This window comes from Sinobaca sp. SA16-1 (assembly GCF_059510515.1).
On sequence record NZ_JCAKFL010000002.1, the window covers coordinates 57,672 to 115,342 of the forward strand.

Genomic DNA, 57,671 nt, shown 5'->3' on the forward strand with positions numbered 1-57,671 from the left:
TGCTTCCCGCCAGGCGCTTGAGCGCGCCGGCCTGACGATGGACGACATTGATCTGGTGGAAGCCAACGAAGCATTCGCTTCCCAGTCACTGGCAGTTGCCCAGGACCTGCAGATCGATCCAGAAAAGATTAATGTGAACGGAGGAGCCATCGCGCTCGGACATCCGATAGGAGCGTCCGGAGCCCGGGTACTGACGTCACTGCTGTACGAGATGAAGCGACGTGACGTAAAAAGAGGCCTGGCAACTCTATGTATCGGCGGCGGCCAGGGCACCGCGATTATTGTCGAAAGATAACGATTTCCCCGACCTGTTTGGTATACTGTAAAGATACCAGACAGGTTTTTGATTCGTATCTACAGGGGGGAGACTAATGAACCGACCGATTGATCTGCAGACATTCGCCTGTACGCTGCAGGGTTCAACGACAATAAAAGAAGCGGCGTTAATATTAAAAGAGCACGGGGCCGCTGAGCTTCCCGTGCTTAACGAACAGCAGCAGTTTATCGGCCTGCTTCACCAAAATATACTGTTTGAGACCGTGATTAACGGCATTTCTCCGGAGGAGCCGATCCGCCGCTGGGTGGAACCCGCCGCATCCGGCCTTTATGCCCCGTCCTATGAAGGCGGGGGGCGGGTTGCCTATTACGAACGATCCACCTTTGCGGGTCTGGTCCCTCTGGCTCCGCTGGTAAAAGAAAGCAAACGGCTGCAGACCATGCTCGCAATGGCGCCAATGCAGGTATGGATTACCGACACAAAAGGAACGGTGCTGTTTACAAATGACGGCGAGCCGCCTCTGTTCACAAAAGAAGAGTGGGAGAGTGTTCAGGCGTCTTCGTCCACTAAGCTGTCCCTGTATGTGTCAGCGGTGGATGACACGTATACGATCGAAAAACAGCAGTCCGCCGAAGAAGACGGGCTTATCTTTTACTATGCACTAAGACCGGGCGCAGCCAATACCGGCGGAGAAGAGCGCGCGGAGCTTTTGGAAATGATCTACGAGTATTTATACGACGGCATTATAACGGTCGATAAAGACGGCTATATAACGATGCTGAGCAAAGAATACGGAGAATTTCTGGGCGTAAACCCAAAAGAGATGATCGGGCGCCACTGTACGGAAGTAATTGAAAACACAAGAATGCATATTGTGGCCAAAACGGGCAAGCCGGAGATTGCCGACTTTCAAAAGTTAAAAACCGGCTACATGGTTGCTACCCGGGTGCCCATTATTAAGAACGGGAAAATCACCGGAGCGCTTGGCAAGGTCCTTTTTAAAAACATAACCGGTGTTAAAGGACTGCAGACGCGCATCCAGCAGATGGAAAAAGACTGGAAACATTACAAAGGGGAATGGCAGGAACAAAATACGTCGCGCTATCAGCTGGATGACATTATCGGCACCCATGAAGCGATGAGCAAAACAAAGCAGATGGCGCATCAGGCCGCGCAGGGGGATTCCAATGTACTGCTTCTCGGGGAAAGCGGCACCGGCAAAGAATTGTTTGCCCATGCGGTGCACGGGGCCAGCACACGCGCCGCCGGACCTTTTGTCAAAGTAAATTGTGCGGCAATCCCTCCCGATCTGCTGGAGTCGGAGCTGTTCGGCTACGTGGACGGCTCTTTTACAGGAGCACGCAAAGGCGGCAAGAAGGGGAAATTTGAAGCCGCCCAGCACGGCACAATCTTTCTGGACGAGATCGGGGAGCTTCCGCTTCATATGCAGGTAAAATTTCTGCGGGTGCTGCAGGAAAAGGAAGTGGAAAAGGTCGGGGATATCCGATCGACGCCTGTCGATATCCGTGTTATTGCAGCAACAAACCGCGACCTGGAAACGATGGTGGAGCGAAAAGAGTTCCGGCTCGATCTATACTACCGCTTAAACGTGATGCCGATAACGATCCCGCCGCTGCGGGAGCGGAAGTCCGACATTCCGGTTTTAGTGGAAGCGGCGCTCAAGCGGATTACCGAACAGATGGGCAAACCCGTCCTGGGGCTTTCGGAAGAGGCGGGCCGGTACTTTCTCAACTACGATTGGCCCGGAAACGTCCGGGAGCTTGAAAACGTTCTTGAACGGGCCGTAAACATGGCAGCAGCAAACGAACCGATCGAAGCGGTGCATCTGCCGGATAAATTGCTGCAGGGCAGGGCGGCCGCCCCTATCCGCTCTCTTCAGGAAACGGTGCAGCGCGCAGAAAAAGAGGCACTGGCCGGGGCGCTGCGTTACGCCGGCGGCAACAAAAGCTATGCCGCCAAACTGCTCGGCATCAGCCGGACCGCGTTTTATGAAAAATGGAAACGGCTCGAAGACGCTGAGTGTTCAGAATCCCGCACATCTATTGTAGAGAAATAGCTATATGTGCGGATTGCTGAACATATCAAGCAATAACGCTTTCAAAGTGTATATAAATTCGAACACTTTTCTTGTGTTTCCTACACATTACGACTTTTAAAAAACAGACAGCCGTTTTTTCCCTTCCCCCCAATAAAAATAAATACGGCTGTTTTTTTCCTTTTATAAAAAGAGCACAGACTGAATGTACGCGGTTTCAAGGCAGTTGAAAAAAGACAATCCTGCGGGATTGTCTTTTTTTTTATATTTTATTATGAATACGAGAGAAGTTGGCACACAACTTGCAGATATATTATGTAAGCGTATACAAGGAAGAGGGAGGATTTTTCTTATGTCTAAAGTAATGAGTGTAGAACAGGCTGTAGGAATGATACCAAACGGGGCGACTGTCGCCACCGGTGGATTTGTTGGAAACGGCCATCCGGAAGCGCTGACGAAAGCACTCGGCCGGCGATTTGAACAAGAACAGCAGCCGGTTGATTTAACGCTGGTTTATGCAGCCGGGCAGGGGGATGGGGCAGAAAAGGGGTTAAATAACGTAGGCCATGAAAAACTGATCAAAAAGGTGATCGGCGGCCACTGGGGACTGGCCCCGAAGCTTGCAAAACTGGCGATTGAAAATAAAATAGAAGCTTACAATCTTCCCCAGGGGGTGATTACCCACCTGTTCCGGGATATTGCGGCGAAAAAGCCGGGCCTGCTGACCCACGTCGGCCTGAAAACATTTGTGGATCCAAGGCTTGATGGCGGTAAGCTGAATACAAAAAGCACAGAAGACTACGTGGAACTGTTTCCTATTAACGGAACCGACTACTTATTTTACAAAACGTTTCCTATTCATGTGGCATTGATTCGGGCAACGTACGCCGATGAACATGGGAATGCCTCCATGGAAAAAGAAGCGGCGACGCTCGAAGTGCTCTCGATCGCCCAGGCGGCCAAAAATTCAGGCGGCATCGTTATCCTACAGGTGGAAAAAGTGGTGGAGGCGCGTACCCTGCAGCCGCGGCTGACGAAAATCCCCGGCATTTATGTCGATGCCATCGTCGAAGCGCCGCCGGAAGATCACATGCAGACAAACGGCGAGCAGTATAATCCGGCCTACAGCGGAGAAATCCGCACTTCCGTGCATTCCCTGGCCCGTCTGCCGCTGACGGAGCGGAAAGTCATCGCACGCCGTTCGGTGATGGAGCTTGTGCCGCATGCGGTTACGAACTTGGGGATTGGCATGCCGGAGGGCGTCGCCATGGTAGCCAATGAAGAAGGTGTCGGCCGGGATCTCCGCCTTACACTGGAATCCGGTCCGATCGGCGGGATTCCGGCAGGAGGAAAAAGCTTTGGGGCATCCACCAACCCTGACGTGATTATCGACCAGCCGTATCAATTTGATTTTTATGACGGCGGCGGCCTTGATGTAGCGTTTCTGGGGCTTGCTCAGCTCGATCAGTCCGGGAATGTCAATGTCAGTAAGTTCGGCCCGAAAATAGCCGGGGCCGGCGGATTTATTAATATCTCCCAAAACGCCAAAAAAGTCGTTTTCTGCGGTACATTCACCGCAGGCGGCTTGAAGACCCATGTAGGGGATGGAAAGCTGACGATTGAACAGGAAGGCAGGTTTCCTAAGTTTGTGAAACAGGTAGAGCATGTGACTTTCAGCGGCGACTACGCCACGGAAGTAAAGCAGGACGTGTTTTACATTACCGAGCGGGCCGTGTTTGAACTGCGTCCCGAGGGGCTTTTGTTAACAGAAATTGCCCCCGGCATTGATTTGGAAAAAGATATTTTGGCCCATATGGATTTTACTCCGCTGATGGCGGAGCCGCTTCGGACGATGGACGTTCGTTTGTTTTCCGAAGCGGTGATGGGAATAGCAGGGCCGCAGGATGAGCCCGTCGTTCAATAAAAGGAGGAATAACACATGTTAGGAATAATACTAGGTCTTATCGTTCTCATGGTGCTCGCCTACATGGGCTGGTCCATTATCTGGGTGGCGCCTATCGCTGCCGGGGTTGTAGCAATATTTGGAGGATTGAATCTGCTTGATGCTTACACAGACACGTACATGAGCGGGTTTGTCGGATTCGCCCAGCAGTGGTTCCCGGTTTTTCTGCTCGGAGCTATTTTTGGTAAGTTAATGGAAGATACGGGCATGGCCCGGTCTGTTGCAATGGCACTGAGCCGTTTTATCGGAACAAAGCGGGCCATCTTAAGCGTTGTCGTGTCCGCTGCTATTCTTACTTACGGGGGAGTCAGCCTCTTTGTCGTTGTGTTTGCCGTGTATCCGCTGTCTCTTACATTGTTCAGAGAGGCAAACATTACAAGAAAGCTGATCCCGCCTACCATTGCACTTGGCGCCCTCACGTTTACGATGACGGCCCTGCCGGGAACGCCGCAGATTCAGAACCTGATCCCAATTGCCTCCTTTGAAACGACAGCCACGGCTGCCCCTGTGATGGGTCTTGCGGCCGCTGCTGTGATGGGCGTCGGCGGTTACTTGTACCTGCGGTGGAGAGAAAAGAAAATGAGTGCGAAGGGTGAGATTTTCACCGAACCAAAAGACAAAAAAATTGTGGAAGATGATGGAAAAACTCCGTTGTTTCTGCTGTCGATTCTGCCGCTTATCGTTGTACTGGTCACATTAAACATACTCGGCTGGGATATCGTCGTTGCCTTGATTTCCGGTATCGTGCTTATCCTGCTGCTCAATATCGACAAGTGGAGAGGGTATGTAAAGGCGATGAACGCCGGGGCGTCCGGTTCTGTACTCGCTATTATTAATACAAGTGCCGCCGTTGGGTTTGGTACGGTAGTACAGAACGTACCCGGATTTGACCGGTTAACAGAACTGCTTCTCGGCGTCCGCGGCAGTCCGCTGATTTCCGAAGCGATTGCCGTTAACATCCTGGCAGGGGCAACCGGTTCTGCGTCAGGCGGTATGGGTATCGCGCTTGAAGCGCTGGGCGAGCAGTATTATCAGCTCGCACTCGAGACGGGCATCAGTCCGGAAGCATTCCACCGGGTAGCCTCATTGTCATCCGGCGGCCTCGATGCCCTTCCTCATAACGGTGCTGTCCTGACGCTCCTTGCCGTAACCGGTATGACGCATAAAGATTCCTATAAAGACATCTTCGTCGTTGCCGTAGCGATTCCAATTTTCGCTACTGTTGTTGCCATCGTTCTAGCAAGCATGGGTCTTGTGTAATACACCGAACAGAAAGGATCAGGATAAATCATGAAACGATTAGAAGGAAAAACAGCGGTTATTACAGGAGGCGGCCGCGGCATTGGCGCGGCTACCGCCAAAAAGTTTCTCACAGAAGGCGCGAACGTCGTGATCGTGGATGTGAATCAGGAAGACCTCGACCACGTTGTTAACGAATCAACAGAGTACGAAAGTCACATACTCGGGCTTAAAGCCGACATTACAAACAAAACCGATATTGACCATGTCCTCGAAAAAAGCGTTCAAACGTTTTCGAAGGTGGATATTTTAATCAACAATGCCGGGATTACAGCAGACGCCCAGCTGTTAAAAATGGAAGAAGAGGACTGGGACAAGGTCATAAACGTTAATTTAAAAGGCGTATTCCTCATGACCCAGAAAGCGGCGGCGCTCATGAAAGAGCAGGAGTCCGGTGTGATTTTAAACGCCTCCTCAGTCGTAGGTATCTATGGCAATTTCGGCCAGACCAACTACGCGGCCTCCAAGTTCGGCATCAATGGCATGACGAAAACGTGGGCGAAAGAGCTCGGCCGCTGGAAAATCAGGGTGAACTCGGTGGCACCGGGCTTCATTCTGTCCCCGATGACAGAGAAAATGCCGGAAAAAGCCTTGGCAATGATGAAAGAAAAAGCGGTGCTCGGTACGCTCGGCACCCCCGAAGACATTGCCAACGCCTACGCATTTCTCGCTTCAGACGAAGCGTCCTTTATTACAGGCACCGTCCTGAATGTAGACGGCGGTGCGGTAATTTAACCAATAAATCAACAGACCGGAGGAGACACCACGTCCCCTCCGGTTTTTTGTCGTCCCTTTTTGTTTGTAAAGGATTGGAAGATGAAATATGATTAGGTCAGCTTTCCTCCCCCTGTATGCGAGGCAACAGGCGATTATACCAAGAAAGGGCTTGACGACATGATATCTTTTCACGACATTACAAAGCAATTTGCAGACCAGTCCACCGCCGTAGAACAATTTAACCTGACAATCAACAAAGGCGAGTTTTTTGTTCTGATCGGCCCAAGCGGCTGTGGAAAAACGACCACGCTGAAAATGATCAACCGCCTTATTGAACCGACTTCTGGCCGCATTACCATCGAGGATAAAGATATCACCGACTGGAACCGCCAGGAGCTGCGCTGGAACATCGGCTATGTGCTCCAGCAGATTGCCCTGTTCCCGACGATGACGATTGCCGAAAACATCGCAGTCGTACCGGAAATGCGCAAGTGGAAAAAAACAGAAGTCCATGAGCGGGTGGATGAGCTCCTCCGCATGGTCGGCCTCGATCCGGATACTTATCGGAACCGCCGGCCCTCCGAACTCTCCGGCGGACAGCAGCAGCGGATCGGTGTTATCCGTGCCCTGGCCGGCAACCCGGACATTATTTTAATGGATGAACCGTTCAGTGCGCTCGATCCGATCAGCCGTGAACAGCTGCAAAAAGATATCCGCCGGCTTCAGGCCGATATCCAGAAAACGATTGTGTTTGTGACGCACGATATTGACGAAGCGCTCGCCCTTGGCGACCGCATCTGTCTGATGAAAGACGGCCATATCGTTCAGGTGGGCAGCCGCGAAGAGCTTGTAAATGAGCCGGTCGACGATTTTGTGAAAAGCTTTATCGGCGACCGCCGCGACCCGTGGGACACCCGGGTAAAAGAAGTGATGAATCCGGACAGCCACCTGCTCGCACGGCATCAGGAAGTCAGCGGGTATCCCCTGTACCCGGCGCCCCTTTATATTTTTAGAGACGACCGCACGTACGTCGGACGGCGGGCAGCCGAAGGCATCGTATCCAATGATCCGGCCGTGCATCCGGACGACACGCTCAAACATGCTTTGAAATCCTTTGACAACACGGAGCTCGATGCGCTTCCCGTGCTGACCGGCACCCGCATTGATGGGGTCCTCAGCTACCGGGATATTGTCCAGTTTATGAAAAAAGCCCAGCTGAAACCGGAAGGGGAGCTGGCCTGATGGCGACCTTACAGGAACTATGGGAGCTGTTTTCCACCCGCCAGGGCGAATTCTGGCAGGTGATGTGGCAGCACGTGCATATGTCCGTCGTGGCGCTGTTGTTTGCCGTTCTGATTGCCGTCCCGCTTGGCATTATTCTTACCCGGAAGCAGAAATTTGCGGAGCCGATTATTGGAGTCGCTGCCGTGCTGCAGACGATTCCGAGTCTGGCGCTGCTCGGGTTTATGATCCTGCTTTTGAATCAAATTGGCACCCTGCCGGCCGTAGTCGCTCTTACCGCCTATGCGCTTCTTCCCATTCTGCGGAATACATACACGGGCATACAGGGAGTCGATCCGTCGATTCAGGAAGCAGCTGTCGGCATGGGGATGTCTTCGTTTCGAAAGCTTCGTAAAATCGAGCTTCCGATGGCGATGCCGATCATTATGGCGGGCATTCGCACGTCGATGGTTTTAATTGTCGGCACGGCTACGCTCGCAGCGCTGATCAGCGCCGGCGGCCTCGGCGACTTTATTATGACCGGGATCGACAGAGCAAACAATGCGTATATCCTCCTGGGGGCTCTTCCCGCAGCTCTTTTGGCCCTGTTTTTTGACTTTATACTGCGCATGACGGAAAAGCGCTCCCAGGGGAAAACGCTCGCCCCTATTTTTGTTGTGCTCGGGCTGTCGATTGCGATCGCTCTGGCGCCGCTGTTTTCCTTTGCCCAGCAGCCGCAGATTACAATCGGCGGCAAGATTACCGCTGAGCCGGAAATTATTGCGAATATGTACAAGCACCTCATTGAGGAGGAAACGGATTTACTGGTGGATATCCGCACCGGGATGGGAAGCACTGATATTGCGTTTAACGCGCTTCAGTCCGACGATGTCGATATTTACCTGGAATTCACCGGCACGGCACTGACGACACTGCTCGATGAAACGCCGGAGCCGGGAACGACCGAAGAAGAAGTGTATGAACGTACGAAAACAGGCCTGATGGAAGAATACGACCTGGCCTATCTGGAGCCAATGGCCTTTAACAATACCTATGCGCTTGCGGTACGGGCAGAAACCGCTGAAGAGCTCGGCATTGAGACGATCTCGGACATGGAGCCATACCGGGATCAGCTTACCGCCGGCTTTACGTTTGAGTTTGCCGACCGCGAAGACGGGTATATAGGGTTACAGGACATCTACGGCTTTTCTTTTGAAAATGTAGAGACGATGGATTCAGGTCTGCGTACCCGGGCATTAACGACCGAACAGGTTGATTTTATTGATGCCTTTTCGACAGGGGCAGATATTATCGAGTACGACCTGGCCCTGATGGAAGATGACGAGAATCTGTTCCCGCCTTACCAGGGAGCACCTCTCATGAAACAGGAAACGCTTGAAGAGTATCCGGAACTCGAAGAGCCCCTGAATCGTCTCAGCGGGATGATTACCGATGAGGAAATGCAGGAGATGAACTACAAAGTGGAATACGAAGACGAAGACCCTTACGACGTAGCAGAAGAGTTTCTGCAGTCGGTGGATTTACTCTAACCCTGATGTTAAAGGAGAGATACAATGGCACACAAGAACCCGAACCAGCAGAAAATAAAACAGATACTGGATACGAGCAAACGCATTGCAGTGGTGGGGCTGTCTGACAACCCCTCGCGCACATCCTATCAGGTGAGCAGCCAGATGCAGCAGGCCGGATATGAGATTATCCCGGTGAACCCGACCGTCGATGAGGTGCTTGGCGTCAAAGCCGTGAAGCGCCTGCAGGATATTGACGGACCGGTAGACATTGTGAACGTATTCCGCCGCAGTGAGTTTCTTCCCGATGTTGCCCGCGACGCGCTCGAGATTAACGCCGGCACCTTCTGGGCCCAGCTCGGCGTATCCCATCCAGAGGTGACGGATATTTTAAAGGAAACAAATACCAATGTCATTATGAATTCGTGCATAAAGGTCGAATACCAGATGACACGCTAAAACAATTCCGGGAACCAGTTCAAAGTTGAACTGGTTCTTTTTGTTTTTTTGTGATATTTTGATGGAGGAAGTGTCATATAAAACATACGTTCGTATAAAGGCGTATGGTATGATAAGATATTATACAAAGATATTTGTTTTTGCATGAGAAGGGAGTCGGATTTTTTGGCAGCAAAGGAAACATACCAATATAACGACGAGTCGATTCAGGTCCTCGAAGGCCTTGAAGCGGTTCGCAAACGCCCCGGCATGTATATCGGAAGTACCGATAGCCGGGGACTTCATCATCTTGTTTTTGAAATCGTAGATAACGCAGTCGACGAAGCACTGGCCGGATTCGGCAAAGACATTCAGGTCGTTCTGCATAAAGATAACAGCGTCAGCGTGTCTGACGCCGGAAGAGGCATGCCGACCGGAATGCATCAAACCGGCAAGCCAACGCCGGAAGTCATCCTTACCGTGCTTCATGCCGGCGGTAAGTTCGGCCAGGGCGGCTATGCGACGAGCGGAGGGCTCCATGGCGTAGGGGCTTCTGTTGTGAATGCTTTGTCTGAATCACTCGACGTGATGATTGACCGCAACGGCGAGAGCTTTCAGCAGTCGTTCCGGGACGGCGGCAAGCCGGTGACCGGCCTTGTAAAAAAAGGACCCACAAAAAAAACAGGCACGACGATCCGGTTTAAGCCGGATCCATCGATTTTTAACCATACGGTGTTTCAGTATGACACGTTAGCTGAACGCTTAAGAGAAGCGGCGTTTCTTTTGGGCGGAGTAACGATCGGTATCCGCGATGAACGCCAGAAGGAAGTTGTGACCGATACGTTTTCGTTTGATACAGGCATTAAAGCTTTTGTGGAATATTTGAACGAAGACAAGGAAACGCTTCATCCGGTCGTCTTTTTTGAAGGCGTGAACCAGGATATTGAAGTGGAGACCGCGTTTCAATTCAACGACGCCTACACTGAAACAACGCTTTCTTTTGTAAACAATGTCCGCACAAGAGACGGGGGGACCCATGAGTCCGGAGCAAGATCGGCGCTGACCCGGATTGTGAATGAATACGCAAGAAAGACCGGCCTGTTAAAAGAAAAAGACAAAAACCTCGACGGCTCGGATATCCGTGAAGGCTTTACATCGGTGATTTCGATCCGGGTGCCGGAGGAAAAGCTCCAGTTTGAAGGCCAGACAAAAAGCAAGCTCGGTACACCTGACGCCCGTTCTGCCGTAGAGCAGGTACTGGCGGAGAAACTGACCTACTTTTTTGAAGAAAACCCAACTGTCAGCCAGATGCTGATTAAAAAGGCCGTCAAGGCGTCCCAGGCAAGAGAAGCGGCGCGCCGGGCCAGAGAAGAAGCCAGAAACGGCAAGAAAAACCGGAAAAAAGACGTGCTTCTCAGCGGCAAGCTGACCCCGGCCCAGTCTAAAAATCCAGACCGCAATGAGCTGTACCTTGTCGAGGGTGATTCTGCCGGTGGTTCGGCCAAGCAGGGACGGGACCGGAAATTCCAGGCGGTGCTGCCTCTGCGCGGCAAAGTCATCAATACGGAAAAAGCCCGCATAGACGATATTATGAAAAACGAAGAAATCCGCACGATTATTTATGCTCTCGGGGCGGGAGTCGGTGCTGATTTTGTTCTCGAAGAGCGCAACTACGATAAAGTTGTCATTATGACCGATGCCGATACGGACGGGGCCCACATTCAGGTGCTGCTGCTGACGTTCTTTTACCGGTACATGCGGGAGCTGATTTCCTCCGGGAAGGTGTACATCGCCCTGCCGCCGCTGTACAAGGTAAGCAAAGGCTCCGGCAAAAAAGAAAAAACAGAATATGCCTGGGATGAAGAAGGCATGCAGGAAGCGATGAAAAAAATCGGCAAAGGCTATATCATTCAGCGCTACAAGGGTCTCGGGGAAATGGATGCCACCCAGCTGTGGGAAACGACAATGAACCCGGAATCACGCACGTTGATCCGGGTGACGATTGAAGACCTCGCCCGTGCCGATAAACGCGTCAGCGTACTGATGGGCGATAAAGTAGAACCCCGCCGGAAGTGGATTGAATCGAATGTAGCCTTTGGGCTGGAGGAAGACAGCAACATTCTGGAAAACGAAAACCTTCACCTGGAGGATGAATACGAATGACGCATACAGAGAAGTTTTTAGACTTACCGCTTGAAGATGTTATCGGCGACCGTTTCGGCCGCTACAGCAAATATATTATCCAGGAGCGGGCCCTGCCTGATGCCCGCGACGGCTTAAAGCCGGTGCAGCGCCGGATTTTGTATGCGATGTACCACGAAGGCAATACGTTTGAAAAACCGTTTCGTAAAGCCGCCAAAACGGTAGGTAACGTAATCGGTAACTACCACCCGCATGGAGACAGCTCTGTGTACGAAGCGATGGTACGGATGAGCCAGGATTGGAAAGTCCGCAATGCGCTCGTGCAGATGCACGGTAACAACGGTTCGGTGGACGGAGACCCGCCTGCCGCGATGCGTTATACCGAGGCACGCCTGTCCGCGCTTTCAGCAGAACTGCTGCGCGATATTGAAAAAAGCACGGTTGAATATATTCCGAACTTTGATGATTCCCAGGAAGAGCCGGTTGTGCTGCCGGCAATGTACCCGAACCTGCTTGTGAACGGCTCCACCGGGATCAGCGCAGGGTATGCCACCGACATTCCTCCGCATCAGCTCGGCGAAGTGATTGACGCGGCCTTAATGATGATTGATAAACCGGAAGCCGGTGTTGACGAGCTGATGACCGTGCTGAAAGGGCCGGATTTCCCGACCGGAGGCACAATTCAGGGGCTTGAAGGCATCCGCAGTGCATATGAAACCGGTAAAGGCAAAGTAATGCTGCGTGCCAATGCGGACATTCAAGAGCTCCGCGGAGGACGCAAGCAGATCGTGATTACCGAAATTCCTTATGATGTGGTCAAATCAAACCTGGTTAAAAAAATGGATGAAATCCGCTTTGATAAAAAGATTGACGGTATTGCCGAAGTACGGGACGACACCGATCGGACCGGTCTGCGGATTGTAGTAGAACTAAAAAAAGAAGCCGATCCCGAAAACGTGCTGACTTTTTTATACAAGGCGACCGATCTGCAGATTGCCTATCATTTCAATATGGTAGCCATCTACAACCAGACGCCGCAGCTTATGGGACTTAAACCGCTTCTATCCGCCTATATCGGCCATCAGCGCGAAGTGGTTACAAACCGGTCCCGCCATGAGCTCGATAAAGCGGTCAAGCGCCAGCATATCGTTGAAGGCCTGATTAAAGCCATTTCGATTCTCGATGAAGTCATCGCAGCCATACGGGAGTCCAACGACAAGGCAGATGCTAAACGGAATCTGGAAGAAAAATATTCCTTTACACCCGAGCAGGCTGAAGCAATCGTGAGCCTGCAGCTGTACCGTTTAACCAATACCGACATTGTAACGCTTGAAAAAGAAGCAGAAGCACTCCGCAAAGAGATCACCCGTCTTGAAGGCATACTAAAGAGCGACAAAAAGCTGATGGATGTGATTAAAAAAGAACTAACGCGGATTCGTAAGCTGTATAACGATGAGCGCCTTACTAAAATTGAAGAACATATCCAAGAGCTGGTAGTGGACATGGAAGGAATGATTCCTTCCGAAGACGTTATTATTACAGCCACGCAGGAAGGGTATGTCAAACGGACGAGCATTCGATCCTATTCGGCTTCTAAAGAAGATAAGCCCGGCATGAAAGAAACCGATGAGCTGCTGTATTTCAAGGAAATGAACACAACAGACACGCTGCTGCTGTTTACAAAGCGCGGTCAGTATATCTATATGCCGGTTCACCAGCTTTCCGAGATCCGCTGGAAAGACAACGGCCAGCACATCGGTAACCTGGTGCAGCTGGAGGCGGGCGACGAACTGATTAAAGCCCTGCCGATCCGTACGTTTGATACGACAAACAAACTGCTGTTTATTACCAAGCAGGGACTTGTCAAAAAAACGCCGCTGAATGTGTACAAAGCCCAGCGTTACTCTAAAGCACTGACTGCAGTGAAGCTTAAAGACGGCGATCAGGTAACAGCAGTACTGGAGCTGGAAATAGAAACCGATCTATTTTTAGCCAGTTCCTTCGGCTACGGCTTACGCTTTCCAATCGAAGATATTCCCGTTGTCGGCAAACAGGCCGCCGGGGTGAAAGGCATCAATCTAAAAGAGGGGGATGAAGTGGTCAACGCGCTCCCTGTAACAGATAACACGGCACTTGTTCTTGTCACCCAGCGTGGGGCCGTTAAGAAAATGAGCGCCGGGGACTTTGAACCGGCAAAACGGGCCACAAGAGGCCTTGTAATGATTCGTGAGCTCAAATCGAACCCCCATCGGATTATCGGTCTTTACAAGACGGCGTCCGGCGATCAGGACATTGTGCTTCGGACCGATAAAGGCGTCACCCATACTGAGAATTTGAAACGATTCCGGAAAAGCGATCGGTACAGCAGCGGATCCTTTGTCATTGATGAGAAAAAGCAGGGAAAAGTAAAATATGTATGGACTCCTATAGAGCATAAATTAGCTAGTAAACCATAACATTATTATGTAAACAAGAGTGGGGCGGACATCATGAGAGCAGCAACACACACCGCAGGCGCCCTCGCTGCAGGATCTGCAGCAATCTATTTTAACGGGGCACCCCAGGCAGTCGAACAGGACATGGTGCAGGCGGCCGTTTTCATCGGGTCCTTGATGTTCGGCGGACTGCTGCCGGACATCTGCCAGCCGAATTCCTGGATGGGGCGGCGTTTGAAAGCAACGTCCTATATTGTATTTAAGCTGGTTGGCCACCGCACGTTAACGCACAGCCTTGTTGGAACAGCAATAGTGTTTATTCTAACGGGGCTGATTCCGGGATTAACAGGAACGGTCATGCAGGTAGGCATTACAGCCGGCGTGATCAGTCACATTTTACTTGATATGCTGACACCCAAAGGCGTTCATTTGTTTTTCCCGGTGCGGTACAACGTGCGGTTTCCATTCGGGAAACTGACGGGGTCTAAACCAGGAGAATTTCTAATCTTTATGCTGTTAAGTTTCTTTTTTGTAAGCGGCATATGGCAGATCATTGGATAGCAGAGCAACCCCCGGTAACCATATCTATGGCTGCCGGGGGTTGTTTATTGTCTATAGATTAAAATGAGTTGAGGCGCTGTGAGAGCAAACGACAGGAGATTGGTGGGCCGGCATTAGTTGGCTGAAAGTGGATTATAACGTTCATTAAGGTGGGAGGGCATACGAATAAGGAAGAGGTGGTGGTCTTTAAAAAAGAATTCTGCACGACATGGGAATGAAACCAGTACATAGTTTGTATCTTGTTTTTATATCCAGTTTTATGTATTATTAAAAAAAGTGTGTTCTATACACAATGGAGGAAAATAATGAGTATGGCATGTACGTCAATACAACCGGAAAAGCAAACAATGAATTACGAAAGTGATGATCCACTCTCATGCAGGGGCACTTCACCTTCTAAGAATTCAGAACATTGCGAACAGTATAATTGCAATGATCACGGGGTTGATGGCTTATGTTAATCGCTACGCTCACTTTACTTCTCGGCATTATCGTAATTCTTGCTATCATCGCCGCCAATGGGTATTTCGTTGCGCAGGAGTTTGCCTATATGTCTGTCGATCGTTCACGGCTGGGTGCATTAGCTGATGGTGGTGATAGTGCAGCCAAACGTGCATTAGAGGTTACACGGCGGACATCGTTTATGCTTTCCGGCGCTCAACTGGGTATTACGGTTACGGGTCTGCTTGTCGGGTACGTGGCTGAACCGCTTGTCGGACAAAGTTTGGGCATCCTGCTCGGTGGGGTTGGGGTGCCTGCCGCAGTTGGCATTTCGGTTGGTACCATACTGGCTTTGGCTGTATCGACGGTTGTTCAGATGATCTTTGGGGAGTTGTACCCCAAGAACCTCGCGATTGCTAACCCTGAACCGTTAGCCCGGAAACTTGCTCGTTCAACGAATATTTATCTTATTGTTTTCGGGTGGTTGATTACGATTTTTGACAAGTCAGCCAATGCGTTCCTGCGGTTGTTACGAATCGAGCCGGTTCATGACCTTGATAGCAGTGCAACCGCACGCGACCTGGAGCACATTGTGGCCGATTCCCGCGAAAGCGGGGATTTGCCAAAAGAGCTGTCTATCATACTTGATCGCATTCTTGACTTTCCGCAGCGCGATGTTGAACATGCGATGATACCGCACTCGCGCGCGGACACCGTTGGACCGGAAATCACGATCGCTGAGGTACGGTCCTTGATGGCTAAGGCACACACCCGCTACCCGGTTATTAATACCGAGGACGAACCAGTCGGGGTGGTGCATCTCGTCGATGTGTTAGCCTCGCCTTTGGCTGACGAGGCCCCGGTTTCTGCGATTATGAAACAACCGCTGGTCCTTCCTACCGTGATGTCTCTGCCGGAGGCACGAGCACAAATGCTCCATTCGCAGAATGCCCTCGCTTGTGTCATTGATGAGTATGGCGGATTTACCGGCATTCTAACCTTAGAAGATTTGGCTGAAGAGGTAGTCGGTGAAATCTCCGATGAACACGACGATGAACTACCAATGGTCGTTGAGTCTGATAAGGAGGGAGCCTGGCAGATGGGCGGAGATATTCATGTCGATGAGGCCGAACGCGAAATCGGTTATCAACTGCCGCGCGGCGACTATGAAACAATAGCTGGAATGCTTATTGCTTATTGTGGTACCCTCCCCGCCATTGATGAAACGATCAGGGTTAAGTTACCAGAAGATCCAGCTGATCTTGTACATGATGAACCGGTTCGCCGCTACTTACAAGCGAAAATAATTGAAGTAGACAGACGGGTTCCTACTTTAATCTACCTGACACTGGATGAATCGGAAGTCCATACAGAATCAGTATCAACGTCGGCTACACTCAGGAGGGGGAACAATGACTAACCCCTGGATTATTCTAATCGTGACGACAGTTATCATTACACTAAGCGCGTTCTTCGTCATTATTGAATTTGCCCTTCTTGGAGCCCGGCGGCACCGGCTTGAAGAGGCCGCGGTAACCAGCCGCGGGGCCCGTGCTGCCCTGCGGTCGGTGAATGAACTTACCATCATGCTTGCCGGGGCCCAGCTGGGAATCACGGTGTGTACGTTCGCTCTTGGTGCGGTGACCAAACCGGCTGTCGATGCCTGGTTTTCCCCTGTCTTTACGGAGACAGGAATTCCATACTGGCTGGCGGACGGAACTTCTTTCGTCTTATCCCTGCTGATTGTAACGTTCCTGCATCTCGTTATTGGCGAAATGGCACCGAAATCATGGGCTATCGCTAATCCTGAGGCCTCGGCTATTCTGATCGGTTTACCTGCACGCCTCTTTATCTGGCTATTCCGACCCTTGTTGATATGGGTCAACGGCATTGCCAATCGTCTCGTGAAAGCTTCAGGCGTCGAACCAGTCGATACGGCCGCGATTGGGGGGCAGGATGCGGCGACGATCCGCTATCTCGTAGAACACTCGGCTAACGTCGGTGCACTCGATGCCTCCATGCGCACGCCGATTTCAGGCGCGCTTGATCTGGAAACCATGCAGGTCGCTGATTTGATTCCAAAACAAAGCTTTCCCACAACGGTAGCATCAGATGCTACCGCCTATGATGTCCAAAGGGCTACAGAACAGTCCGGTCATAAACGCATCCTCATCATGGCCGAAGAAGAGACGACTCCTGGGGTCGTTCATGTGCGCGATACGCTGCTCGAGCCGGCAGACCGTCCGGCCAGGGAGCTTGCTCGCCCGGCGTTCGTTCTGCAGTCCGAGACACTCCTGCATGAAGCTCTTACAAACATGCGGCGGTCCAGTGAGCAGCTGGCGGTGGTCATGGATGGCTCCGAATTCCTGGGGGTTGTCACCATTAACGACGCCCTGAACAAAGTGCTTCCCCGCATAAGTGAACAATAGCCTGCTGTCTATGTTTTCGAAGGGGAAGAAAGAAAGTACGGCCTTTTGTAATATGCTCAGGATCGAATGTTCTTAACACCTTTATTTGATATACCATGTATTTAACAATTTGAAAAATGAAAAAGCCGAACTTATTTAGAGTAGGAAGTCCGGCTTTTTCAAGGCATATTTTGTTTGACAGTTATTTTTCGTTTTGCATTTACAGAAAAACCCAGCAGATTAAAATGACTTGAGGCGCTGTGAGAGCAAACGACAGGAGATTGGTGGACCGTCGGGCGCCGTTAGTTGACGTGAGAGCGATGTACAACGCGTGTTTTTATAGAGAAACGGCGTGTGAAAGCATAATAGCAGCGATTCCAGCTGGTATGCATAATAAATAGAGCAGCATTTACAAAGGCAGCATATAAAACTTATAAAATGTTATATCCAAATTGTAATAAATGGATCTAGATAGGAAAAGGTTAAAACATTTACTATGGAAAACGTTCATTCCATGAATAGAACCGTCTGGGTAAACTGCAAACAAAACCTAGTGGAAATCTGCATGAAGGTCCGGCGCGAGAGCAAACGAATAAAAAGAAACAGGCCGTCAGCCGGATTTAGTTGAACAGCACGCGCTGAAAACGAAGAAATTATGATTAAAAATGATAAACAGCACGGCAAAGTTATGTATAATATATGATGTAAATACCTCAATATTTTTACGTTCCGTCTCATTAATAGTAGTTTACTTAACAAATGAGACTGGAAAGAAGGCTTTTTATTTAACTTCCGATAATATATATTATGTAAACTATAATAAAGGCAATTTATATTTGTAGATAAAATGATCGTTTCTTACACCACTCTCCGATCGTTTTTTCAGCGTGCGTATTCCATCCTGTATGTTACAAAATCCATTGGAATTAATGCCGCACATCCGGGCTTGATCCATCAACAGCTATTCGTCTGTCTCATCCGAAATCGAAATAATCGTAAACCCGGGAAGTCTTCTTGCTTTTAAATGGTCCGGCCATGCCAACGGAACTTGGTTCCATGTTCGTCCGGCATCATTTGAAGTATACATGCCGAGATTGTTTACTGCGTAAAACACACCCGGCTTTGACATATGGGCAGCCAGCGCAAATACCGTTGAACCTTCCGCGTCCGGCAGGCCTTCGTTTACAGGTATCCATGAACCTCCATTTTCCCGCCGTACGACAATGGTATTTGCTTTCTCAGGGCTGTATGCTTCATAAGGGCTTTTGGATGCAGATGCAATCACCGTATCGGCATTTGCGGTATCTGCTGCCACATTTACCAGATAGCTGTACGGCCGCAGCCCGTCATTAACCGTCTGCCACGTCGTTCCGGCATCAAAGCTCTCGGCATATCCCCCGCCGGCCGCTTCATATATACGCCCGGGGACATGGGGATGCATGGCTAACGAGTGGCAGTCGTGCTGGGAATTTGGCTTCCTATCTTCCCAGTGCCCCCCTTTATCCTCACTTTTCATTACGCCTCCCAGCTCAATTCCAACAAAAATACGATGTTCATCGTGGAGATCCGGCTGAATCCAGCGTACGTGATGCGTATGCGGACGAGGCGGAAAACTCCAGGTCGGCCGTGACGGCAGGTCCAGCAAAGACGGACAGTCCGTCCACGTATTCCCGCCATCTTCGGACCGGAACAAGCCGCTTGGCTCCGTGCCTGCCCATACGACACCGAATCCATTGTTGACTTCTGTAGGGCTGACGGCCACACTCATGACCCGCTGATGTGTAATACCGGAACCGACCGGATGCCACGTATCTCCACTGTCGCTGCTGACCCAGAGCCCGTCGTTAAATGTTCCTCCATACAGCTGGCCGGGACGATGCGGGTCTGCGGCCAGACATAAAAACGTATTAGGGGTAATCTTTTCCTTTAATGTCCATTCCTGACCTGCTTTTTTTACTTCCATCATCGTTCTTCTGGCTGAAAAATAGATCACTTCCATACAGCTCACCACCTTGATTTAGTTAAAACAGGGCTGACAAGCGTCCCGTTAAACGGGATATACGCCGTGTTTGCGGTCTGTAAACGTCACCTGCTTGGCCTGGTATACACTGAACCTGGATATGAGTTCGTTTCGAAGGGTGTCCGGCTCGATCACGGCATCGACTACCAGGTCGGATGCCAGCCGGTAAATATCAATATTTTCTTTGTATTCGTCCCTTTTTTCCTTTAAAAACGCCGGCCGGTCTTCTTCGGGAAGTTCCTGTATTTTGTTGGCATATACAGCATTAACAGCCGCTTCCGGCCCCATGACAGCAATCTGCGCCTGCGGGAATGCCAGACAGCAGTCCGGTTCAAAGGCAGGGCCTGCCATCGCATACAGGCCTGCGCCATAGGCTTTACGTACAATCACCGATATTTTAGGGACCGTCGCTTCTGCCATCGCGGCAATCATCTTGGCCCCGTGCCGGATAATACCCGCCCGTTCGACTTTGCTGCCGATCATAAAGCCCGGAATATCCGCCAGAAACAAAAGCGGAATCCCAAAAGCATCACAGAGCGCCATAAACTTGGCTGCCTTATCGGCCGAATCCTGAAACAGTACTCCACCTTTTACTTTCGGCTGGTTGGCCACAATTCCTACTGCTTTTCCATCGATACGGGCGAGCACGGTAATCAGCTCCGGAGCAAACATTTTTTTCACGTCAAACATCGAGTCTTTGTCGACTAACCGCTCCAGCAGGTCATACATATTAAAAGGCGCGTTCTGGTTGGCCGGGATCAACTCATCAATGGATGCTGCTAGCGCCGGCTGCACCCCGGCAGGATGATCGCGGGACAGAGTGCCGTAATGAGAGGGGAAGTAGTCCAAATAAGCCTTGGCCTGCGCGATTGCTTCTTTTTCATCGGCGGCAAGCACGTCTCCGCATCCGGAGACCGAACAGTGCATCTCGGCTCCGCCCATTTCTTCCAGGCTCACTTTTTCCCCGATGACCATTTCCGCCATCCGCGGCGAACCGAGATACATCGACGCGTTTCCTTTTACCATAATCACGAGATCACAGAAAGCCGGGATATACGCCCCGCCCGCAGCAGACGGCCCGAACAGGAGGCAGACCTGAGGCACTTTGCCGGATAACTTCACCTGATTGTAAAAAATACGGCCGGCCCCCCTCCTGCCTGGAAACATTTCAATCTGGTCGGTGATCCGTGCGCCGGCCGAGTCTACTAAGTACAGCATCGGCAGACGCAGGCGATCCGCCGTTTCCTGGATACGAATAATCTTTTCCACCGTTCGGGCGCCCCATGAGCCTGCTTTGATCGTGGAATCGTTGGCCATAAAACAAACGTCGCGTCCGTTCATTCTGCCAATACCCGTTATAACCCCGTCTGCCGGGAGGGTCTCTGCTTCGTAGTTGGCAAATTTCCCGTCTTCTATCTGCACCCCTTCGTCAAACAGGAGCGCCAGCCGCTCCCGGACAAACAGCTTGCCTTTCCCGGTGTTGCTCGTATGGTACTTCTCGGCTCCACCCTGCTCGATTTTCTGCTCTTTTTGCTGGTGCTCGCTTTTCATGACTGCCTCCTTTTAACGGTGATCAGCATCCCAGCTGCCGGGCAATAACAAGCCGCTGGATTTCTGATGTGCCTTCGCCAATTTCCATTAGTTTGGTGTCCCGGAGCATTCGTTCAATACCGTATTCCCTCATATAGCCGTACCCGCCGTGAATCTGCAGCGCCTGGTTGCACGTTCTGGACGCCATTTCTGAGGCAAACAGCTTGGCATAGGCGGCTTCTTTCGTAAACGGCCGGTTATGATCTTTCAGCCAGGCGGCTTTTCGAACCATATTCTGCGCCAGTTCAATTTCCATCGCCATATCCGCTAATTTAAACTGAATGGCTTGAAACGACGAGATTTTCGCCCCAAACTGTCTGCGTTCGTGGGAGTACTGCAGGGCCTTGTCAAAAGCACCCCGGGCGATCCCGACTGCAAGGGCCGCAATCGAAATCCGTCCGCCGTCGAGCGTATGCAGAAACTGTTTAAACCCTTTCGCCGGATCTCCCAGCAGGTTCCCTGCAGGAACCCTGACATCCTCCAGTATCAGCTCACACGTATTGGATCCGCGGACCCCCATCTTGTTGTAGGGACTCGTAATTGTAAATCCTTTCGCATCCGGCGGCACGATAATAGCAGAAATAATGTTTCGTCCGCGTTCGTCTTTGCCTGTGACGGCTGTAACTATAATCGACCGGGCATACTGGGCGTTGGTAATCCAGCACTTTTCCCCGGTAATCCGGTACTCTTCGTCTTCGAGTACGGCCGTTGTTCTCGTGCCTCCCGCATCGGAGCCGGCATTGGGTTCGGTCAGCCCGAATGCCCCGAGCGTTTCTCCTTTGGCAAGCGGAACCAGGTAGTCCTGTTTCTGCTGTTCAGTGCCGTAGTAATAAATCGGTGCGGCGCCGAGTGACACGGCCGCTGCATAGCTAAGTCCCGTGCTGCCGCAGGCCCTGCCTATTTCTTCAACAGCCAGCGTATAGGAAATCGTATCTCCTCCCGAGCCGCCGTATTGTTCCGGAAACGGGATACCCATCAGGCCGAGCTTTCCCATTTCCTGAAACGTTTCAAGCGGAAATACGGCCTGCTCGTCTACTTCCTCCGCCCGGGGGGCAATCACTTCCTTCGCAAAATCACGGGCAAGAGCTGCCACCATCTTCTGCTCTTCCGTCAGCTCAAAGTTCATCAGGATCCCTCCTTTCTAAAAAGCGCGTGATTCGGTATCGGGCTACCTGCCTTTGTAAACAGGAGGTCGCTTTTCCCGGAACGCGTTCAGCCCTTCCCGGCGGTCCTCGGTTAAAAGGGTTGCTTCATACGCCTGCTGTTCGATCTTTAAACCGGCCTCTATCCCGGTATCCATCCCCCCCGTCACAGCGGCTTTTGCCTGCCGGACCGCAATCGGTGCGTTTTGGCAGATCATGTCTGTAAGTTCCGCTGCTTTTTCCGCCAGCCCGGCAAAAGGGACCACATATTCAACCAGCCCGAGCGCCAGCGCATCGTCTGCGCCTATTCTCCGGGCAGTAAAGATAAGTTCTTTCGCTTTGGCTGTGCCGATGAGGCGCGGCAGTCGCTGTGTGCCTCCCGCCCCCGGGATAATACCAAGAGCGGTTTCTGTGAGACCGGTTTTGATGTGATCGGCCGCAATCCGGATGTCACAGGCTAAAGCAAGCTCCAGGCCGCCGCCAAAGGCACTTCCATTCAGTGCTGCAAGCGTCGGCTGCGGCATACCCGCCAGCCGGGCGACGACCGCTCCGATAAGCGCCACCACGTCTTTTGTTTCCGCCGGAGTCATTCGGGCCCGTTCCTTCAGATCCGCTCCGGCGCAGAATGCTTTGGTACCTGCTCCGGTCAGTACGACACACCGCACGCCCGGATCAGTGGAAAGTTCGTCTATCCCCCGGGCAAGCGCATGCAGAAGCTCGATCGATAAGGCATTGGCCGCTTCCGGGCGCTGGAGCGTTATCGTTGCCGTTCCGCTTTGATTGATGGTCCAGTTCACTAGTTCCGGCACTCTGCCTTCCTCCTTATTCAAGCTCGATAATAATATCGCCTTCCTCCACAAAGTCGCCTTCTTTTTTATGAATCGAATGCACCTTGCCGTTTTCTGTCGATTCCATCGGTATTTCCATCTTCATGGACTCCAGTACCGCAATTTCCTGCCCCTTGGCGATGTCTTCTCCGACCGCTGTGGTGATTTTCCAGATGCTTCCTGACATTTCTGCTTTAACTTGTTTCATCGCTGGCCTCCTGTGTATACGAGTTTAAATAAAGCGCTTTCAAAAATGGATTTGCGGCTGCTTCTCCGTCGCTAGTACCTCGTCTTGTGCAGTTTTTGCTGCCATGTTTGAAAAGGAGCCCCGCTTTCTTGTGTGAGTCGGATGAAAGGAATGGATCGACCGGCCGCCTCCCGGTTTAGTTCCTCGTAAATATGGGCATCATCAAATCCGGCTTCTGCGGCATCGCTCCGGGTCATCGCGTAGTACACCGCCTCCAGTCCGGCCCAGTAAACGGCGCCAAAACACATCGGACAAGGTTCACAGCTGCTGTACAGGATGCAGCCTTCAAGCTTAAAATCACCCAGCTGCCGGCAGGCTTCCTGTATAGCTACTATTTCGGCATGCGCGGTCGGATTCCTGTTTTTTGTTACCATGTTTTTTCCTGTTCCTACCTCAATCCCCTGTTTCACGACGACGGCGCCAAAGGGGCCTCCTCCTTCCTGTATGCTTTCTTCTGCAAGCTCTGCGGCTCTTTGTATGTATCGTTGATGTGTCATGAAAGCCTCTCCTTTTTGTTAAAAAATAACACCAGCCCGCGGTTGTCAGCCCGGACTGGTGTGGTAATGGATTACTGCTGCGTTTCTCCTTTTTTAATCCAGTTGATCATGCCGCCTTCAAGCATAATTTCAATCTGCCTGCCGGACATAGCATGTTCCACTTCTATAAGGGATTTGCCCTTGATCTCGGCGGTAAGAACCGCTGAGTCCTGCAAAGAGCGGCGCAGGTTTTTAAAAACAATGACGTCGTCCTGCTCCAGCTGGTCATAATCAGATTCCTTCACAAAGGTGAGCGGTACCACGCCGAAGTTCACAAGGTTCTGCCAGTGAATCCGGGCAAAGTCCTTTACGATAACGGCGCGGAGGCCGAGATACCTTGGTGCGAGCGCTGCATGCTCCCGGCTTGATCCCTGGCCGTAGTTGCTGCCGCCGATAATGGCGTGACCGCCCTGGTCCCTCGATGCCATGGCTCGTTCATAATAGGTCTTGTCGAGTTTCTCAAAAGTGAATTTGCTGATTTCCGGCAGGTTGCTTCGAAATGGCAGCACCCGGCCGCCGCCTGCCAGTATTTCATCGGTTGATACGTCATCTCCCGTTTTGAAGCCAACGGTCACTTCCAGTTCATCCGGGAGGCTGTCGAATTCCGGAATCGCTTCGATATTCGGCCCTTTGGATAAACGGATCTCTTTTGCTTCTTCATAGGGATAGGGATGCATCAACAGCTCATTGTTGATCGCGGGCTTTGGAATGTCTATCTGCGGGTAGTCCATATCAAGCTCCCGCGGATCGGTAATTTTTCCGGTAAGTGCCGAGGCGGCCGCTGTTTCCGGACTGCATAAAAACACGCGGTCGTCGAGCGTGCCCGAACGGCCCGGGAAATTCCGCGGCACGGTGCGGAGGCTGTTCTTTCCGGAAGCGGGCGCCTGGCCCATACCAATACAGCCGTTGCAGCCAGCCTGATGAAGCCGTGCCCCTGCATCGATTAAATGAGACAGGTTGCCCGTGTTGATCAAGTCAGAGAGTGTCTCCCGGGACGATGGGTTAATATCAAGCGATACGCCGGCTGCGATCGAGCGTCCTTTCATCATTTGGGCCACTATCGCAAAGTCACGGTAGCCCGGATTGGCAGAAGACCCGATGTAAGACTGATAAATAGGCTCACCGGCCGCTTCGCGGACAGGCACAACGTTGCCGGGGCTCGACGGTCTGGCAATCATCGGCTCCAGCTCGGACAGATTGATTTCCTCGTGTTTGTCATAAACCGCATCCTCGTCGGCCAACAGCTCGATCCAATCGCCTCCCCGCTCTTCCATCTCCAGGAAGTGGCGGACCTGCTCGTCGGACGGAAACACAGACGTCGTCGCTCCCAGCTCCGCTCCCATGTTTGCAATCACGTGCCGGTCCATAGCGGTTAATCCGTCAAGCGCGGGCCCGTAGTATTCAATGACGCTGCCCACGCCGCCTTTCACCCCGTGACGGCGCAGCAGTTCCAGAATAATATCTTTCGCACTTACCCATTCCGGCAGCTGCCCCGTGAGCTTCACGCCCCATACTTTTGGCATTTTCACATACACCGGTTCGCCGGCCGCGGCCATCGCGACTTCAATACCGCCCGCTCCCATCGCAAACATGCCGAGGGACCCGGCGGCACATGTATGGCTGTCCGAGCCGAGCAGCGTTTTGCCCGGCTTTCCGAGACGCTGCATATGAACCGGGTGGCTTACTCCGTTGCCGGGCTTGCTGTAGTAAATACCGAACCGCTGCGCCGCGCTCTGCAGAAACAAATGGTCATCCGGATTTTTATAATCCTCCTGAATCAGGTTGTGGTCTACGTACTGCGCGGATACTTCTGTTTTGACGCGGTCAATCCCCATCGCTTCGAGCTCGAGCATCACAAGCGTGCCGGTCGCGTCCTGCGTCAGCGTCTGGTCTATTTTTAAGCCGATTTCTTCGCCCGGCTTCATGTCTCCGGAGATCAAATGGTCCCCGAGCAGCTTTTGCGTTACATTTTTCCCCATTGTTTTCGTCCTCCTGATAATAGAATATTCAGACAGTTTATTCCGTAGAAGGGTGATGGATTATTATCCCTCTTCTTCCTCTCCTACCCTAATTGGTTTTCAGGAAAACAATCCCGTGCCTCTATCCTTAACCGGGGGGGTCTTCGTTAGTTGGCTTCCGCTTCCTTCAATCGGCGCCACAGCGTGGAACGGTTAATGCCAAGCCGTTTGGCAGCGGTGCTTTGGTTGTAGTTTTCCTGTTTTACGACCCGCATAATAATATCAAGTTCAATTTCTTTCAACGATCTGGATAAATCCACTGTTTCTTTTATACCGGATGGCTGCACAGCCACCGTATCTTCTTTTTCCAAATATACGGCTGTGGAGTTGGCTACGGCCTGCTCAATCGCATCGGAAAGCTCCGAGAGGTTATGCTCCCACGGCTGTTTCTTCCAGTAGGTGAGCAGCTTGCTGCCGATTCCAACGACCTGCCTGCCGTATTTCACGTTCGACAAGGAAATAAACAGGCGGGCATAATCTTCCAGGTGATCGATCCGCTCCCGCAGCGGAGGAAGCGTAACGTTTTTTACAAAAGCAGGCACCTTTTCGGCCGGCCGTTGTTCTGTCACAAAGAAAACGAGCGCACTCGTATGCGCAGCCGCATCCCAGAGACGGTGTTTCTGCTCGGCCGCAAGGGTTTCCCAGCCTTTCATGTAGTACGTGCCTTTGGAAGCGCCGAGCAGTCTTTCCAGCTCCATAAACGTATCAGCGGGTATCCGGTCTTCCACCGTTACCTGCCAAATGTCGTGGGAGTAGCTGTGTCTGTGCTGATGCATCGCATACGCCAACGATTTTTTGCCGGTTCCTGGTGCCCCGCTCAGTAAAAAGGCCGACGCATCTGCTGCACGCCTGCAGTACTCAATTATTTCTTTTAACGTCGGATCGGTTTCGCTCAGCTGGGTAAACGAAATCATTCCTGTCCGGAACGGATGCACCGACAGGCCGACGCGGTCGAGCGCGTAGCGGCTCTCCTCGATACATTTCACCAGATAGTGGGGTTTTCCCTGGACATCGAGGCTCGTGCCTTCAATAATGACCCGCCGTCCGTGCACTTCTGCTTTTTCCTGGATGTATGGTTTTCCAATACAGCGCAGCAGCAGGCGGTCCACCGGCGACTCGATATCTTGTATATAGTCCTGCTGTTGAAACATATGGGCAAACGCCGGATTCATGTAACGGATTTTCCCCGTATGTTCAAACAAAATAATCCCGTCGGATAACGTATGCATCATGGACTGGTAGGAAGCCGTTTCCTGCTTGTTTTTTAAGAGCACACGGCCGATCTGTTTGGCCTGAAGAAGTGCCTGGGCGACCGATTCCTTGCCGGAAGTGATCATTATACCTTTCAGACCGAATTTCTCCGCAAAGCTCATTGTCACCGCATCTCCAATAATTAACGTCGTCCCCTCCTCCCATGCCTCATACACGGCGCGCTCTGTTTCAGCCGGTGTGTTTATTTTTGTGTACGGGATCGAAAACGCCAGCAGCTTGGAGACTTCACTGACCCCGTTGCAGACGCTCGGAAAACCGATCACCCGCGCCTGTTCTTTTGTGCCTTTCACAAGCAGCAGCGTCCGCAGAATATCAAATCCGGACACATCTATTTCCACAAGCGGCACTTCTGTATGTCCTTTAATCGTTGCTGCGGTCAGTCCCCGGCTGACAATTACATCCACGCCACGCTCTTCGAGCAGCGCCGCCTGCCGGAGCGCATCCACTTCTCTCGTTACACTCAGGTCTATGTCAATGCCGGGGATCAAAGCCGCCTGCTCGAGCACGACATGTTCCAATCCTCTGTATGGAGCCAATACACCAATTTTTACTGTCATTTCCATCTCCTTTTAAAAAAGTGTTTCATATTTAAACAATAATCGTCTGGATGTTGCATTTTTAAATGCTTGCTGTAACAATCATTATAAGTTTATGAAAGCGTTTGTCAATTCGTGCCGGCTCTTTTTTCCTAAAGTAACGATCGACAAGAAACGATTATTCTGTCTTTCTTGTCGATTTTACCCGCACAATTGAAAGCGTTTACTAAAAAGGAGGAGCATGTATGCGAATTAAGAAGACGATTGAGAAAGTCCCGGGGGGTTTAATGGTTGTACCCCTGATGCTCGGTGCTTTTTTAAATACGATTGACCAGCTGCAGTTAGGATTTGTCGTTCAATTCCTTCAGTTTATCGGCGCACCCGAAACGGAGGAAGGCACATACGAGTTTCTCCGCATTGGTGGCTTTTCCCAGGAGCTCTTTAAAGACGGAGCGCTCGTCCTGATTGCTTTGTTTCTCTTTTGTGCCGGTTCCCAGATGAACTTAAAAATTGGCGGCAAGGCATTAAAAAAAGGCGTTCTGCTCACATCCAGTAAATACTTAGTCGGCCTGTTAATTGGTCTTGCTTTCGGTTTCTTTTTTGATCCGATGAGCGGCATCCTTGGCCTGTCCACGGTTGCGATTATCGCTGCCATGACTAACGGCAACGGCGGCATGTACGCAGCTCTTACGAGTCAGTACGGTAACCGCTCTGACGTAGGCGGCGTCGCTGTTCTGTCCATCAACGACGGTCCTTTCTTTACGATGATGTCTCTCGGCCTGCTTGGTGCCACGTTCCCATTTGCCACGTTCCTTGCTGTGCTGCTGCCGATTGCGATCGGTATGATTTTAGGAAACCTTGATGAAGATATCCGGGATTTTCTACGCCCGGGAGAGATTCTTCCCGTACCGTTTTTCGCCTTTGCCCTTGGCGCCGGCATGAACTTCGCGCTCTTCTTTAACCCGGAAGTCGTCGGAGCAGGTATAGCCCTCGGCCTGATGACAACCATCCTTACCGGCCTGGGCGGGATTTTAGTGTTTAAGCTGTTTAAAGAAAGAAGCTATATTGCCCCAGTGGCCGAAGCCTCGACAGCCGGAAACGCGGTCGGGACCCCGGCGGCGATTGCAGCAGCTGCCGCTACCTCTGCTGCCAGCGGTGCGATGAGCCAGGCCGATGCCGATGCCTACCAGAACCTGGCCAGCCTCGCTACGGCCCAGATTTCGATTTCTGTTATCGTGACTGCGATTCTTTGTCCAATAGCCGTTATCCTTATTGACCGGTATCAGCGCAGACGCGGCATTATCGGAACAAAAGAGGATTTTGAAACAGGCGGCAGTGACGAAACCAAATAGCAGCGAGGTGTTTAACAGTGGATTTATGTATTATTGCCGATGACTTGACTGGAGCGAATGATGCGGGCGCCCAGTGTGCCGGAAACGGTTACACGCCCGCTGTCGCTTTAACAGACACTCTTTCTGCCTCCCTGCTTGAGGAGCAGGTATTAATTGTAAATACCGATTCCCGGCCGCTTGGCGCCCAACAGGCGTATAATAGAGTACGCCGCACAGCGGACACTCTTGCTGACGGCAAGCCGGACATCGTTTATAAAAAACTTGATTCCACCCTCCGCGGGGCGGTAGGAGCAGAACTCGATGCCGTGTACGATGCATTCCGGCCGGATTTTATTGTTGTTAACCCGTCCTACCCGGCCAAACACCGGGTCATTAAAGAAGGATGGCTGTATGTGAACGAGGTACCGTTACAGGATGCAGGCTACACAACCTTTGCAGGCCAAACCGCTGTTACGTCCAGCGTGGTGGAGCTTATCGAAGCCACGAGCACCCGGCGGGCGGTTCATCTGGCCGCCGATACGCTTCACGGGGCGGAGCTGGAATCTGTACTCGCCGGCCTGAAGCAGGAAGGTACCGCTTTTCTTTCGTTTGACAGCCGGACAGAGACCGACCTGCAGGCAGGAATGGAGCGTCTGCAGCGTTCAGGCTATTCGATCATTTTTGCCGGATCGGCGGGAGCGGCGGCGTACCTTTTCCCTTCCCCGTCCAACACGCAGCACAATCCGGTCTACGAGACGCTACTGAAAGAACCGGTACCGCGCTCAGCGCTGTTTGTAGTGGGCAGCCGTTCGGAAATAAGCCGCAGGCAGCGCCAGACACTAATGACCGAACCGGCGGTTGTTCCTGTATCCCTGTCCCCTGCTCTGTTTTTTGACCAGACAAGCCGGGACAAGGAAATGAAGAGACTAATCGAACAAATCATCCATCAGCAGCCTGCCTACCTTCTATTGTATATAGAGTCCGGCCGGGCGGCAGTGCAGGCAGTCGAAAAGCACGCAGCCGCAGCCGGCCTGAGTCTGCAGGAAGCGTCGCTGTATATGGCGGAGCAGACCGGCGGCATCGTGCGCCGTATTTATGACAGCGTACCGTATGACGGGCTGTTTCTTACCGGGGGCGATATCGCTGCAGCTGTCTGCACGTCCCTTGGCAGCGATTCACTCGAGCTTTACGGGGAATGGGCACCCGGCATTCCTCTCGGCCGGTTAAAAGGAGCCCGGCGTCCTCTCGTGATGACAAAAGCAGGAGGGTTTGGCGACGAAACGTCCCTTGTCCAGGCTCTACATTTTTTTCAAGGAGGCACACCGTAATGAACAAACCAATTATTGCTATTACGATGGGCGACGCTGCCGGCGTCGGCCCGGAGATTATCGTCAAGGCCCTGCAGGATGAAACGATCTACACCCGCTGCCGTCCTTTCGTTATCGGAGACACGGCACGTCTAAACGAGGCGGCTGCCTTATGCGGCCTGTCTATCAAAGCCGCTTCTATTTCTTCAGTCGCGGAGGCCGCTTTTTCCCCGGACGTAATCGACTGCCTGCAGGTAGGAGCACTTCCAAAGAATCTGGCGTTTGGAAAATTGTCGTTTGAAGCGGGAAAACACGCGTACCTGTATGTGGAAAAAGCCGTAGCGCTTGCAATGAATCAGGAAATAGACAGCATCTGCACAGCTCCGTTAAATAAAGAAGCCATGCAGGGGGCAGGCTACAAGTACCCCGGGCATACGGAAATTCTTGCGGGCCTTACCGGCACAAAAGACTATTCGATGATGCTCTCTGCCCCTAACTTGAAAGTGATCCATCTGACAACCCATCTGGGCCTGCGGGATGCGATCGATGCGATTACACCGGAGCGGACCTTTAAAGTATTGACGCTTGCCCACGAGACACTGACCAAAGCCGGGATCCCGAATCCCCGGATCGCTGTATGCGGCATTAATCCCCACGCCGGGGAAAACGGTCTTTTCGGGCAGGGCGAAGAAGAAGAAAAGCTTGTTCCTGCCGTGAAGAAAGCACAGCAGCAGGGCATGGATGTCGTTGGTCCCTGGCCGGCGGATACACTCTTTTACCGGGCCGTCCGCGGTGATTTTGATATTGTCGTCGCCTGCTATCACGATCAAGGCCATGCCCCGGTGAAAGTGCTCGGCCTCGAAGCCGGGGTCAACATTACCGTTGGGTTAAATCACGGCGTCATCCGCACGTCCGTGGATCACGGCACTGCCTTTGATATTGCCGGCAAAAATATCGCCGATCCGAGAAGCCTGCAGGCTGCCCTGCAGTCCGCCATTGAGCTTAGTCCCGTATGATCGAGCTGTTTGACGCGCATTTCCATCTAGTGGACCCGCAGTATCCGCTCACGGCTAATCAGGGCTATCTGCCCGCCCCATATAAGATCACAGACTACCAAAATGAAACAAACGGCCTGATGATCCGCGGCGGGGCGCTCGTGTCTGCTTCCTTTCAAGGGAACGACCAGTCTTACCTGAAAGCGGCTCTGCGCCGTCTTGGTACCCGGTATGTCGGGGTCACCCAGCTGCGGCCGGAGGTCAATGACGCCGAGATAGAAGAACTTGATAAAATAGGCGTGCGGGGTATCCGCTTTAACCTGCACCGGGGCACCCCCGTGTCCCCGGCCGTCATGGAAAAGCTTGCCCGGCGCGTATATGATGCATGTGGATGGCACGCGGAGTTCTATGTTCCGTCCAGCCGGCTCCATGAATATACCGGCCTGCTGGAGGCGCTTCCCGCGGTCTCGGTGGATCATCTGGGCCTGACCGCCGCCGGATTCGATGACCTGCTTCGTCTTGTGTCCAAAGGCGTTCGTGTAAAAGCCACGGGATTCAGCCGCACAGAGATCGATGTCGAGAAGGCTTTAACCCGTCTTTCTGCCGAACACCCTGCGGCGCTTATGTTTGGAACGGATCTGCCTTCTACCAGGGCTCCGGAACGATTCAGTCCGGCCGACATTCAATGCATTACAGACACCTTGGGCGAAGCCCAGGCGGCCTGCGTTTTATCAAGCAATGCCCGTTCCTGGTATCGTCTGGCCGATTAATACGAAAGAAACCGCCGTATCAGCGGCGGTTTTTGTTATTTAATAAAGCTGGAGCCCTGTATCATTTCCGGACGGGCACCGAGTACCATCAAGGAAATTTTCGAGCAGCCCACGTGTTTATGAGCGGTCAAAAGCGCGGAAAGCGCTGAACAGTCAGTCCGTGTTTTCAGCTGCTGTACTTCTTCCATATATAGAGCGAGCACCGATTCTTTCATAAAAGCCGGTTTGTCTTCTTCCGCCGCTTCGCCGGCCAGCAGCCCTCCGAGATAGCTGTAGCGGACCTGGAGCTGGCGGGTCAGGCTGACCACGTGATGAAACTGTTCATACAAGGATGGATGGTTCTGTTTGAGCTCGGTTAAGTCTTCTTTGGCCCGCTGAATATCGTGCAGTCCGGGCATTGTTTGGATCATAATGTGACGGCTCCTTTTTCCCATGGTTTCTCCAGGGTGATAATATTGTTGAGCTGTTTGCTCTGCGTGCGGCGGACGTGGCGTTGTTCGGCCCGTTCTTTACCGGACTCGTATAAAAATGTTTCCTCTTTGGTTTCCGGCAGAATACCGGGAACCGGGAGCGGCTTTTTGTGTTCATCGAGCGCCACAAAGGTTAAAAATGCAGTCGCCGCCATACGCCGCTCTCCGGTCATCATGTCTTCGGCAATCACCTTGCAGAAAATCTCCATCGATTTGTTTCCGGTGTACGACACAAACGATTCCACACACACTGAATCCGACTGCGTAATAGGGTACAGAAAATCAATTGAATCGGTTGAGGCGGTCACACACTCCTTAACCCGGGCATGGCGCCTCGCTGACAGTGTGGCGTTGTTATCAAGTTTTTTCATCAACACACCGCCAAACAGGGTATTGTAGTTGTTTAAATCGTTAATCATCACCTGGTCGGTATTAACAATCAGGCTTTCTTTTGGATGTTTCGTGTGTAACATGCTCGTTCTTCCCTTCTTTTTGCTACGTCTGTTTTCAGTGTAAGGGGCTTGTCGCTAAAAGAAAAATGGATATATCTTATGTACAGCATAGACATCGTCTATGAGACGGTTTTCATTCCTGCCGGGGAAGACGTTACGGGACCGAACAGCGGCATAAAAAAGACGCCCTCTACGTATAAGGCGTCTCCATCATTAAGCGCTCCTGTGTGAAACGGAGCCATTCGGTTGTCGCAAAGGATACATAGCTGTGTTTCCGCCAGATAATCGCCAGGTCCCACTCGAGCATCGGCTTGACTACTTTAATGGTGCACAGATCTTCCTGCAGCAGCCGCGAGACGCTGTGGGGCAGGATGGAAATCCCGAGGTGTGACGCAATCATTTTGCCGATAAAGTCCCACTGTGTGCTCTCGGACACCACTTTAGGCGTAAATCCCGCGTCCCGGCAGGCGTCGGTTATCCGGTCATTTAAGGCAAAATCTTTATTAAACAAAATGAGCGGTTCCTGCTTGAGCTCTTCGACCCGCACCTGTTTGCGGGATGCAAACGGATGCGCGGGCGGCACAACCACTTTGAGGTCCTCTCTCATAAACGAAAACGAGTGAAATTCCTCTGATTTAGTCGGCAGTACGGTAATTCCGACATCGAGCAGATCTTCCCGGATGTCTTCTTCAATTTTTTTCGTGCCGTTTTCCTGCAGCTGGAACGTGATGTTGGGATAGAGCTGGTGAAACTCCCCGAGAATCTTAATAAACCGGTCTGCATCCATAATAGGCGGCAGTCCGATACGGATATGCCCCTTCTGCAGACCCATCAAATCGTTCAACTCCGTCTTCAGGCTGTCGAAGGCACGGGTAATCGTTTCAGCCTGTCCCAGGATCAGCCGGCCGGCATCGGTCAGCACAAGCTGTTTGTGTGAGCGGTCAAACAGCTCTGCGCCAAGGTCTGCCTCCAGGTTTTTAATCATTTTGCTGATCGTTGGCTGGGTAATAAATAAATATTCTGCAGCTTTTGTGAAGCTTTGGAACCGGGAAACTTCAATAAAGTATTTTAAATGGCGGATATCGATATGACCGCCTCCTTTTATGACGATGGATGCCTGGCGAGCACCAGTTTCTGGATAACATCTGCAACACCATGGGCATTATTGGACAGCGTTTCGTAGTCGGCGTGCTGCTTAATAACCGGGATCGCATTTTCCATCGCCACCCCGCAGCCGGCGTACTGGATCATCGACAGGTCGTTGCCGTTGTCCCCGATACACATTACTTCTTCGCGGACGATGCCAAGCGATTCGGCGAGCTGCTGGACCGCATTGCCTTTGCTTGCCTCTGGATGCAGAATTTCAAAAAAGTAGGGAGCGCTCTGCACCATCGTGTATTTTTGTTTTAAAGCTTCCGGCATGGATGAAATAACCTCGCTCAGCTTTTCCGGCTCATGAATATACATAACTTTCGGAAACAGGGTGTCCCGCGGCATCTCATCGACCTGTCGGAAGCTGAGCGGAAGCTGCGTCAGATATGCTTCTTTTATCGTGTAAGGGCTGATATCTTTGTTCGGTGTATATACCTGGGCCGAATCAAAATAATGCATCGGCGTCTGCAGGTTCAGGCTTACTTCGTACAGCTCTTCGAGGTTCTCATAAGTCAGCGACAGCTCGGAAACAACCCGGCCGGTATGGCTGTCCTGAACGAGTGCCCCGTTATAGGCAATAACGTAGTCGCCTTCCTCCTGGAGTCCGAGTTCATAGAGATAGCGGTGCACGCCGCCGATCGGACGCCCGGTGCAGAGAACAATATGGGAGCCTTTCGAGCGGGCTTCAAGCAGCGTCTCCCGCACCTCGGTTGTAATTTCATGCTGGTCGTTCAACAATGTGCCATCCATATCAATCGCAATTAGTTTATACATGGGAAAATCTCCTATCCTGTTTCTCTATTTTTCTCTCTATCAGCATAGCGTGTTTGAGGGCTGAAATCTATCCGTTTCCAGAAAAAAACACCGCTCTCTCTGGAGCGGTGCCGGCAGAATCCATGACGTAGTCAGACCGTACCTATTGTTCAGGAGACAGAACCACTTTGCCTAGTTTCCCTGCTTTTTTAAAATAAGTCTGTGCTTTCCCCGCCTCTTCTAATGGAAAAGTACAATCTATCACCGGTTTAATTTTTCCTGCAGACACGGCGTGAAGCAGACGTTTGAATTCATTTTGTGTCCCCAATACAGAGCCGTAAAGCGTAATATGCTTTAAATACAACATCCGGAAATCCAGTTCTGTCTTCTGACCGCCCGCTGACCCGGACGTGCAGAATTTTCCGCCTTTCTTTAAAACCTGGAGAGAAGTGGAAAATAAAGCATCCCCCACAATATCCAATACGGAATCGACCGGGCCGTTATTCACCTTTAGTATTTCTTCGGCAAGGTTCGCCGATTTATAGGATAAAACATGGGTCGCACCGAGCTCTTTTAGTTTATCCTGCCATGTCAAGTCTCCTGCAATCGCAATGACCTCTGCTCCAAATACCTTTGCAGCAATTTGTACATTTAATGAGCCCACGCCGCCGTTTGCGCCGGTGACGACTACCGTTTCCCCAGGCTGTATTTGAATTTGTTCTGCCATATGCCATGCGGTCAAGCCGCTGACTGTAAAAACGGCACTTTCCGTATAGTCAGAAAGCGGCATATCAAAACATAAATGAGCCGGCCACACTACGTATTCCGCATATCCCCCGTCGTATTCCGACCCTATAAAAGACATATCTTCTGAAATATGTTCAAATCCCGCCTTTCCACTTGATGTGAATGGGAAAAGAATGACACTTCTGCCAAACATGGTTGGATCAACGGAATTTCCGAGCTTCACTACCTCTCCTGTTATATCAGAACCTGGTATACGGGGAAAACGAACGCCTTCCGGACGCCATCCGGACTTTGAACCAGTACCGTATGCCCCTTCTCTCATCCAAATTTCTGTATTATTGATCGCACACGCCTTGACGTGAATTAACACTTCGTTATCTTTAGGTTCCGGAACGGGCCGGGTCACTAGTTCTAATTTATCCACATCCCCGTAGCCTGTTACTTGTACAGCTTTCATTAAATTCCTCACCTTTCTCGAGGGAACGAGTCAAGCCCTTGTTACAGGGGAGCGTCCCTTAATGGTTGAAACAGATTACCTGGCTTTTAACACGGTAGTCGTCAGCAGCAGGATGCCGATCGTGGCCGCGCTCAGGACTATCACCATTATATTGGCATCTTCCATTCGATTCGCCTGAACGGCATCATAGATTGCTATTGAGAGCGTCTGGGTCTGGCCGGGAATGTTTCCTGCTACCATAATCGTTGCCCCAAATTCACCCATCGCTCTGGCAAATCCGAGCACGATGCCTGCAATAATGCCACGATACGCCAGCGGCACCATAATCTTATAAAAAATCTGCCATTGATTGGCGCCATCCAACTGCGCAGCTTCCAGGCTGCCCTGATGAATAGAATCAAACGCGGCCTGCATCGGCCTTATAATTAACGGCAGCGCAGCAATAGAAGCAGCAATAACAGCTGCCTGCCATGTAAATAGAATAGAAGAACCGGTAAGACTCTCTACTGCTCTTCCTATCCAGCTGTTCGTGCCCAGTGTCACCAGTAAATAATAGCCTACTACTGTAGGCGGAAGAACAAGCGGCAGCATCATCAGTAACGATAACAGCTCTGTCCATTTGTTTTTATGTACAGTGACCAGCCAGGCAAACAAAATTCCGATAACAAAGGCAATTCCGGTTGCCAGGACAGCTACCTGCAAAGACAGAAAAAGTGGAAATCCAATTAAATCAATCATAGCTTATTCCTCCGGGAGTACGAATCCGTACTTCTTCATTGTTTCCTGGCCTTCATCCGAAAACAGGTACTCCACAAACTGCCCGGCTTCTTCCGGATGTTCACTTCGGGTGGGGACAGCCAGGGCCTGCGTAATCGGCTCATAGTCTTCTGTATCAATCGGTTCGTACGAAAGATCTGATTCTATTGAAAGGGCTAGTGCAACAATCCCAACATCTACATCCCCTGCCTCCGTATATTGAAGCGTCTGCCTGATGTTTTCCCCGTACACCAGTTTGTCTTCTACCTCATTCCATATCCCCCAGGATTCCAGCGCCTGCTGGGCAGCCTTTCCATAAGGGGCATGTTCCGGGTTGGCAATCGCAATCCGCTCTATCTTCCCGCTCGTTAAATCACCGGGTTCCAATGTGTCCTCTATCGTGCCATCGTGCATGATTCCGATCTGCCCTAACGCATACTGCCGCTTTGAATCCTTCTCGACAGCCTCTGCTTCGATCAGCCGGTCGATGTAGGATTCATGAGCCGCCGCAAACAAATCGTAAGAAGCGCCCTGCTCAATCTGCTGGGTCATCTGGCCTGTAGACCCAAAAGAGAAGGTCACGTTGATCCCTGTCTCTTCTTCAAAATCTTCTCCCAATACGGTAAACGCATGATATAAATCCGCGGCAGCCCCCACATTAATTTCCACCGGCTCTTCTTCCGTCTGTTCGCCTTCTTCTGCGTCGTTGCTGCATCCGGCTATCACCATGGTACCCGCCATGCCAAGTAGTATCTTTCCGTATTTCATTGGAGTATCTTCCTTTCTATGTCTCCCGGCATCAGTCTTGCTCTAGTTATAAAGCAGAAATACTGATTTTGTATGCGGTTGGAACGAATGATCAGAGAAACATAACCATCTTGATCCCTTTTGTTTTCCGATAGCTTTTTATGTTCTCCTGACGTTACCTCTATCAGCATAGCGTGTTTGGGGGCTGGTTTCCAGAAAAAACACCGCTCTCGCCGGAGCGGTGACTTGTGATTTAAGAAGAAAGCCGGGCGGTGCCGTATATTCGCATGGCTTCTCTCATGAATACGGCCAGGCCGTCTCCAAACTGGTCGATACTTTTTGTAAAACGTTCGTCTTCGGTATACATGGCACCAAGGCTGATAAATACCTCCGGCGGGTAGTCCCCGATCGATTGCAGCAGGTCGTACCATTGTCCGATCCGCCGCTGCGCCTCGGCAGATGCCGGATCGTCCCGGCGCACTTCTGCCAAACTCCGGTAGATCGCATTAAACCGCTCCTGTTCGTCCCCGCCCCATTGCTTGACTTTCTCGTTGGCCTCGTTAACCTTTTTTCTGCCCCAGCGCTCCATTGCTTCTTTTTCATACGGATTGCTGGAAAAATCAAACCCTTTGAATTTATCGGATTGGCTCATTGTCTCTTCTCCTTTATGGTGACGTATGGTGCGGTCGATCGTGTGGATCATTTCCTGAATCTGCTGCTGTTTGGCACGCAGCCTTTCTTTATGACCGTTCAGCATGGACACCTGCTCTTCTGTCGTCAAAGCGGGCATGGTCTTAATAGAGGCAAGCGGCAGCCCGGCTTCCCGGAACAACAGAATCTGCTGAAGGCGGTCCATGTCTTCATCGCTGTACAGCCGGTAGCCAGAGGCCGTACGCATCGAAGGCACAAGCAGGCCGATGTCGTCATAATGGTGGAGCGTGCGCACACTGACGCCGGCAGTTTCTGCCGCTTCTTTAATTTTGAGCACCCTCTCGTCCCCCCTTTCTATTTTTCACTATAAGGCCTGACGCAGCGTCAGGGTCAATAGCTGCAGATAAAAAAATCCCGTCCGGCATCCGGACAGGAGTGGTATTTATTTAACGTGGGCTTGAATGGTTTCTTCATCCATTTGAAGGACATCGGTCATATAGCCCCTGCCCCAGTCGTACATAACATCCAAAATAGGAATCAGGGTTTGACCGTGGCTGGTGAGGGAATACTCTACTTTAGGCGGCACGACTGGATACACTTCCCGGTGCACGATCTGGTCTTCTTCGAGTTCTCTGAGCTGGGTAACGAGCATGCGCTGCGTGATGCCCGGAATCATCGCTTTTAGTTCGCCGAAGCGTTTGGTACCTTCTTTGCCCAGGTGCCAGATAATCAGCATTTTCCATTTGCCGCCGATAATAGACAACGTTAGTTCTTTTTCACAGTTGTAAACTTTCTCATCAAATCTACTCATATTCTTTATCCCCTTTAAAGCCTGATATGGCCCATTAGTATACTTTTTATCACTATGTGCGGTGAATGTGGGTACTTACATTATCTGCTTGTACGAAGTATACTTGATTTTGTGCCTGGGGTAAAGAACCTCTCACACTTTTTCAAACAATCAACTGGAGGTTTTACCTATGAATAGATTTACCATACCAAGAGATATTTATTTCGGAGAAGACGCACTGGGCGTACTCGAAACATTAGAAGGCAAAAAAGCTATCCTCGTTATCGGCGGCGGCTCTGCCAAGAAAAACGGCACGCTTGACGCGATCGAGCAGAAGCTTGCTAAAGCATCAATTGAAACAAAAGTAATCGAAGGTATATCTGATGAACCAACAACGCAGAAAATCAGCGAAAGCGCATCTGTTCTGGAATCTTTTCAGCCGGACTGGGTGATTGGAATCGGCGGCGGCTCGGTTATGGACGCAGCCAAAGCAATGTGGGTCTTCTATGAGCACCCGGAGCTGACGTTTGAAGATGCGACTAAACCATTCGAACTGCCGCGTCTTCGCGGCAAAGCGAAATTTATCGGCATCCCAACCACAAGCGGCAGTGCTTCTGAGATTTCCAACCTGTCTGTTGTAACGGATGCAGAGACAAACATCAAATACCCAATGGCTGATTTTGAACTTACGCCGGACATCGCGATCATTGATCCGATGACGGTTGATCAAATGCCAAAAGACGTAACCGCCAACACAGGCATGGATGCGGTAACCCACTGCATTGAAGCTTATGTAGCGAAGCCGCATACGGTATTTACCGATGCACTGGCATTGGAAGGTGCCGAAATCCTTAAGAACGACCTGCTTCGCTCGTATGATGGCAGCAAAGAAGCCCGCGAACAGGTACACTATGCACAGGCAATGGCCGGTATGGCATTTGCCAACGCCGTACTCGGTAACGCACACAGCCTGGCTCACAAAAGCGGCCCGACATTCGGCATTGCCCACGGTCTTGCCAATGCCATTTACCTGCCGTACGTGATGCAGTTTAACCGTTCTGTTTCAGCAGACCGCTTTGCTGTAATTGCGAAGCGTCTCGGCTTGAACGGCACGACATCAGACGAGCTGACAGACTCGTTGATTGAGTGGGTTCGTGACTTGAACGTACAAATGGAGATTCCGTCTACCCTGCAAAAATGGGGACTTGAGGAAGATACCTTTACTTCCCATGTAGCAGAGATGGCAAAAAATGCTGTCGGCGATCCATGTACCGGCACCAACCCACGTGAAACATCCGAAGATCAAATGAAAAAACTGTACGAAGCTGCTTATTACGGACAAGACGTCACGTTCTAAAGCTGCTCCCGCTTAAAAGCCCGGTTCCTCTTTGAAGAGGAACCGGGCTTTTTTTTCTGGAAAAACAGCTGTTTATAGACGGACGCCGGTCAGCGGATTCTGCGGGTGCGCATCCGGCCGCGGCTTTTGTGCCGTTTTTTTGCGTTTTTACTGCGCTCGACCCGGTGCATAGAAACCCCGATCAAAAGCGCGCCAATAATTGACAACCATAAAATCAGATCCATTGCCATCCTCCTTTGTCCAACGAACTCATATGGGTTTTATCATATCATAGAAAAGTAGGCATTTCTCTCCTATGCAGCTAAAAAGAACACGGTCTTTCCGCCATTGCGGGTGCCGCTTTCCGGCCTGTCGGTGTTACCGCCAGTCCGCCTTTAGATGTTGACGTCCCCTCTTTTATTTCACCAATCGTTCCGGCCGCCATTTAATATTCAGGCCTGACTTCTTCGCTGATCGTTCAGACTCACGTATCCCGTGGGATGAAGCGTTCATTCCAAGCAGTCCTCCGACTCATGCTTTGTCGGTGCCATACCCTGAACCGTGTCTGCAAACGAGCCGCATAACGTAATCTCTGTCCATTCCGGTACGCTTCCAAGCCATTCATGGACGAATCCGGCCGATGGAGACCGTTAAACCACGACCCTCATACTCTCCCCCTGTTGTCCTCTGCCGATTGGTTCATTTCTTTGAATATAGTGCGCTCTTCTTTTGAAGTCAACTGCGATTGCATATAGACAAGGAAAGATTTTCCTGCTATATTTTTAAATGATAATGATTTTCAATATCAATAATGGATGGTGGATGTGGATGTATATATTAAAGGCAGGATTTTCAGCCTTTCTTTTCTGCTTTGTTCTTTTTCTTGCCGCCTGCGGCAACAGTGATTCAGAAGAAACAGACAGCGGTACGAGAACAGTTACCGCCGAAAACGGCGAAGTAGACATACCTGCGGATCCGGAACGGGTCGTCGCCCTTCAATTTGCCGGGGATCTTCTCGCCTTGGGCATTGAACCGATCGGTGTCGACTCGACTCTTAAAAACAACTCCAACCAGCTGGAAGAGGAATTGGCGGGTGCCGAAGACGTTGGAGATCCTTCTGTCGAAAAAGTGCTGGAAATGGAACCGGATCTGATCGTGGCACCTACATATTTAGAGGAAAATGTAATCAGCCAGCTGGAGCAGATAGCCCCGACGGTTACCGTGCCGTGGGCGGAAATGGATGCCAAAGAAGAAGTGGCCTATTTTGGTGAGATGCTGGACCGTGAGGAAGAGGCCGAGGAATGGATTGCTTCCTACGAACAACAGGGCGAAGAAGCGAAAAAACAAATCAGTGATATTATTGAAGCCGGCGAAACAGTCGGTGTGTACGAAATATCTGCTAAAGAAATTTATGTTCATACCACTCCGGGACGCGGGTCATATAATCTCTATGAAACACTCAACCTCCCCGCTCCCGACCTTGTGCAGGAAGAAGTAATCGATTCCGGTGAGCAGTTTGCCGCGCTCTCGCTTGAAGCACTGCCCGATTACGCGGCGGATCATATGTTTGTCACCGTATATGAGGAAGGCGGTGTAAAAGAAGCGGAAGAGCTAATGAACAGCTCGATCTGGAAAAGTCTGCCTGCTTACGAAAACGATCAGATTCATATGGTAGCTCTAGAAGAGTTTTGGTTTAACGATGGGCTGTCTATGGAAAAACAGCTTGATATTCAGGTAAACGAGCTTACTTCAGAAGACTAACTCAGGACGACACATAGGCTTCAAGTATAAGGACGAGACCGCCGTATAAGGATTGAACCCGTTCCAGTTGCAGCGGGCTTTCTTCCACAAGGCGCCGGGTCGGCCGGTTTAACTGGCATCCTTCTGCGACCCGCTCCCAGGCCGGTGCCAGAATATCCTGCAGCCGCGCGGTCCTTGGATGGCGATCCATCCGTACGTGTTCGAGCAGCTGTATTCGTCCGCCGGGCTTAACGACCCTAGCGGTTTCACGGAGCGCCCGGACGGGATCCGGAATCGTGCAGAAGGCAAGAAAGGCAGCTGCTTCATCAAACGTATCGTCTGGAAACGGCATGCTCTCTGCAGAAGCCTGGGCCAGGTAAAAAGTTACGTTCGGCGGAGGGGGACGGCGGGAGATCCGTTTTAGTTTCCCTGCATCCGGCTCCAGCAGGGTTACACTCTCTGCCTGCCTGTAATAAGGCAGTGAAGCACCCGTTCCTGAACCAATATCAAGGACGTTTCCTTTTACCCCGGCAAGCATGTCCCGGCGTATCTGCTTGAGCCTGGTCTGTTCAAGCGGTGCCATCAGCGTATCGTAAATCCAGCTTTTCATTTTTACCTCCAAACAAAACCGGTTCTCTCAATGGAGGACCGGTTTTTTGATTTATACTTCTTCGGCGCCTGCTGCTTTATCTTTTGGACGCTTTCGTTTTATGTCGATGATGCGTCCGCCGGCAAAGCCTTCATTGATCATGCGGTCGATTTCGAGTTCATATTCTTTGATTTCATCACGAACGTTACCCTTTTTCTCTTTTTCAGGAGCAGTCACCTTTGCCACCTCCCTTCTCAAAAGCAGGGGTACCTGTTAACAAACCAGGTACATTTTCTTGATTCCATTATAGCATATTCTGCTGTATAAAAGCATATTCTCCCATGTAAACTCTGTTGTATGGTAGGCTTGACGCAACAATTCTCTCAAAATTTGTAAGAGATCCTATATTGTTTAAAATATGCCAGTCGATAAAGATAAAAGGGGAAACGATCATGCAGTTCACTGATATCAACTACACAGAAAAGCTCGACCATATCGTTTCGGAAGCGATTGACTATTTAAGCAGCGCCCTGCAGTCGAATACGGTGTTTTTCTCTACGTCCAACGGGAATGTCAACACGATACGCCGCGTGTTCAACCGCCGATACAATCTGCTTAAGGAAGGAGAAACGCGCGACTACCGCCATGAGTTCTGCCGCATCGTTACGGAGAGCGGAGAAAATCCGCTTATTGTTAACGATTTAAGCCTTCACCCGCTCACAAAAGACCATGTGGTTACTCATTTAATAGGCACCGGCTCCTTAATGGGCGTTCCGATTGTTACTGATGAAAACGAACTGGTGGGAAGTCTCTGCGTGATGGACCTGAATCCGTATCGTTTTACAAAAGAAGGCGCCCAGCTCATGAGGATGCTGGGATTTATTATTAATCAAAGCCTGATGCTGGAAGGCGCGCTGATTAAAGACAGTTTGACCGGGCTTTACAACCGTTCCTATATTTTTAATTACTTCCCTGCTCTCCGCATAACTCATTCCCGGACAGCTGTGCTTTATCTGGATTTTGACTATTTTAAACAGATTAATGATATATACGGCCATGCAGCCGGCGACCGGGCGCTTCAATCGATCAGCTGCTGCCTGAACACCTACCTCCCCTCCCAGAGCAGAATAGCCCGGATCGGCGGAGATGAATTCGTTGTGCTGCTGCCACAGGAGAAAGAGCCGCTTACAGAAAACTATATCCGCGGCATCCTGCAGCATATTTACAACGAATGTCACAATGACGGCCTCGTTATTGATGGAGATAAGATCTTCTTTACTTTCAGTGCCGGCGTGAGTATGTTTCCTGATGACGGCAGCGACATAGGAGCCCTGCTGAACAAAGCAGATCTGGCGATGTATGACGCAAAGCATAGAGGGAAAAACCGGGTCGAATTCTATAAGCCGCATATTCTTGGAACGCACACGAGAAGTTTCTATATGAAAAACGAATTAAAACAGGCGATAGAACAGAAGCAGTTTCAGCTGTTGTTTCAGCCGCAGGTAGAATTGGACACCAACCATTTAATTGGCGGGGAAGCCCTGTTGAGGTGGAACCATCCACAGTTAGGAGATGTCGCCCCTTCTGAATTTATATCCATTGCCGAAAAAGCCGGCCTCATGGAAGAAATCGGCTGGTGGGTGCTGAAGGAAAGCTTCCGCCTTGCCGGGGAGTGGATCAAAACAGAGAAACAGGATTTTCAACTAGCCGTCAATATTTCTCCCCAGCAGTTCGAGAACATACATTTGGCTGAGGACATTATTGCGCTCATCCGGTATTATGGGGTACCACCGGAACAATTGACCATCGAAATTACAGAGGGCATGATAATCCGTCAGGAGGAGCAGTCCCTTAATCTGCTGCGGACATTAAAAAAAGAAGGCATTCAGATTGCACTTGATGACTTTGGCACCGGATATTCCTCGCTTTCTTATTTGGCTTCTTTTCCCGTAGATGTGATCAAAATTGATAAATCTCTGACGATGAACCTGGATGTGGCATCAAACAAAAAAATCATCGAAGCCATTATCCGTCTGGCAGAATCGATGGATATTGCTCCTCTAGCCGAAGGCATTGAGACAGAGGCACAGCTCTCCTTTTTAAAAAAACACGCCTGTGTTCTTGGACAGGGCTATTATTTCGGCACCCCGGTTACACCGAAAGCATTTACAGCTGAATTTCTACAGATAGACAGCGTATGAGTCCGTTATATAAAAGAAAAGCCCGAGAGGTATCTTACCTGCCGGGCTTTTCTTTTTTGACAGTGGCTGCATACAGGCAATAACATGCTTCCTCTGTGATTTGGGTATTTCTTACATATCAGGTATACAGGTCCATGCGCGTTTTTGGAGCGCTGTAAAATAATTTGCTTGCTGCCGAGCGGTTTATGCTATATTTAGTGAGCTGAAAGAAAGAGAAATGACGGTTTTCTATCCGTCCGCAGCCAGACTATTGTTAAGGGAGAAAGTGCCTGCTCATGATTACTATTGATTCGATTGTTATCGGCATTGGGTTTTTACTGATTCAATTGTTTGCCAGCCAGGTAATATCCAAAACAAATTTATCCACTTCACGCTGGCTTTCCCTATGCGGAGGTGTAGCTATTGCCTATGTCTTTGTCTATATCCTCCCTACCCTTCATGATGAACAAAACAAGCTTGGCGGTGAGGCTCCTCTCGGCTCGGAGCTGTATGTATTAGGTCTGCTCGGCCTGCTTGTGTACTTCACCATTTATAAGTTGGCTGATTACCGAAAAGAACAAACTCACGGCGCCACCCGCTTTTATTTTGTGGAAGCAGGATTTTTTGCGGCCTATACTTTTATGGTCACCTACATCGTCGTCTCGTCTGACGTAAAAACGCTCGAAGCCATGTTTTACGGCACTGCCATTGGTCTTCATTTTATCGGCATCTCTTACAACCTTTGGCTGGAAAGCAAACACCTGCATCTTCGGTACGGCCGCTTTATTCTTGGGACTGCCACTATTGCCGGTTGTGCAGCGGGGATGTTCGGCCCTTCCACCGGCCTGTACGTTGATTCAATGATTGCCTTTACGTCCGGTGCGATGATTTTTAACGTCATCAGCAAGGAAATGCCATCAGAAAAACATACCCACCTTTATATATTTCTCGGTGCTGCCGTTATCTATGCGGCGACGATTACTGCTCTCAGCTCGTTATTAAGCTGGTAAATAAATCCCCGTCTGCTCTTTATAGAGCGGACGGGGATTTATTTTAATTGCGCAGAATGATATAGATCATGTATAAAATGTAGGCAACCGCAAGCGCTATTCCTTCCCGGCGTCCAATTGTAAAGCTTGTTCTGGAGAACACGAGCAGAACGACAGTCAGTACAATCATTAAAATTACGTCGAAAAATACTTTGCTGTCTACAGCAAGCGGTGATATCGCAGAAGCAGCACCAAGGACAAATAAGATGTTAAAGATGTTACTACCTACAATATTGCCGATCGCAATGCCGCCTTCTTTTTTAATAGCTGCGGTTACCGATGTAATCAGCTCTGGCAGCGAGGTTCCAACTGCAACAATAGTAAGACCGACCAGAGTGTTACTCATTCCAAAAGAGCGCGCTATATCAGAGGCACTTCCAACGACCAGGTCCCCGCCAAAAATAATTGCAGCCAGACCGATGATAGTCAGAAAAATATATTTCCCCCATACTTTCTGAACGGTCTGTTCTTCCGGCACCTGGCTGTCGCGGTCCCTTCTCGCCACTTCAAAAATATAATATAAAAATACGGCAAAAAATAACAATAAAATAAATCCATCACTACGTGTGATCATGTTGGCACTCACTGTTTGAAGCGCCATATCACTCATTAGTATCAATAGGGCAATGCTTGCAAGCAGGGTGAACGGAATTTCTTTACGGATTGTTTCCGTTTCCACTTTCAACGGTGCAATCAGCGCGGTCAGGCCGATAACAAACGTTATATTAAAAATATTGCTACCTACCACGTTTCCGAGTGCCACTCCCGCATTGTCTTCGAGTGCGGCAGTCACACTGACCGTCGCTTCCGGCGAACTTGTGCCAAACGCCACAATCGTCAATCCAACGAGCAGCGGACTTACCTGCAGATTAGACGCTATGCGGGACGCTCCTTTTACAAAATAATCAGCGCCTTTAATCAGTAATGCAAACCCAACTAAAAGTAAAACGTACGTCACTGTGCATTCCCTCATTCTTTTTTATTTGCATGCTTTCCCGCCATTAGAAACGCACTGCCTTCTTCTATACCTTTTGCACTACAGACTGAAACGCTCCAGCGCTGTATTTTTGTCGTCTCTGCCATAAAGTAAAGGCAATGACTTGAAAATAATGAACACAAGCCCTATCATAAAAAATAGTTTATACTTCATCACCATATGAAAGGGCGTGCTCCCTTATGTTATTTGCGGCTACTCTTACGGAAACACAAATGAAAAAATTAAAAAAAGCACTCGGCCTCGACCGTTATCATGTACCTGTCCAAAATTTTTATTACGGATCCGCTGCAGATGAGGACTGGCGGGAATTGATTCGAAAAGGTTTCGCTCATCAAGAAGATCCCCATTACCCTTCCAAAGAAAACATGACTATTTATTATGTATCATTTGAAGCGATTCTGCCGATAAGCGGGCAGGAAATGACACCGCAGGAGTATTATTATTTAAAGTAAAAACAGACCGGACGGAAAAAGCCCGGCCTGCTTTTCTTAATTCCATGTTTACATACAGCATAATTCGGAAATGGCTAGAGTAGTACACATTAGAAAGGTGAGATATATGAGTTTACAAGTAATAATTAGTAAAACAAACGAACAAATTGAGGTCCGTTCTGTAGAAGGACAAAAGGACATTTATGATATTGCAGGCAACGATGCAATTACGCTAGAAATGATCCCGGAGCTGGATATTTATGCTCTTGCTACTGAAGGACAGTATGAAGAAGCAGATTATAAGATGAAATCCAAGGATTTTGGAGATCTTACGAATAAATATTCACTAAAAGGCACTGCTGTACTATTGGCTTTGGATACGAAAGGCAACTACACTTCCCTAACGGATATGCAGGTAGAAGCCGTTCGTCAACTGCAGGAAGAGCAGGGCGGCTTAATTAACAAGTAAACCAGAAACGCGTTCCTGAAAAGGGAGCGCTTTTTTTGTACCCGGCATATGTATAAGGGGAAACCAGGCTGCTCCCCCTTTTCTGCTACTGGCGGTTACGAATAATTAATACATCACAGGCAGCACGTCTTGCAATGCCTTCAGATACACTCCCCAGGAAAAATCGTTCGGTGCTGCTTAAACCAGAAGCTCCGACCACAATTAAATCCACGTTGTATTTGTGCGCTGTTTCTTTGGGAAGAGTAAGTTTTGGGGAACCGGCCTGCAGGGACAGCTTCAGCTTGTCTTCATCAATTCCTTCTTCTTTAGCCATCCGGCTGTACTCCGCAATTAGCTTTTCTCCATTTTCCCGGAATGTTTCCAGAATATGATCCCGGTACTGGTCGGCAGTGGATACCATCGGTGTATGCATGGCGTGTGCAATAACTACGGCGGCCCCGGTGTCCTTTGCCATAGCAATACCTTTTTTAAAGGCATCAAGGCCTGTATCTGAGCCGTCTACCGGAATCATAATGGTTTGGTATTCTTTTTCAGGCTCGTTTCGAACAATCAGCACGTCACATGATGCATGCCTTGCAATGCCTCCTGAAACACTGCCGACAATAAACTTTTCAAACGTGCCGGCTCCCGAAGCCCCTGACACGATCAAATCCGCCGCGAATTCCGGGGCAATTTCTTTAGGGATTTTAGATTTCGGCATCCCCTGCTGCATGGATACGCTGACACTGAGCACCCCCGCTTTTTCCGCCGTTTCTTTGCTTTCATCGAGAATGCTCTGGCCTTTTTCTTCGGCTGCCGGCAGCATATAAGGAGAATACAACTGCATCCGGCTGTAATTGCGATAGTCCACCACGTGAGTTATAACCAGCCGGCTGTTGTTGGTTTTGGCAAGCTTAATGCTTCTTTTTAATGCATAATGGGATTCTTCCGATCCATCTACAGCAGTCAAAATAGTTTTATACCGAGTCTTCATCGCCATTCCCGCCTTCTCTTGTGGATTTATTACGTTTAGTATATACCAGTTTTTCTGAAAAGAACGTGACCTACATCACACTCAGCTGTCAGTTGTGTATTTTGGCTTTTTGTTTGTTTTATTAAGATTTTTATTTTTATAATTAATTTGGTACGTGAAATTATTTAAACCTTTATATAAGAAACCGCAGAATTTCTCTGCGGCTCTTGTTGTTATCGTTTGAAAAGCTTATCCACTGATTGTCTATTGTGCACACGGCTGATGGCCTCTGCAAATAATGGCGCAGCCGATAATACTTTCATGTTTCTGCCCTGTTTGGCTTCCGGAATATGAATCGTATCTGTAACGACCATTTCTTCGATCGGTGCCTGTTCGATTAATTCCACTGCGTTTCCTGACAGCACGGCGTGGGTGCAGCAGGCATATATCGTTTCTGTGCCGCTGTCTTTAAGCGCCTGGGCCGCTGATGCCATCGTTTTTCCTGTATCTATTAAATCATCAATGATGATGGCATTCTTTCCTGCCGTCTCTCCAATGATATTTACAATCTCGGACTGACGGGCCCCCGTCTGCCTTTTATCGATAAAGGCAATCGGCATACCAAGGATATCCGCCAATTCCCGCGCAGCTTTTACTCCACCGTTGTTTGGAGCCACAATCACTCCATTTTCTATCTGTTTTTCAGCGAAATACTTCGATAGGATCGGCATGCCAAGAAGATGATCAACTGCAATATCGAAAAACCCTTGAATCTGCGGTGCATGAAGGTCCATTGTAATGACACGTGTAGCCCCTGCTGCCTGGAGCAGGTTCGCAATTAACTTTGCTGTAATCGGCTCTCTGGAGCGGGCTTTGCGGTCCTGTCTGGAATAGCCGAAATACGGGATAACCAGATTGATCCGTTTGGCGGACGCCCGCTTTAGTGCATCAATCATAATCAGCAGCTCCATTAAGTGGTCACTGCTTGGATGTGCAATAGACTGAACGACATAAATCTCTCCGCCGCGCACGCTCTCCTCTACGTTCACTTTAACTTCCCCGTCACTGAAGCGCTGGACGTTGCTTCCTCCAAGCTCACTTCCTAGATGGCGGACAATGTCTCTTGTAAGCGGCTCATTCGAGCTCAGCGTAAACATTTTAAACCTGTCATTAACTGTAAACGTCATGTGGGTGATACCCCTCCCTGTAATCTGCTGGGGTTATTGCCTCGAGTAAGGAAATAACCAGGCCCGTTTTTTCGGGCGTCTCCCAATCTGCGCTTTCTATTTTATCACTTTTGCGGGGTTATGTGGCTTAAACTTCCCCCATCTTTAAATAATCGATCAACATGCTGTTCTACTTCCGGATCTGCAAGAAGCGGCGGCGCATGGTGGGGCTTGATTCTGGCGTCGATAATCATGTTGTCGCAGCCCCAGTGCTTATGGTCATAAAAGCTGTTTACCCCATGTATGTCGTGGGATGGATTGCTTCTCGTAAACACGGCCCACATAAAATTGGAGACCGTTTCACTGATAAACGTGCTGTCGTCGCAGAGAATAATTATCGGACACTCCGGCAGCTCTCCATTTTTCAGCAGGCTTTGGCTTAGCTCAGCTGTTTCCTTTTCCGCCTCTTCGTACGTTGTAAAATCGGGGCCTTCTATCGCCGTCATTCCCGGCATCACGAGGCGTGCATTGCGGAACGTATCCATTTGTTCAAAGTGAACGGGCACGGCTTGGCAGAGCTCTCTTTTTTTATCCCCGTAAGCTGCAATTACGACCTTGCTTCCACTGTTCAATCCGGTCCCGGAGTAGTCCAGTGTATCGATAGTCGTATTTGTATAAAAGTGCAGATCACGGTGCAGGTCCAATCGTTCCATTATATACGTAAGAAACTCCACTTCTTTGTGTGTGTCAAGCGGCTGGTCCTGTTCCGCTGTAATAAAGAGAAATTTTGCCAGGCTCACGTGACCGGTACCTAAAATACGGTTGGCAATCGTCAGCAGCTCAGCCGGGCGCTTTACGTCCTGAAACGGGGTGTAGCGTTCGCTGCCAATCGCAAACAGCAGCGGGTGCACGCCGGCCGCATCGACGGCATTTACTTCTTTCACACCGGGAATCTCTTCTTTCAGCGCATCCCCGGTCAGCTTATGAATCAGGTCCCCGAACGCCGTGTCTTCCTGCGGGGGCCGGCCGACTACCGTCAACGGCCAGATCGCCTGCTGTTTGGCATAAACTTTATGCACACGCATCATTGGAAATTCATGCACGAGGCTGTAATATCCCAAATGGTCGCCAAAAGGTCCTTCCGGCTTGGTCTCCTGCGGATGCAGCTCGCCGGTAATGACGAAGTCTGCATCAAGGCTGATGCAATATCCATCGGCGTACGTATAACGAAAGCGGCGGCCGGCCAGAAGTCCGGCAAACGTCATTTCGCTTAATCCTTCCGGAAGCGGCATTACTGCCGACAGCGTATGCGAGGGCGGACCGCCGATAAAGATGCTCACTTTCAGCGGCTTTCCGAGCCGGTTGGCTTTTTCCTGATGCACACCGATTCCCCGGTGAATCTGGTAGTGCATGCCGATTTCTTTATTCATTTCAAACTCATTTCCGTCCAGCTGTACCCGGTACATTCCCAGGTTGCTGTTCATAATCCCCGGTTTTTCCGGATCTTCCGAGTAGACCTGGGGCAGCGTAATAAAAGCTCCCCCATCATCGGGCCAATGTTTAATCAGCGGCAGGTCTTCGATGCGGATTTCATCAAAGCCTTCGACTTCTTTTTCCTTTTTTTTCGAAGGAAGCGCCTTTGAGCCTGCCACGCCGGAGCTGAAATTTTTAATCGGCTGTTTCAGCGCGGCCATTGGGTTGCTGCGCAGGGATATTAAACGCTGGGTCGTTTCCAGCGTATTCCGGAAAATAAATTCACTTCTTTCCAGGTCACCGAATAAATTCGAAACAGCGCGGTATTTTGATCCTTTTACATTTTCAAATAAAAGGGCCGGTCCTCCTGCCGCGTTCACACGCATATGTATCGAAGCAAGCTCCAGGTCGGGATCCACTTCTTCTGTGATCCGGATAAGGCGGCCATGCTTTTCTAAGTCGTTAATACAGTCTTCCAGAGTTGGATACATAAGTCACGTCTCCTAATAGTTTGATTACTTCTGATTATACCTGTCTTGCCTGGCACTGTCTTTGATTTAGATGGGAAAGCATGCTTTGTTCATTGTTTTGTCATATAAAAAAGCAGCCGGCACGAATTGCGCCGGCTGCCTGTCTTTTCTATCTTTCCTGCGAACGCACAATCAGCACATCGCAGGCAGCTCTTCTGGATATCTGCTCAGAAACGCTTCCAAGCACAAACCGCTCCACCGCCCCCATACCGACTGCCCCGACTACGATCAGGTCAACCTTGTACCTTTTGACGATATCCTTTGGTATTTTTGCTTTCGGAGACCCATGTTCCAAAATCGTGGTGATGTTAACCTTCCCGTTTTCTTCCACCTCGGCTTTATATTCATCAAGCAGATTCTGGGAATATTCTTCGAGTCCTTTTACAAAATCCGTACTGTAATGCTCCAGGCCCGCGTACGAGGTTGTGTCGACTACATGACAGACCATCAGCTCTGCTTCGTCCCGTTCGGCCAGCGCCTTTGCTTTCTGAAACGCTGCTTTTGATTCGTTTGATCCATCCACTGCGGCGAGAATGCGCTTGTACATCTGAGTCATCTTGTTTCCCCCTTTTCGGTCTTTGCTTCGCTTTGTACCGGCTGCCTTACGATGAGCACATCACATCCTGATCTTCGTGTAATGCCTTCCGACACGCTGCCGAGAAAGAAACGCTCCCTGCTGCGGAGTCCTGACGCCCCTGACACGATAAGATCAGCGTGATGTCTCGGAGCAATGCTTCTTGGAATCATCATTTTCGGCGCGCCGTGCTCTACTTCCACCCTGACCGGGGAAATGCCTTCAGTTTCAGCTTCCTGCTTGTAGTCCGTGAGCATTTTCCAGCCGGCATCTTCCATCGACTGTAACGCTTCTTTGCTGTTTTTCGTTACGTTGGAGAGCATTCTTTTATTAATTACATGAGCGATTGTGAGTTCCGCTTTTTCTGATTTAGCCAGATGCAGTGTTTTTTTGAACGCCCGGTGTGCCGACTCAGAGCCATCTACGGCAAGTAGAATGGATACATACGGATAGCCGTCCGCTTTTTTCCTGACAATCAGGACATCGCTGGTGGCATGCCTGGCAATGCCTGCGGACACGCTGCCGATGACAAACTTCTCTACCGTACCGGCTCCCGATGCACCTGCAACGATCAGATCCGCCTGCTGGGCTACTGCTATTTCTTTTGGAATAAGCACTTTAGGGTTTCCCCGGTCGAGAATGGTGTCAATGTTCGTAAGCCCGGCATCCATCATATCGCTTTCCAGCTCCCGGAGCAGCTCCTTCCCACGTTCCTCCGCCTCTTTAAAGAAATCAACCGGAAACGTATGCACCCCGGCATAGGCCGCTTCGTCCACCACATGCGTAATTATCAGCTTCGCGTCATCATTGGCTTTAGCAATTTCACTTGCTTTCCGAAGCGCGTTTTTCCCCTCTGGGGAATCATCCACCGCTACTAGTATGCGTTCATATGCTGCTTTCATCGTATACCCTCCTATTAGTCAGGTTTAGCCGATCCGTTCCATAGAATAGTCACAGGTACTATAGCACAAGCGTTTGAACTTCTCTTCCCTTATACTGACAATACACTGTCATTTTCACTGACAATGAATTTTGTTCTTTACATAACCGTACAGCGAAGGAGACCTACTATTGAAGTATTTATTACCCTTTCTCGGAGCCGGCCTGCTGCTGGTTACCGCCGGCTGCGGGAGCAATGCATCTGACTCATCCAATCAAGAGGCTGCTTCTATACCAGCTGGAAAAACAGCCGAAGCGCTGGAACCCATACCAGCTCCGGAACCATTCACGATTGCCTTTGCCGGTGATACAATGTTTGACTGGGATCTGCGCCCGGTGCTCGACGAACATGGCTACGATTATCCATTTGAGTACGTACATAATGAATTTGAAAAAGCGGATTACAGCGTGGTGAACTTAGAGAGTACGATCACCGACCGGGATACTAAAACAGACGACCAGCTCTTCTGGATAAAAAGCAATATCGAAGCGCTCGAGGCGTTAAAAACAGCGCATGTCGATATGGTAAACCTCGGCAACAATCATATGATGGACTATGGAGAAAAAGGACTGCTCGATACAATAGACGCTTTGGAAGCAAAAGAAATAGCGTTTATCGGGGCCGGACGGTCTGATGACGAAGCGTATGAAGCAGAAGTAGTGGAAATTAACGGCCGGACGGTCGCTTTTCTATCGTTCACCCGTTTTTTTCCTGACTTCAGCTGGGTGGCTCAGCCCGGGCAGCCCGGCGTGACAAATGGATATGACCTTGATTTTGTGATTGAGACAATTCAGGCGCACGAACAATCCGTGGAAGCCGATCATCTCGTTGTGAATTTTCACTGGGGAGTCGAGAAAACCAATACCCCGGCGGCGTACCAGCATGAGTACGTGGAACGTATTGTAGATGAAACGGGTACGGATGCCATAGTCGGCGCACACCCGCACTGGCTGCAGGGATTCGAGTTTTATGAAGGCGTTCCGGTCGCCTATTCGCTTGGGAATTTCCTTTTTCCCGATTATGTGAGCGGACACTCTGCCGAAACAGGCGTTCTTCATATGACCTTTACGGAAGAAGAGGTTGGTCTGTCCTTTGCCCCTTATCACCTTACGAACAACCAGATCACTCCTTTGGAAGGAAAAGAAAAACAAGAAATGTTTCAATACCTTGAAGACATTTCCATTAATGCAGAAATCGATGAACAGGGACACGTTACGGAGTCATAGCCAGGGCTTCCGCGTGTCCTTTCTTTTTGCGTACAACCAATACGTCGCATGCAGCTCGTCTGACAATGTGTTCGGATACGCTTCCAAGAATAAGTCTCTCCACGGCTCCTGTGCCTGCTGCTCCGGCAACGATCAAGTCCGCTTTATATTTAGGAGCAGCGGATTTAGGAATTTTCACCCGCGGGGATCCGAATTCCAGACTTGTCTCTACATTGGTTACACCTGCCTCCAACGCCTGGGTTTTGTACTCTGCCAATAATGTTTTGGCGTATTTTTCAAATCCTTCAAAAATAGCCGGGCTGTATTCAATTCCCGTATAGGACCGCTCGTCTACTACCGTGCAGATAACAAGCTGCGCCCCCTCTTTTCCGGCCAGGCTGATCGCCTTTCGAAACGCATAGTATCCTTCCTCTGACCCATCTACTGCTGCAAGAATAGTGCGGTACATGGTGCTCATATACTGGCCCCCTTTTTTATCTCGTCAGGACTGGTGTTCTCCCTTTATTATAATAGGTTTTGCCATGTGGCAATGTGATATATATCACTCGTTCAACTATGTAATGTATGTAAATCTGGAAAACAGCGATTTTTGTGCGGTTTCATTCAGGACAATTTCTAAAAATACAGGCGGAATACGGGACTATAGGTTCAACTATCAGGGATACAGGTTTGATAATGGGAGGTAAGGGCAATTCAGTACTATAACCATTTGTTTATGACGTTAAAGGGTAAAAGGAACAGGCAAGATATTATAAGGAGGCAGTCAGATGACAGCATCAATCCACGGCATTTATGAAAACAGCCAGCAGGCGGCCGAAGCCATTGCCGCTTTAAAACAAGAAGGCGTTCTGTCCGATAACATTTACATCATCCTAAACGATGAAGACGAGGGCAGCTTTATCGCCAGAGAAACCGGCGTTCAGGCGAACGTAGAAGAAAAACACTCCAAAGAAAACAAAAGCTTTGTTGACAGCATAAAAGACGTTTTTAAAGGCGGTTCTTCTGATGCTGATTCCAACACGCATACGAGGTCAACCCTTCAACAGTTCGGATTGTCCAAAGAAGATGCCGATTCCCATGTATCTGCTGTAGAAAAAGGACAAATTATCGTGCTTACGCATTCGCTTGATACCGCTCCCATGGATGAGCATGAAGTTCCACCGCCCGGCAATGAATATACCACGGCCGCACCGGATGCACCTCCTGCTCCGTCCGCCGGTGAATCCACCGAGGAACGGGTCATGCCGCTTCGGGAAGAAAAGCTGGACGTAACCAAGAAAAAAGTCGACAAAGGGGAAGTCGGTGTAACAAAAGAAGTCGTAGAAGAAGAAAAAACGATTTCCGTACCGGTACAGCGGGAAGAAGCCTTCATTGAGAGACGCCCGGTCGACAGTACAGAAAAAGACACATCCGGCAAAATCGGAAAAGACAATGAGGAAGTACGTATGCGCCTGACGGATGAAGAAGTCGAAGTAAAAAAAACATCGATTGTGACTGACGAAATCGTAGTAGGCAAACGAAAAATTCAGGAGACCGAAGAAGAAACCGAGCACGTCAAACGGGAAGAAGCCCGTATTGATGGCGATGGCCATGCCGAAGAAAACGATGACCCCTCCCTGCACCCCCTGCAGAACAAAAAAGGAAATGACAACTAGTCCGTCTTCTATTTTTATAATACAAAAAGCCCCTTCTCTTTTTTAGAGAAAGGGGCTTTTCCGTGCTTATGCCAGGTATCCTCTGAATTCCAATGCCTGTTCGAGCTGCTGCAGCGCGAAAATCATTGCGCCGTTTCGATAGGTGGTGCTGTAGTGATCCGCCGTAGCTTCTGTGTTCTCAAAGGCTTTTAAGATAAACGTTTTCATGCGTTCGTTTATCTCGTCTTCCTCCCAGTAATAATTCATATGGTTCTGCACCGATTCCAAATACGACACGACTACGCCGCCTGCGTTTACTAGAATATCCGGATAAACGTGCTGGTCGTTATCTTTTAGCATGTGATCGGCTTCTGGTGTGGTCGGGCCGTTCGCCAGCTCCATAATGTGGCTCGCTTTGATCCGGGATGCATTATTTTTCGTAATAACGCCTTCCATTGCAGCCGGAATCAAAATGTCCGTTTCCACGTACAATACGTCTTCACTGTTATCCAATAGGTATTCGTTACCGTATTCCTGCAGGCTCCCGTTTTCTTTCGCCTCCTGTGCTTTTGGAATGTCCAGTCCTTCTTTATCATAGAGTGCTGTTTTGGAATCACTTACACTTACGACTTTAAAGCCCTGGTCATACAACAGCCTTGCTGCGACCTGGCCGCCGTTGCCAAATCCCTGAATGGCCACCCGGGTGTTTTCCGGATACTGGTTCTTTTTTTCCAGCATCTGTTCGATCACATAGACAGCTCCCTGAGCGGTCGCAGCCCCTCTCGCTTTGGACCCGCCTACTAAAGGCGGTTTTCCTGTAATTACGCCTGCTTCATGCCTGCCGGCAAGCCTTGAATAAGTGTCCATCATAATTCCCATCGTTTTGGGATCGGTATACACGTCAGGAGCCGGCACATCCCGTCCTGGTCCAAACAAGTCAGAGAACGCTTCTATATAGCCCCTGCTGACCTGCCTGAGCTCCCGGTCGCTTAGAATGGAAGGATCACAGGCCACGCCGCCCTTAGCGCCGCCGTGTGGAATCTGCACGAGTGCGCATTTGAATGTCATCCACGTGCCGAGCGCCTGGGATTCTTCCACGGTCATGGACGGGTGAAACCGAATGCCGCCTTTAAACGGGCCAAGCAGATCATTGTGCTGAGTCCGGTATCCTTTAAACAACTGCATATGCCCATCATCCATTTCAACGGGAAACGATACTTCCACTTTTCGCTTAGGTTGCGACAGCATGGTCTGTACACTGCCTTTTAATTTCATGGTTTTGGACGCTTCATCGATTTGTTCAAACACCACGTCCAGCGGACCCTCTTCTTT

General features: G+C 50.2%; 54 protein-coding genes (2 of these 54 cut by a window edge). 25 read left to right on the forward strand and 29 right to left on the reverse strand.

The features are described 5' to 3' along the window. The 13 genes from AC5W2J_RS04395 to AC5W2J_RS04455 all read left to right on the forward strand — a co-directional run. Positions 1 to 295 carry the end of an acetyl-CoA C-acetyltransferase gene (locus AC5W2J_RS04395; RefSeq protein WP_496058276.1) on the forward strand. It extends 884 nt beyond the left edge of the window, so only the last 295 of its 1,179 coding nucleotides appear in the window; its start codon lies beyond the left edge, outside the window; the stop codon is at positions 293 to 295. A gap of 76 nt (positions 296 to 371) precedes the next feature. Continuing rightward, a complete protein-coding gene (locus AC5W2J_RS04400; protein WP_496058277.1) occupies positions 372 to 2,354 on the forward strand; it encodes a sigma 54-interacting transcriptional regulator in 1,983 nt (660 codons plus the stop codon). Positions 2,355 to 2,685: 331 nt separating this feature from the next. Further along, positions 2,686 to 4,257: an acyl CoA:acetate/3-ketoacid CoA transferase gene (locus AC5W2J_RS04405; RefSeq protein WP_496058278.1), complete on the forward strand. Its 1,572-nt coding sequence runs from the start codon at positions 2,686 to 2,688 to the stop codon at positions 4,255 to 4,257. A 15-nt stretch (positions 4,258 to 4,272) separates the two neighbouring features. Then, positions 4,273 to 5,556, forward strand: a complete 1,284-nt coding sequence (locus AC5W2J_RS04410) for a GntP family permease (protein WP_496058279.1) — start codon at positions 4,273 to 4,275, stop codon at positions 5,554 to 5,556. A gap of 30 nt (positions 5,557 to 5,586) precedes the next feature. Continuing rightward, positions 5,587 to 6,330 carry a 3-oxoacyl-[acyl-carrier-protein] reductase gene (fabG, locus tag AC5W2J_RS04415; protein WP_496058280.1) on the forward strand — a complete coding sequence of 248 codons (744 nt, stop codon included), beginning with the start codon at positions 5,587 to 5,589 and terminating at the stop codon, positions 6,328 to 6,330. Positions 6,331 to 6,489: 159 nt separating this feature from the next. Further along, positions 6,490 to 7,554, forward strand: a complete 1,065-nt coding sequence (locus tag AC5W2J_RS04420; RefSeq protein WP_496058281.1) for an ABC transporter ATP-binding protein — start codon at positions 6,490 to 6,492, stop codon at positions 7,552 to 7,554. Beyond that, positions 7,554 to 9,083, forward strand: coding sequence for an ABC transporter permease/substrate-binding protein (locus AC5W2J_RS04425; RefSeq protein ID WP_496058282.1), 1,530 nt, complete (start codon positions 7,554 to 7,556; stop codon positions 9,081 to 9,083). Before AC5W2J_RS04420 ends, AC5W2J_RS04425 begins: the two co-directional genes overlap by 1 nt. A gap of 24 nt (positions 9,084 to 9,107) precedes the next feature. Next, positions 9,108 to 9,521: a CoA-binding protein gene (locus AC5W2J_RS04430; protein ID WP_496058283.1), complete on the forward strand. Its 414-nt coding sequence runs from the start codon at positions 9,108 to 9,110 to the stop codon at positions 9,519 to 9,521. Positions 9,522 to 9,686: 165 nt separating this feature from the next. Continuing rightward, positions 9,687 to 11,663: a DNA topoisomerase IV subunit B gene (parE, locus tag AC5W2J_RS04435; protein WP_496058284.1), complete on the forward strand. Its 1,977-nt coding sequence runs from the start codon at positions 9,687 to 9,689 to the stop codon at positions 11,661 to 11,663. Continuing rightward, a complete protein-coding gene (gene parC / locus AC5W2J_RS04440) occupies positions 11,660 to 14,098 on the forward strand; it encodes a DNA topoisomerase IV subunit A (protein ID WP_496058285.1) in 2,439 nt (812 codons plus the stop codon). The genes parE and parC overlap by 4 nt, the downstream gene beginning before the upstream one ends. A 33-nt stretch (positions 14,099 to 14,131) precedes the next feature. Next, positions 14,132 to 14,638, forward strand: coding sequence for a metal-dependent hydrolase (locus AC5W2J_RS04445; protein ID WP_496058286.1), 507 nt, complete (start codon positions 14,132 to 14,134; stop codon positions 14,636 to 14,638). 454 nt (positions 14,639 to 15,092) lie between these two features. Next, entirely contained in the window at positions 15,093 to 16,499 is a 1,407-nt protein-coding gene (locus AC5W2J_RS04450; protein WP_496058287.1) for a hemolysin family protein, read from the forward strand. Then, positions 16,492 to 17,508: a CNNM domain-containing protein gene (locus AC5W2J_RS04455; RefSeq protein ID WP_496058288.1), complete on the forward strand. Its 1,017-nt coding sequence runs from the start codon at positions 16,492 to 16,494 to the stop codon at positions 17,506 to 17,508. Before AC5W2J_RS04450 ends, AC5W2J_RS04455 begins: the two co-directional genes overlap by 8 nt. Before the next feature lie 940 nt (positions 17,509 to 18,448). On the opposite strand, the gene AC5W2J_RS04460 is transcribed toward AC5W2J_RS04455, so the two are convergent. The 8 genes from AC5W2J_RS04460 to AC5W2J_RS04495 all read right to left on the reverse strand — a co-directional run bounded on the left by AC5W2J_RS04460 (position 18,449) and on the right by AC5W2J_RS04495 (position 27,696). Further along, on the reverse strand, positions 18,449 to 19,486 hold the full coding sequence (locus AC5W2J_RS04460; protein WP_496058289.1) for a WD40/YVTN/BNR-like repeat-containing protein: 1,038 nt from the start codon (positions 19,484 to 19,486) through the stop codon (positions 18,449 to 18,451). Between the two features lie 48 nt (positions 19,487 to 19,534). Next, complete coding sequence (locus tag AC5W2J_RS04465; RefSeq protein ID WP_496058290.1) at positions 19,535 to 21,058, reverse strand: acyl-CoA carboxylase subunit beta; 1,524 nt, start codon at positions 21,056 to 21,058, stop codon at positions 19,535 to 19,537. Positions 21,059 to 21,080: 22 nt separating this feature from the next. Beyond that, entirely contained in the window at positions 21,081 to 22,223 is a 1,143-nt protein-coding gene (locus AC5W2J_RS04470) for an acyl-CoA dehydrogenase family protein (RefSeq protein ID WP_496058291.1), read from the reverse strand. 42 nt (positions 22,224 to 22,265) lie between these two features. After that, positions 22,266 to 23,048 carry an enoyl-CoA hydratase gene (locus AC5W2J_RS04475; protein ID WP_496058292.1) on the reverse strand — a complete coding sequence of 261 codons (783 nt, stop codon included), beginning with the start codon at positions 23,046 to 23,048 and terminating at the stop codon, positions 22,266 to 22,268. A 13-nt stretch (positions 23,049 to 23,061) separates the two neighbouring features. Then, a complete protein-coding gene (locus AC5W2J_RS04480) occupies positions 23,062 to 23,274 on the reverse strand; it encodes an acetyl-CoA carboxylase biotin carboxyl carrier protein subunit (protein WP_496058293.1) in 213 nt (70 codons plus the stop codon). Positions 23,275 to 23,345: 71 nt separating this feature from the next. Beyond that, positions 23,346 to 23,810 (reverse strand): nucleoside deaminase, encoded by a 465-nt coding sequence (locus AC5W2J_RS04485; RefSeq protein WP_496058294.1) that lies wholly within the window; start codon positions 23,808 to 23,810, stop codon positions 23,346 to 23,348. Between the two features lie 71 nt (positions 23,811 to 23,881). After that, positions 23,882 to 25,828 (reverse strand): aconitate hydratase, encoded by a 1,947-nt coding sequence (locus AC5W2J_RS04490; RefSeq protein WP_496058295.1) that lies wholly within the window; start codon positions 25,826 to 25,828, stop codon positions 23,882 to 23,884. Positions 25,829 to 25,974: 146 nt separating this feature from the next. After that, a complete protein-coding gene (locus tag AC5W2J_RS04495; RefSeq protein WP_496058296.1) occupies positions 25,975 to 27,696 on the reverse strand; it encodes a sigma-54-dependent Fis family transcriptional regulator in 1,722 nt (573 codons plus the stop codon). Between the two features lie 224 nt (positions 27,697 to 27,920). Between AC5W2J_RS04495 and AC5W2J_RS04500 the strand changes: the two genes are divergently transcribed. From AC5W2J_RS04500 to AC5W2J_RS04515, 4 genes are read left to right on the forward strand one after another with little or no spacing between them, the layout of a single operon-like run. Then, complete coding sequence (locus tag AC5W2J_RS04500) at positions 27,921 to 29,027, forward strand: 2-keto-3-deoxygluconate permease (protein WP_496058297.1); 1,107 nt, start codon at positions 27,921 to 27,923, stop codon at positions 29,025 to 29,027. Positions 29,028 to 29,044: 17 nt separating this feature from the next. Next, positions 29,045 to 30,334: a four-carbon acid sugar kinase family protein gene (locus AC5W2J_RS04505; protein ID WP_496058298.1), complete on the forward strand. Its 1,290-nt coding sequence runs from the start codon at positions 29,045 to 29,047 to the stop codon at positions 30,332 to 30,334. Further along, positions 30,334 to 31,329, forward strand: a complete 996-nt coding sequence (gene pdxA / locus AC5W2J_RS04510; protein ID WP_496058299.1) for a 4-hydroxythreonine-4-phosphate dehydrogenase PdxA — start codon at positions 30,334 to 30,336, stop codon at positions 31,327 to 31,329. Before AC5W2J_RS04505 ends, pdxA begins: the two co-directional genes overlap by 1 nt. Further along, positions 31,326 to 32,078, forward strand: a complete 753-nt coding sequence (locus tag AC5W2J_RS04515) for an amidohydrolase family protein (protein WP_496058300.1) — start codon at positions 31,326 to 31,328, stop codon at positions 32,076 to 32,078. The genes pdxA and AC5W2J_RS04515 overlap by 4 nt, the downstream gene beginning before the upstream one ends. A 35-nt stretch (positions 32,079 to 32,113) precedes the next feature. On the opposite strand, the gene AC5W2J_RS04520 is transcribed toward AC5W2J_RS04515, so the two are convergent. From AC5W2J_RS04520 to hxlR, 9 genes are all read right to left on the reverse strand, one after another. Beyond that, a complete protein-coding gene (locus AC5W2J_RS04520; RefSeq protein ID WP_496058301.1) occupies positions 32,114 to 32,488 on the reverse strand; it encodes a hypothetical protein in 375 nt (124 codons plus the stop codon). After that, positions 32,485 to 33,021, reverse strand: a complete 537-nt coding sequence (locus AC5W2J_RS04525) for an acyl-CoA thioesterase (RefSeq protein WP_496058302.1) — start codon at positions 33,019 to 33,021, stop codon at positions 32,485 to 32,487. The genes AC5W2J_RS04520 and AC5W2J_RS04525 overlap by 4 nt, the downstream gene beginning before the upstream one ends. Before the next feature lie 169 nt (positions 33,022 to 33,190). After that, complete coding sequence (gene cidR / locus AC5W2J_RS04530) at positions 33,191 to 34,087, reverse strand: cidABC operon transcriptional activator CidR (protein WP_496058929.1); 897 nt, start codon at positions 34,085 to 34,087, stop codon at positions 33,191 to 33,193. A gap of 14 nt (positions 34,088 to 34,101) precedes the next feature. After that, entirely contained in the window at positions 34,102 to 34,926 is an 825-nt protein-coding gene (gene yidA / locus AC5W2J_RS04535) for a sugar-phosphatase (RefSeq protein ID WP_496058303.1), read from the reverse strand. Positions 34,927 to 35,068: 142 nt separating this feature from the next. After that, positions 35,069 to 36,109, reverse strand: coding sequence for a zinc-binding dehydrogenase (locus tag AC5W2J_RS04540; protein ID WP_496058304.1), 1,041 nt, complete (start codon positions 36,107 to 36,109; stop codon positions 35,069 to 35,071). A gap of 75 nt (positions 36,110 to 36,184) precedes the next feature. After that, positions 36,185 to 36,847: a molybdate ABC transporter permease subunit gene (gene modB, locus AC5W2J_RS04545; protein ID WP_496058305.1), complete on the reverse strand. Its 663-nt coding sequence runs from the start codon at positions 36,845 to 36,847 to the stop codon at positions 36,185 to 36,187. A 3-nt stretch (positions 36,848 to 36,850) separates the two neighbouring features. Continuing rightward, complete coding sequence (modA, locus tag AC5W2J_RS04550) at positions 36,851 to 37,633, reverse strand: molybdate ABC transporter substrate-binding protein (protein WP_496058306.1); 783 nt, start codon at positions 37,631 to 37,633, stop codon at positions 36,851 to 36,853. A gap of 232 nt (positions 37,634 to 37,865) precedes the next feature. After that, complete coding sequence (locus tag AC5W2J_RS04555; protein WP_496058307.1) at positions 37,866 to 38,600, reverse strand: MerR family transcriptional regulator; 735 nt, start codon at positions 38,598 to 38,600, stop codon at positions 37,866 to 37,868. 105 nt (positions 38,601 to 38,705) lie between these two features. Continuing rightward, positions 38,706 to 39,074: a transcriptional activator HxlR gene (hxlR, locus tag AC5W2J_RS04560; RefSeq protein ID WP_496058308.1), complete on the reverse strand. Its 369-nt coding sequence runs from the start codon at positions 39,072 to 39,074 to the stop codon at positions 38,706 to 38,708. 169 nt (positions 39,075 to 39,243) lie between these two features. On the opposite strand from hxlR, the gene AC5W2J_RS04565 reads away from it, so the two are divergent. After that, the gene (locus AC5W2J_RS04565; protein ID WP_496058309.1) at positions 39,244 to 40,410 is read left to right on the forward strand and encodes an iron-containing alcohol dehydrogenase; all 1,167 of its coding nucleotides are present in this window, start codon (positions 39,244 to 39,246) and stop codon (positions 40,408 to 40,410) included. Between the two features lie 89 nt (positions 40,411 to 40,499). Here the strand turns inward: AC5W2J_RS04565 and AC5W2J_RS04570 are convergent, their stop codons facing one another. Next, positions 40,500 to 40,634, reverse strand: coding sequence for a hypothetical protein (locus AC5W2J_RS04570; protein WP_496058310.1), 135 nt, complete (start codon positions 40,632 to 40,634; stop codon positions 40,500 to 40,502). A 77-nt stretch (positions 40,635 to 40,711) separates the two neighbouring features. Next, entirely contained in the window at positions 40,712 to 40,834 is a 123-nt protein-coding gene (locus tag AC5W2J_RS04575) for a hypothetical protein (protein ID WP_496058311.1), read from the reverse strand. Between the two features lie 347 nt (positions 40,835 to 41,181). Here AC5W2J_RS04575 and AC5W2J_RS04580 point away from each other — a divergent pair, with 347 nt between their 5' ends. Next, positions 41,182 to 42,150, forward strand: a complete 969-nt coding sequence (locus AC5W2J_RS04580; protein WP_496058312.1) for an iron-hydroxamate ABC transporter substrate-binding protein — start codon at positions 41,182 to 41,184, stop codon at positions 42,148 to 42,150. 1 nt (position 42,151) lies between these two features. Here AC5W2J_RS04580 and AC5W2J_RS04585 read toward each other — a convergent pair whose 3' ends face one another. Then, positions 42,152 to 42,739, reverse strand: coding sequence for a class I SAM-dependent methyltransferase (locus AC5W2J_RS04585; protein WP_496058313.1), 588 nt, complete (start codon positions 42,737 to 42,739; stop codon positions 42,152 to 42,154). Between the two features lie 51 nt (positions 42,740 to 42,790). After that, positions 42,791 to 42,955, reverse strand: a complete 165-nt coding sequence (locus tag AC5W2J_RS04590; protein ID WP_496058314.1) for a hypothetical protein — start codon at positions 42,953 to 42,955, stop codon at positions 42,791 to 42,793. Between the two features lie 215 nt (positions 42,956 to 43,170). On the opposite strand from AC5W2J_RS04590, the gene AC5W2J_RS04595 reads away from it, so the two are divergent. Continuing rightward, complete coding sequence (locus tag AC5W2J_RS04595; RefSeq protein ID WP_496058315.1) at positions 43,171 to 44,919, forward strand: bifunctional diguanylate cyclase/phosphodiesterase; 1,749 nt, start codon at positions 43,171 to 43,173, stop codon at positions 44,917 to 44,919. Positions 44,920 to 45,194: 275 nt separating this feature from the next. Further along, positions 45,195 to 45,908, forward strand: a complete 714-nt coding sequence (locus AC5W2J_RS04600) for a hypothetical protein (protein ID WP_496058316.1) — start codon at positions 45,195 to 45,197, stop codon at positions 45,906 to 45,908. Between the two features lie 43 nt (positions 45,909 to 45,951). Here the strand turns inward: AC5W2J_RS04600 and AC5W2J_RS04605 are convergent, their stop codons facing one another. Continuing rightward, on the reverse strand, positions 45,952 to 46,905 hold the full coding sequence (locus AC5W2J_RS04605) for a calcium/sodium antiporter (protein ID WP_496058317.1): 954 nt from the start codon (positions 46,903 to 46,905) through the stop codon (positions 45,952 to 45,954). A gap of 251 nt (positions 46,906 to 47,156) precedes the next feature. On the opposite strand from AC5W2J_RS04605, the gene AC5W2J_RS04610 reads away from it, so the two are divergent. Together AC5W2J_RS04610 and AC5W2J_RS04615 are read left to right on the forward strand one after the other, a co-directional pair. Further along, positions 47,157 to 47,396 (forward strand): hypothetical protein, encoded by a 240-nt coding sequence (locus tag AC5W2J_RS04610; RefSeq protein ID WP_496058318.1) that lies wholly within the window; start codon positions 47,157 to 47,159, stop codon positions 47,394 to 47,396. A gap of 106 nt (positions 47,397 to 47,502) precedes the next feature. Then, complete coding sequence (locus AC5W2J_RS04615; RefSeq protein WP_496058319.1) at positions 47,503 to 47,844, forward strand: hypothetical protein; 342 nt, start codon at positions 47,503 to 47,505, stop codon at positions 47,842 to 47,844. Positions 47,845 to 47,929: 85 nt separating this feature from the next. Here the strand turns inward: AC5W2J_RS04615 and AC5W2J_RS04620 are convergent, their stop codons facing one another. From AC5W2J_RS04620 to AC5W2J_RS04640, 5 genes are all read right to left on the reverse strand, one after another. Then, positions 47,930 to 48,817, reverse strand: a complete 888-nt coding sequence (locus AC5W2J_RS04620; protein WP_496058320.1) for a universal stress protein — start codon at positions 48,815 to 48,817, stop codon at positions 47,930 to 47,932. 212 nt (positions 48,818 to 49,029) lie between these two features. Beyond that, positions 49,030 to 49,983 carry a ribose-phosphate diphosphokinase gene (locus AC5W2J_RS04625; RefSeq protein ID WP_496058321.1) on the reverse strand — a complete coding sequence of 318 codons (954 nt, stop codon included), beginning with the start codon at positions 49,981 to 49,983 and terminating at the stop codon, positions 49,030 to 49,032. 104 nt (positions 49,984 to 50,087) lie between these two features. Beyond that, positions 50,088 to 51,926: a UbiD family decarboxylase gene (locus AC5W2J_RS04630; protein ID WP_496058322.1), complete on the reverse strand. Its 1,839-nt coding sequence runs from the start codon at positions 51,924 to 51,926 to the stop codon at positions 50,088 to 50,090. A 148-nt stretch (positions 51,927 to 52,074) separates the two neighbouring features. Continuing rightward, positions 52,075 to 52,521, reverse strand: a complete 447-nt coding sequence (locus AC5W2J_RS04635) for a universal stress protein (RefSeq protein ID WP_496058323.1) — start codon at positions 52,519 to 52,521, stop codon at positions 52,075 to 52,077. Beyond that, entirely contained in the window at positions 52,518 to 53,441 is a 924-nt protein-coding gene (locus AC5W2J_RS04640) for a universal stress protein (protein ID WP_496058324.1), read from the reverse strand. The genes AC5W2J_RS04635 and AC5W2J_RS04640 overlap by 4 nt, the downstream gene beginning before the upstream one ends. Positions 53,442 to 53,610: 169 nt before the next feature. Here AC5W2J_RS04640 and AC5W2J_RS04645 point away from each other — a divergent pair, with 169 nt between their 5' ends. Continuing rightward, on the forward strand, positions 53,611 to 54,705 hold the full coding sequence (locus tag AC5W2J_RS04645; RefSeq protein WP_496058325.1) for a CapA family protein: 1,095 nt from the start codon (positions 53,611 to 53,613) through the stop codon (positions 54,703 to 54,705). Here the strand turns inward: AC5W2J_RS04645 and AC5W2J_RS04650 are convergent. Next, entirely contained in the window at positions 54,692 to 55,162 is a 471-nt protein-coding gene (locus AC5W2J_RS04650; protein ID WP_496058326.1) for a universal stress protein, read from the reverse strand. The two genes, AC5W2J_RS04645 and AC5W2J_RS04650, sit on opposite strands and share 14 nt — an antisense overlap. A 310-nt stretch (positions 55,163 to 55,472) precedes the next feature. On the opposite strand from AC5W2J_RS04650, the gene AC5W2J_RS04655 reads away from it, so the two are divergent. Beyond that, a complete protein-coding gene (locus AC5W2J_RS04655; protein WP_496058327.1) occupies positions 55,473 to 56,360 on the forward strand; it encodes a YsnF/AvaK domain-containing protein in 888 nt (295 codons plus the stop codon). Positions 56,361 to 56,426: 66 nt separating this feature from the next. On the opposite strand, the gene AC5W2J_RS04660 is transcribed toward AC5W2J_RS04655, so the two are convergent. Continuing rightward, on the reverse strand, positions 56,427 to 57,671 hold the 3' portion of the coding sequence (locus tag AC5W2J_RS04660; protein ID WP_496058328.1) for a Glu/Leu/Phe/Val family dehydrogenase. The gene runs 9 nt beyond the window's last position; only the last 1,245 of its 1,254 coding nucleotides appear in the window; its start codon lies beyond the right edge, outside the window — the gene reads right to left on this strand; its stop codon occupies positions 56,427 to 56,429.

What these genes read in the sequence shown, in the direction of transcription:
- modA (WP_496058306.1), bottom strand. Translation starts at nt 37,633, where the DNA reads ATGAAATACGGAAAGATACTACTTGGCATGGCGGGTACCATGGTGATA.
- AC5W2J_RS04575 (WP_496058311.1), bottom strand. Translation starts at nt 40,834, where the DNA reads ATGGCGGCCGGAACGATTGGTGAAATAAAAGAGGGGACGTCAACATCT.
- AC5W2J_RS04455 (WP_496058288.1), top strand. Translation starts at nt 16,492, where the DNA reads ATGACTAACCCCTGGATTATTCTAATCGTGACGACAGTTATCATTACA.
- AC5W2J_RS04635 (WP_496058323.1), bottom strand. Translation starts at nt 52,521, where the DNA reads ATGACTCAGATGTACAAGCGCATTCTCGCCGCAGTGGATGGATCAAAC.
- AC5W2J_RS04480 (WP_496058293.1), bottom strand. Translation starts at nt 23,274, where the DNA reads ATGAAACAAGTTAAAGCAGAAATGTCAGGAAGCATCTGGAAAATCACC.
- AC5W2J_RS04405 (WP_496058278.1), top strand. Translation starts at nt 2,686, where the DNA reads ATGTCTAAAGTAATGAGTGTAGAACAGGCTGTAGGAATGATACCAAAC.
- AC5W2J_RS04615 (WP_496058319.1), top strand. Translation starts at nt 47,503, where the DNA reads ATGAGTTTACAAGTAATAATTAGTAAAACAAACGAACAAATTGAGGTC.
- yidA (WP_496058303.1), bottom strand. Translation starts at nt 34,926, where the DNA reads ATGTATAAACTAATTGCGATTGATATGGATGGCACATTGTTGAACGAC.
- AC5W2J_RS04500 (WP_496058297.1), top strand. Translation starts at nt 27,921, where the DNA reads ATGCGAATTAAGAAGACGATTGAGAAAGTCCCGGGGGGTTTAATGGTT.
- AC5W2J_RS04600 (WP_496058316.1), top strand. Translation starts at nt 45,195, where the DNA reads ATGATTACTATTGATTCGATTGTTATCGGCATTGGGTTTTTACTGATT.
- AC5W2J_RS04420 (WP_496058281.1), top strand. Translation starts at nt 6,490, where the DNA reads ATGATATCTTTTCACGACATTACAAAGCAATTTGCAGACCAGTCCACC.
- AC5W2J_RS04650 (WP_496058326.1), bottom strand. Translation starts at nt 55,162, where the DNA reads ATGAGCACCATGTACCGCACTATTCTTGCAGCAGTAGATGGGTCAGAG.
- AC5W2J_RS04515 (WP_496058300.1), top strand. Translation starts at nt 31,326, where the DNA reads ATGATCGAGCTGTTTGACGCGCATTTCCATCTAGTGGACCCGCAGTAT.
- AC5W2J_RS04490 (WP_496058295.1), bottom strand. Translation starts at nt 25,828, where the DNA reads ATGGGGAAAAATGTAACGCAAAAGCTGCTCGGGGACCATTTGATCTCC.
- parC (WP_496058285.1), top strand. Translation starts at nt 11,660, where the DNA reads ATGACGCATACAGAGAAGTTTTTAGACTTACCGCTTGAAGATGTTATC.
- AC5W2J_RS04465 (WP_496058290.1), bottom strand. Translation starts at nt 21,058, where the DNA reads ATGAAAAGCGAGCACCAGCAAAAAGAGCAGAAAATCGAGCAGGGTGGA.
- AC5W2J_RS04495 (WP_496058296.1), bottom strand. Translation starts at nt 27,696, where the DNA reads ATGACAGTAAAAATTGGTGTATTGGCTCCATACAGAGGATTGGAACAT.
- modB (WP_496058305.1), bottom strand. Translation starts at nt 36,847, where the DNA reads ATGATTGATTTAATTGGATTTCCACTTTTTCTGTCTTTGCAGGTAGCT.
- AC5W2J_RS04630 (WP_496058322.1), bottom strand. Translation starts at nt 51,926, where the DNA reads ATGTATCCAACTCTGGAAGACTGTATTAACGACTTAGAAAAGCATGGC.
- AC5W2J_RS04485 (WP_496058294.1), bottom strand. Translation starts at nt 23,810, where the DNA reads ATGACACATCAACGATACATACAAAGAGCCGCAGAGCTTGCAGAAGAA.
- AC5W2J_RS04620 (WP_496058320.1), bottom strand. Translation starts at nt 48,817, where the DNA reads ATGAAGACTCGGTATAAAACTATTTTGACTGCTGTAGATGGATCGGAA.
- pdxA (WP_496058299.1), top strand. Translation starts at nt 30,334, where the DNA reads ATGAACAAACCAATTATTGCTATTACGATGGGCGACGCTGCCGGCGTC.
- AC5W2J_RS04640 (WP_496058324.1), bottom strand. Translation starts at nt 53,441, where the DNA reads ATGAAAGCAGCATATGAACGCATACTAGTAGCGGTGGATGATTCCCCA.
- AC5W2J_RS04450 (WP_496058287.1), top strand. Translation starts at nt 15,093, where the DNA reads ATGTTAATCGCTACGCTCACTTTACTTCTCGGCATTATCGTAATTCTT.
- AC5W2J_RS04585 (WP_496058313.1), bottom strand. Translation starts at nt 42,739, where the DNA reads ATGAAAAGCTGGATTTACGATACGCTGATGGCACCGCTTGAACAGACC.
- AC5W2J_RS04460 (WP_496058289.1), bottom strand. Translation starts at nt 19,486, where the DNA reads ATGGAAGTGATCTATTTTTCAGCCAGAAGAACGATGATGGAAGTAAAA.
- AC5W2J_RS04400 (WP_496058277.1), top strand. Translation starts at nt 372, where the DNA reads ATGAACCGACCGATTGATCTGCAGACATTCGCCTGTACGCTGCAGGGT.
- AC5W2J_RS04595 (WP_496058315.1), top strand. Translation starts at nt 43,171, where the DNA reads ATGCAGTTCACTGATATCAACTACACAGAAAAGCTCGACCATATCGTT.
- AC5W2J_RS04625 (WP_496058321.1), bottom strand. Translation starts at nt 49,983, where the DNA reads ATGACGTTTACAGTTAATGACAGGTTTAAAATGTTTACGCTGAGCTCG.
- AC5W2J_RS04445 (WP_496058286.1), top strand. Translation starts at nt 14,132, where the DNA reads ATGAGAGCAGCAACACACACCGCAGGCGCCCTCGCTGCAGGATCTGCA.
- AC5W2J_RS04425 (WP_496058282.1), top strand. Translation starts at nt 7,554, where the DNA reads ATGGCGACCTTACAGGAACTATGGGAGCTGTTTTCCACCCGCCAGGGC.
- AC5W2J_RS04655 (WP_496058327.1), top strand. Translation starts at nt 55,473, where the DNA reads ATGACAGCATCAATCCACGGCATTTATGAAAACAGCCAGCAGGCGGCC.
- AC5W2J_RS04540 (WP_496058304.1), bottom strand. Translation starts at nt 36,109, where the DNA reads ATGAAAGCTGTACAAGTAACAGGCTACGGGGATGTGGATAAATTAGAA.
- AC5W2J_RS04580 (WP_496058312.1), top strand. Translation starts at nt 41,182, where the DNA reads ATGATTTTCAATATCAATAATGGATGGTGGATGTGGATGTATATATTA.
- hxlR (WP_496058308.1), bottom strand. Translation starts at nt 39,074, where the DNA reads ATGAGTAGATTTGATGAGAAAGTTTACAACTGTGAAAAAGAACTAACG.
- AC5W2J_RS04520 (WP_496058301.1), bottom strand. Translation starts at nt 32,488, where the DNA reads ATGATCCAAACAATGCCCGGACTGCACGATATTCAGCGGGCCAAAGAA.
- fabG (WP_496058280.1), top strand. Translation starts at nt 5,587, where the DNA reads ATGAAACGATTAGAAGGAAAAACAGCGGTTATTACAGGAGGCGGCCGC.
- AC5W2J_RS04430 (WP_496058283.1), top strand. Translation starts at nt 9,108, where the DNA reads ATGGCACACAAGAACCCGAACCAGCAGAAAATAAAACAGATACTGGAT.
- AC5W2J_RS04565 (WP_496058309.1), top strand. Translation starts at nt 39,244, where the DNA reads ATGAATAGATTTACCATACCAAGAGATATTTATTTCGGAGAAGACGCA.
- AC5W2J_RS04410 (WP_496058279.1), top strand. Translation starts at nt 4,273, where the DNA reads ATGTTAGGAATAATACTAGGTCTTATCGTTCTCATGGTGCTCGCCTAC.
- AC5W2J_RS04610 (WP_496058318.1), top strand. Translation starts at nt 47,157, where the DNA reads ATGAAAAAATTAAAAAAAGCACTCGGCCTCGACCGTTATCATGTACCT.
- AC5W2J_RS04470 (WP_496058291.1), bottom strand. Translation starts at nt 22,223, where the DNA reads ATGAACTTTGAGCTGACGGAAGAGCAGAAGATGGTGGCAGCTCTTGCC.
- AC5W2J_RS04570 (WP_496058310.1), bottom strand. Translation starts at nt 40,634, where the DNA reads ATGGATCTGATTTTATGGTTGTCAATTATTGGCGCGCTTTTGATCGGG.
- AC5W2J_RS04525 (WP_496058302.1), bottom strand. Translation starts at nt 33,021, where the DNA reads ATGTTACACACGAAACATCCAAAAGAAAGCCTGATTGTTAATACCGAC.